At 71.9% G+C, this 56,293-nt stretch carries 51 protein-coding genes and 1 pseudogene (2 of these 52 running past the window's edge); 15 read left to right on the plus strand and 37 right to left on the minus strand.

The features are described from left to right. From OG570_RS43985 to OG570_RS43995, 3 genes are all read right to left on the minus strand, one after another. Window positions 1-511: the 5' portion of a GNAT family N-acetyltransferase gene (locus tag OG570_RS43985; RefSeq protein WP_326954612.1), read on the minus strand. 80 nt of this gene lie to the left of the window's left edge; only the first 511 of its 591 coding nucleotides appear in the window; its start codon is at window positions 509-511; its stop codon lies beyond the left edge, outside the window. A 206-nt stretch (window positions 512-717) separates the two neighbouring features. After that, window positions 718-1,470 carry an alpha/beta fold hydrolase gene (locus OG570_RS43990; RefSeq protein ID WP_326954613.1) on the minus strand — a complete coding sequence of 251 codons (753 nt, stop codon included), beginning with the start codon at window positions 1,468-1,470 and terminating at the stop codon, window positions 718-720. Further along, window positions 1,470-1,838, minus strand: coding sequence for a DUF1330 domain-containing protein (locus OG570_RS43995; protein WP_326947970.1), 369 nt, complete (start codon window positions 1,836-1,838; stop codon window positions 1,470-1,472). Before OG570_RS43995 ends, OG570_RS43990 begins: the two co-directional genes overlap by 1 nt. A 78-nt stretch (window positions 1,839-1,916) precedes the next feature. Here OG570_RS43995 and OG570_RS44000 point away from each other — a divergent pair, with 78 nt between their 5' ends. Continuing rightward, the gene (locus OG570_RS44000; RefSeq protein ID WP_326954614.1) at window positions 1,917-2,534 is read left to right on the plus strand and encodes a TetR/AcrR family transcriptional regulator; all 618 of its coding nucleotides are present in this window, start codon (window positions 1,917-1,919) and stop codon (window positions 2,532-2,534) included. Here OG570_RS44000 and OG570_RS44005 read toward each other — a convergent pair. After that, window positions 2,509-2,826 carry an STAS domain-containing protein gene (locus OG570_RS44005; protein ID WP_326954615.1) on the minus strand — a complete coding sequence of 106 codons (318 nt, stop codon included), beginning with the start codon at window positions 2,824-2,826 and terminating at the stop codon, window positions 2,509-2,511. The genes OG570_RS44000 and OG570_RS44005 overlap by 26 nt on opposite strands. 83 nt (window positions 2,827-2,909) lie before the next feature. Then, window positions 2,910-3,782 carry a helix-turn-helix domain-containing protein gene (locus tag OG570_RS44010; protein WP_326954616.1) on the minus strand — a complete coding sequence of 291 codons (873 nt, stop codon included), beginning with the start codon at window positions 3,780-3,782 and terminating at the stop codon, window positions 2,910-2,912. 132 nt (window positions 3,783-3,914) lie between these two features. On the opposite strand from OG570_RS44010, the gene OG570_RS44015 reads away from it, so the two are divergent. Then, window positions 3,915-4,865, plus strand: a complete 951-nt coding sequence (locus tag OG570_RS44015) for an NADP-dependent oxidoreductase (protein WP_326954617.1) — start codon at window positions 3,915-3,917, stop codon at window positions 4,863-4,865. Between the two features lie 3 nt (window positions 4,866-4,868). Here OG570_RS44015 and OG570_RS44020 read toward each other — a convergent pair whose 3' ends face one another. The 6 genes from OG570_RS44020 to OG570_RS44045 all read right to left on the minus strand — a co-directional run bounded on the left by OG570_RS44020 (window position 4,869) and on the right by OG570_RS44045 (window position 9,245). Beyond that, on the minus strand, window positions 4,869-5,678 hold the full coding sequence (locus OG570_RS44020) for a DUF1295 domain-containing protein (RefSeq protein ID WP_326954618.1): 810 nt from the start codon (window positions 5,676-5,678) through the stop codon (window positions 4,869-4,871). Next, entirely contained in the window at window positions 5,675-6,115 is a 441-nt protein-coding gene (locus tag OG570_RS44025; protein ID WP_326947964.1) for an SRPBCC family protein, read from the minus strand. The genes OG570_RS44020 and OG570_RS44025 overlap by 4 nt, the downstream gene beginning before the upstream one ends. Window positions 6,116-6,235: 120 nt before the next feature. After that, complete coding sequence (locus tag OG570_RS44030) at window positions 6,236-6,775, minus strand: 2'-5' RNA ligase family protein (protein ID WP_326947963.1); 540 nt, start codon at window positions 6,773-6,775, stop codon at window positions 6,236-6,238. A 5-nt stretch (window positions 6,776-6,780) separates the two neighbouring features. Further along, window positions 6,781-7,257 carry a TspO/MBR family protein gene (locus tag OG570_RS44035; RefSeq protein ID WP_247049289.1) on the minus strand — a complete coding sequence of 159 codons (477 nt, stop codon included), beginning with the start codon at window positions 7,255-7,257 and terminating at the stop codon, window positions 6,781-6,783. Further along, window positions 7,254-8,612, minus strand: coding sequence for a TIGR01777 family oxidoreductase (locus OG570_RS44040; protein WP_326954619.1), 1,359 nt, complete (start codon window positions 8,610-8,612; stop codon window positions 7,254-7,256). The genes OG570_RS44035 and OG570_RS44040 overlap by 4 nt, the downstream gene beginning before the upstream one ends. A 105-nt stretch (window positions 8,613-8,717) precedes the next feature. Continuing rightward, a complete protein-coding gene (locus OG570_RS44045) occupies window positions 8,718-9,245 on the minus strand; it encodes a hypothetical protein (RefSeq protein ID WP_247049285.1) in 528 nt (175 codons plus the stop codon). A gap of 158 nt (window positions 9,246-9,403) precedes the next feature. On the opposite strand from OG570_RS44045, the gene qcrB reads away from it, so the two are divergent. Further along, window positions 9,404-10,993, plus strand: a complete 1,590-nt coding sequence (gene qcrB / locus OG570_RS44050) for a cytochrome bc1 complex cytochrome b subunit (protein ID WP_326954620.1) — start codon at window positions 9,404-9,406, stop codon at window positions 10,991-10,993. Between the two features lie 13 nt (window positions 10,994-11,006). Here the strand turns inward: qcrB and OG570_RS44055 are convergent, their stop codons facing one another. The 3 genes from OG570_RS44055 to OG570_RS44065 all read right to left on the minus strand — a co-directional run bounded on the left by OG570_RS44055 (window position 11,007) and on the right by OG570_RS44065 (window position 14,388). Continuing rightward, window positions 11,007-11,858 (minus strand): MerR family transcriptional regulator, encoded by an 852-nt coding sequence (locus tag OG570_RS44055; protein ID WP_326947960.1) that lies wholly within the window; start codon window positions 11,856-11,858, stop codon window positions 11,007-11,009. 63 nt (window positions 11,859-11,921) lie between these two features. Beyond that, the gene (locus OG570_RS44060; protein WP_326954621.1) at window positions 11,922-12,794 is read right to left on the minus strand and encodes an oxygenase MpaB family protein; all 873 of its coding nucleotides are present in this window, start codon (window positions 12,792-12,794) and stop codon (window positions 11,922-11,924) included. A 214-nt stretch (window positions 12,795-13,008) separates the two neighbouring features. Continuing rightward, entirely contained in the window at window positions 13,009-14,388 is a 1,380-nt protein-coding gene (locus OG570_RS44065; protein ID WP_326954622.1) for a glycosyltransferase, read from the minus strand. A gap of 53 nt (window positions 14,389-14,441) precedes the next feature. Between OG570_RS44065 and OG570_RS44070 the strand changes: the two genes are divergently transcribed. From OG570_RS44070 to OG570_RS44080, 3 genes are all read left to right on the plus strand, one after another. Then, window positions 14,442-16,499 (plus strand): glycosyltransferase family 4 protein, encoded by a 2,058-nt coding sequence (locus tag OG570_RS44070; protein ID WP_326954623.1) that lies wholly within the window; start codon window positions 14,442-14,444, stop codon window positions 16,497-16,499. An 89-nt stretch (window positions 16,500-16,588) separates the two neighbouring features. Further along, window positions 16,589-18,424, plus strand: coding sequence for a SpoIIE family protein phosphatase (locus tag OG570_RS44075; protein WP_326954624.1), 1,836 nt, complete (start codon window positions 16,589-16,591; stop codon window positions 18,422-18,424). Window positions 18,425-18,550: 126 nt separating this feature from the next. Then, window positions 18,551-18,907, plus strand: a complete 357-nt coding sequence (locus OG570_RS44080; protein ID WP_326947955.1) for an STAS domain-containing protein — start codon at window positions 18,551-18,553, stop codon at window positions 18,905-18,907. Window positions 18,908-18,915: 8 nt separating this feature from the next. On the opposite strand, the gene OG570_RS44085 is transcribed toward OG570_RS44080, so the two are convergent. The 3 genes and pseudogenes from OG570_RS44085 to OG570_RS44095 form a co-directional block, all read right to left on the minus strand. Then, window positions 18,916-21,333, minus strand: coding sequence for a phosphoketolase family protein (locus OG570_RS44085; protein WP_326954625.1), 2,418 nt, complete (start codon window positions 21,331-21,333; stop codon window positions 18,916-18,918). A gap of 35 nt (window positions 21,334-21,368) precedes the next feature. Continuing rightward, window positions 21,369-21,973: pseudogene (locus tag OG570_RS44090) on the minus strand (CBS domain-containing protein). 64 nt (window positions 21,974-22,037) lie between these two features. Then, window positions 22,038-23,147 carry an acetate/propionate family kinase gene (locus OG570_RS44095; protein ID WP_326954626.1) on the minus strand — a complete coding sequence of 370 codons (1,110 nt, stop codon included), beginning with the start codon at window positions 23,145-23,147 and terminating at the stop codon, window positions 22,038-22,040. A 329-nt stretch (window positions 23,148-23,476) separates the two neighbouring features. On the opposite strand from OG570_RS44095, the gene OG570_RS44100 reads away from it, so the two are divergent. Together OG570_RS44100 and OG570_RS44105 are read left to right on the plus strand one after the other, a co-directional pair. Next, window positions 23,477-24,085 (plus strand): DoxX family membrane protein, encoded by a 609-nt coding sequence (locus OG570_RS44100; protein ID WP_326954627.1) that lies wholly within the window; start codon window positions 23,477-23,479, stop codon window positions 24,083-24,085. Window positions 24,086-24,136: 51 nt separating this feature from the next. Continuing rightward, entirely contained in the window at window positions 24,137-24,817 is a 681-nt protein-coding gene (locus OG570_RS44105; RefSeq protein ID WP_326954628.1) for a CBS domain-containing protein, read from the plus strand. Here the strand turns inward: OG570_RS44105 and mgtA are convergent. The 3 genes from mgtA to OG570_RS44120 all read right to left on the minus strand — a co-directional run bounded on the left by mgtA (window position 24,762) and on the right by OG570_RS44120 (window position 31,729). After that, complete coding sequence (mgtA, locus tag OG570_RS44110; protein WP_326954629.1) at window positions 24,762-27,350, minus strand: magnesium-translocating P-type ATPase; 2,589 nt, start codon at window positions 27,348-27,350, stop codon at window positions 24,762-24,764. The two genes, OG570_RS44105 and mgtA, sit on opposite strands and share 56 nt — an antisense overlap. Window positions 27,351-27,732: 382 nt before the next feature. Beyond that, the gene (locus OG570_RS44115; RefSeq protein WP_326954630.1) at window positions 27,733-28,719 is read right to left on the minus strand and encodes an Acg family FMN-binding oxidoreductase; all 987 of its coding nucleotides are present in this window, start codon (window positions 28,717-28,719) and stop codon (window positions 27,733-27,735) included. Between the two features lie 193 nt (window positions 28,720-28,912). Then, window positions 28,913-31,729: a PQQ-dependent sugar dehydrogenase gene (locus OG570_RS44120; protein ID WP_326954631.1), complete on the minus strand. Its 2,817-nt coding sequence runs from the start codon at window positions 31,727-31,729 to the stop codon at window positions 28,913-28,915. 214 nt (window positions 31,730-31,943) lie between these two features. On the opposite strand from OG570_RS44120, the gene OG570_RS44125 reads away from it, so the two are divergent. Beyond that, window positions 31,944-32,555, plus strand: a complete 612-nt coding sequence (locus OG570_RS44125) for a TetR/AcrR family transcriptional regulator (RefSeq protein ID WP_326954632.1) — start codon at window positions 31,944-31,946, stop codon at window positions 32,553-32,555. On the opposite strand, the gene OG570_RS44130 is transcribed toward OG570_RS44125, so the two are convergent. The 4 genes from OG570_RS44130 to OG570_RS44145 form a co-directional block, all read right to left on the minus strand. Beyond that, complete coding sequence (locus OG570_RS44130; RefSeq protein ID WP_247049270.1) at window positions 32,552-32,893, minus strand: UBP-type zinc finger domain-containing protein; 342 nt, start codon at window positions 32,891-32,893, stop codon at window positions 32,552-32,554. The two genes, OG570_RS44125 and OG570_RS44130, sit on opposite strands and share 4 nt — an antisense overlap. Before the next feature lie 119 nt (window positions 32,894-33,012). Next, window positions 33,013-33,297, minus strand: coding sequence for a hypothetical protein (locus OG570_RS44135; RefSeq protein ID WP_326954633.1), 285 nt, complete (start codon window positions 33,295-33,297; stop codon window positions 33,013-33,015). Next, entirely contained in the window at window positions 33,294-34,094 is an 801-nt protein-coding gene (locus tag OG570_RS44140; RefSeq protein ID WP_326954634.1) for a toll/interleukin-1 receptor domain-containing protein, read from the minus strand. Before OG570_RS44140 ends, OG570_RS44135 begins: the two co-directional genes overlap by 4 nt. Window positions 34,095-34,132: 38 nt before the next feature. Next, entirely contained in the window at window positions 34,133-35,134 is a 1,002-nt protein-coding gene (locus OG570_RS44145) for a helix-turn-helix transcriptional regulator (RefSeq protein WP_326954635.1), read from the minus strand. Between the two features lie 111 nt (window positions 35,135-35,245). On the opposite strand from OG570_RS44145, the gene OG570_RS44150 reads away from it, so the two are divergent. Both OG570_RS44150 and OG570_RS44155 read left to right on the plus strand, forming a co-directional pair. Continuing rightward, complete coding sequence (locus OG570_RS44150; protein ID WP_326954636.1) at window positions 35,246-35,704, plus strand: nucleoside deaminase; 459 nt, start codon at window positions 35,246-35,248, stop codon at window positions 35,702-35,704. Window positions 35,705-35,739: 35 nt separating this feature from the next. Next, on the plus strand, window positions 35,740-36,702 hold the full coding sequence (locus OG570_RS44155) for an isopenicillin N synthase family dioxygenase (protein WP_247049267.1): 963 nt from the start codon (window positions 35,740-35,742) through the stop codon (window positions 36,700-36,702). Here the strand turns inward: OG570_RS44155 and OG570_RS44160 are convergent. Both OG570_RS44160 and OG570_RS44165 read right to left on the minus strand, forming a co-directional pair. Next, window positions 36,699-37,253 (minus strand): dihydrofolate reductase family protein, encoded by a 555-nt coding sequence (locus OG570_RS44160; RefSeq protein ID WP_326954637.1) that lies wholly within the window; start codon window positions 37,251-37,253, stop codon window positions 36,699-36,701. The two genes, OG570_RS44155 and OG570_RS44160, sit on opposite strands and share 4 nt — an antisense overlap. Before the next feature lie 66 nt (window positions 37,254-37,319). Then, a complete protein-coding gene (locus OG570_RS44165) occupies window positions 37,320-38,591 on the minus strand; it encodes a GGDEF domain-containing protein (RefSeq protein ID WP_326954638.1) in 1,272 nt (423 codons plus the stop codon). Between the two features lie 238 nt (window positions 38,592-38,829). On the opposite strand from OG570_RS44165, the gene OG570_RS44170 reads away from it, so the two are divergent. Next, window positions 38,830-39,789: a chitinase gene (locus tag OG570_RS44170; RefSeq protein WP_326947941.1), complete on the plus strand. Its 960-nt coding sequence runs from the start codon at window positions 38,830-38,832 to the stop codon at window positions 39,787-39,789. Window positions 39,790-39,956: 167 nt separating this feature from the next. Here OG570_RS44170 and OG570_RS44175 read toward each other — a convergent pair whose 3' ends face one another. The 11 genes from OG570_RS44175 to OG570_RS44225 all read right to left on the minus strand — a co-directional run bounded on the left by OG570_RS44175 (window position 39,957) and on the right by OG570_RS44225 (window position 52,861). Then, window positions 39,957-40,451, minus strand: coding sequence for a hypothetical protein (locus tag OG570_RS44175; protein WP_326954639.1), 495 nt, complete (start codon window positions 40,449-40,451; stop codon window positions 39,957-39,959). 139 nt (window positions 40,452-40,590) lie between these two features. Next, window positions 40,591-42,372, minus strand: coding sequence for a murein biosynthesis integral membrane protein MurJ (gene murJ, locus OG570_RS44180; protein ID WP_326947939.1), 1,782 nt, complete (start codon window positions 42,370-42,372; stop codon window positions 40,591-40,593). A gap of 98 nt (window positions 42,373-42,470) precedes the next feature. Then, window positions 42,471-42,728: a hypothetical protein gene (locus OG570_RS44185; protein WP_326947938.1), complete on the minus strand. Its 258-nt coding sequence runs from the start codon at window positions 42,726-42,728 to the stop codon at window positions 42,471-42,473. Window positions 42,729-42,910: 182 nt separating this feature from the next. After that, a complete protein-coding gene (locus OG570_RS44190) occupies window positions 42,911-43,513 on the minus strand; it encodes a TetR/AcrR family transcriptional regulator (RefSeq protein ID WP_326954640.1) in 603 nt (200 codons plus the stop codon). Window positions 43,514-43,516: 3 nt separating this feature from the next. Next, window positions 43,517-44,350, minus strand: coding sequence for an SDR family oxidoreductase (locus OG570_RS44195; protein WP_326947937.1), 834 nt, complete (start codon window positions 44,348-44,350; stop codon window positions 43,517-43,519). A 48-nt stretch (window positions 44,351-44,398) separates the two neighbouring features. Further along, window positions 44,399-45,565 (minus strand): acyl-CoA dehydrogenase family protein, encoded by a 1,167-nt coding sequence (locus OG570_RS44200; RefSeq protein ID WP_326947936.1) that lies wholly within the window; start codon window positions 45,563-45,565, stop codon window positions 44,399-44,401. Beyond that, entirely contained in the window at window positions 45,562-47,526 is a 1,965-nt protein-coding gene (locus OG570_RS44205) for an acetyl/propionyl/methylcrotonyl-CoA carboxylase subunit alpha (RefSeq protein ID WP_326954641.1), read from the minus strand. The genes OG570_RS44200 and OG570_RS44205 overlap by 4 nt, the downstream gene beginning before the upstream one ends. Before the next feature lie 7 nt (window positions 47,527-47,533). Next, complete coding sequence (locus OG570_RS44210; protein ID WP_326954642.1) at window positions 47,534-49,132, minus strand: acyl-CoA carboxylase subunit beta; 1,599 nt, start codon at window positions 49,130-49,132, stop codon at window positions 47,534-47,536. Then, window positions 49,129-50,277 carry an acyl-CoA dehydrogenase family protein gene (locus tag OG570_RS44215; RefSeq protein ID WP_326947932.1) on the minus strand — a complete coding sequence of 383 codons (1,149 nt, stop codon included), beginning with the start codon at window positions 50,275-50,277 and terminating at the stop codon, window positions 49,129-49,131. The genes OG570_RS44210 and OG570_RS44215 overlap by 4 nt, the downstream gene beginning before the upstream one ends. Beyond that, window positions 50,274-52,040: an acyclic terpene utilization AtuA family protein gene (locus tag OG570_RS44220; RefSeq protein ID WP_326954643.1), complete on the minus strand. Its 1,767-nt coding sequence runs from the start codon at window positions 52,038-52,040 to the stop codon at window positions 50,274-50,276. The genes OG570_RS44215 and OG570_RS44220 overlap by 4 nt, the downstream gene beginning before the upstream one ends. Further along, on the minus strand, window positions 52,037-52,861 hold the full coding sequence (locus OG570_RS44225; RefSeq protein WP_326954644.1) for a TIGR03084 family metal-binding protein: 825 nt from the start codon (window positions 52,859-52,861) through the stop codon (window positions 52,037-52,039). The genes OG570_RS44220 and OG570_RS44225 overlap by 4 nt, the downstream gene beginning before the upstream one ends. Window positions 52,862-53,001: 140 nt before the next feature. Between OG570_RS44225 and OG570_RS44230 the strand changes: the two genes are divergently transcribed. The 3 genes from OG570_RS44230 to OG570_RS44240 form a co-directional block, all read left to right on the plus strand. Continuing rightward, window positions 53,002-53,832 carry an enoyl-CoA hydratase-related protein gene (locus tag OG570_RS44230; RefSeq protein WP_326954645.1) on the plus strand — a complete coding sequence of 277 codons (831 nt, stop codon included), beginning with the start codon at window positions 53,002-53,004 and terminating at the stop codon, window positions 53,830-53,832. Continuing rightward, window positions 53,829-54,428, plus strand: a complete 600-nt coding sequence (locus OG570_RS44235) for an acetoacetate decarboxylase family protein (protein WP_326954646.1) — start codon at window positions 53,829-53,831, stop codon at window positions 54,426-54,428. The genes OG570_RS44230 and OG570_RS44235 overlap by 4 nt, the downstream gene beginning before the upstream one ends. A 374-nt stretch (window positions 54,429-54,802) precedes the next feature. Next, window positions 54,803-56,293, plus strand: partial view of a ribonucleoside-diphosphate reductase subunit alpha gene (locus tag OG570_RS44240; RefSeq protein WP_326954647.1) — the 5' end (the start) only. The gene runs 1,491 nt beyond the window's last position; the window shows 1,491 of its 2,982 coding nt (coding positions 1-1,491); it begins with the start codon at window positions 54,803-54,805; its stop codon lies off the right edge, out of view.

Genomic DNA, 56,293 nt, shown 5'->3' on the forward strand with positions numbered 1-56,293 from the left:
GGTCGAAGCCGGCTCCGGTGAACAACGTGGTCGTGCCGACGTGCGCGGCGCTCGAGCCGATCCGCGCCCCCTCCGTGTCGACCGGGTACCCCTCGATGGCCGGGGCGCCGCACGAACGCGCATAGGCGACAGCTCCGTCCAGCAGAGCCCGGGACACGCCGCGGCGCCGATACGGCGCCCGCACCACGAAACACACCACGCTCCACACCGGCACGTCGTCGAGCGGGGGCATCGTCCGCGACCGCACGAGCCGCTCCATCCGCGCCCGCGGCGCCACGCCACACCAGCCGATCGGCACGTCGCCGTCGTAGGCCAGCACGCCGGGCGCGGGTTTCTCGGCACACAACGTGCGGACATGCTCGGCCCGCTGTTCACCCCGCAGCGCGCTGTACTCGGCCGAGGTACTCCGATACGCGAGGCACCAGCAGGCACGCTCGTTCCCGCTCGGGTTGAGGATCGCCGCCACGTCCTCGAACCGGGACGCGGGACGAACGTCGAAAGAGGCAGGCATGGGATCACCGTAGATCCGATTCCCGACCGAGCTGTGCCGGGCAACGGGGGCGGCGCCGCGGTCTTCCCGTGGCACCACGATGGCGCCGGCTCGCTGCTGAACCGACGCCATCGCCGAATCCCCGCCAAGCACGGAAGGGACACAGAACCGCGATTACCCAGCCTCGCGTCCTTTGAACACGGATCAACGCGGCATCGACGATCCGCTCAGCGGATCGTCGACCAGAAAGTCGTCAGTGCCGCGGCGCCGCGGGCCGGGGCCTCGGTCATCCACCAGTGGCCCAGTCCGTCGAGGACCGCGACCTGGGCTCCCGCTCGGGCGGCCGCCCGGCGGCGTTGCTCTTCCGTGCCGACGACGTGGTCCGCCGTGGCCAGGATGGCCAGGCCCGGGCGAGCCGCCGCGCGCTCCAGTTCCAGGCCGAGGCCGGGTGGGCCCGCCTGGGCGGCCGATCGGTACAGGGCCAGCACCGCGTGGCCCATCGCCTCGCCCTGCCCCGCCGCCACCCGGGCCGCGACCGCGCGGCCCATCCCCCGCTGCACCAACGTCTCCGTGCGTTCCTCGACGGTGCCGCCGAACCGGGCCACGACGTCGGCCTCGCCGACGCCGGGGGTCTGCCAGCGGCGGGCCAGCTCGTGCCACTCGTAGCCGGGGTCGTAGACGCCGAGCACGTCGCTGACCCAGCTGCGCACCAGGTCCGGGCGGCTCAGCACCACGTTCACCACGTGCCCGCCGCCGACGTCGTGGCCGACCAGGTCCACCGGCTCGCCCAGCGCCGTCAGCTGTTCGACCAGCCAGTCCCGGTACTCCGCGTGCGTGGCGCCGAACCCGGCCGGCAGCGGCGCCCCGAAGCCGGGCGGCGACAGGCACACCAGGTCCGAGCGGACGGCCGCCAGCTCGGCCAGCAACGGCTCCCACACCGCCGCCGTCTCCGGGTTGCCGTGGACGAACACCGCGGGCATCAGACGGCGACCGGGCTGGTCGGCTGCAGGACCGACTCCACCAGCGCCTCACTGCGCAGGTGCGCGACCGCCTGGTAGTCCGGGTCGCGGACCATGGCCGCGAACGCCCGCCGGTCCGGGTAGCGGACCAGCACCACCATGTCCCAGGCCTGGCCGTCCTCGGCGACCAGGGCGCGCCCGCCGTCGCCCAGGTACTCGACGCTCAAGCCGTAGCGGGCGTTGATCGTGTGGCCGAGCGCCTCGGCGTAGCGCTGGTAGCTCTCGCGGCCGCCGGCCGGGCGGAACCGCAGCAGGTTGAGCATCACGACCGGGCCGCCAGGGTCGTCGGCGAGCAGGGCGTCGAGTTCGCGGTCGTCGATGTCGATCATCAGGAGCCTCCCGGGTTCAGGCTTCCACTCAAACATACTTGTTGACCGACACGCAAGTTAGTTTGATAGGCTGTGGTCATGCCGACGACCACGCGCCGCACCCAGCAGGAACGCCGTGACCAGGCGGAAGCCGCGCTACTGGCCGCGGCCGCCGAACTGGTCGTCGAGCAGGGGGTGCGCTCGCTGACCCTGGCCCGGGTCGGGGAACGCGCCGGTTACAGCCGCGGCATCGTCACCCACCACTTCGGCGCCAAGCAGACCCTGGTCGAACGGCTCGCCCGCGCCACCCAAGCCGGCTTCGTGCCCGGCCTCGACGGCGTGACGCCCGGGCTCGACCGCCTGCTGCGGCTGATCGACGGCTACCTCGGCGCGCTCAGCTCGATCGGCGTGTTCAACCAGGCTTTCCTGCTGCTGTGGGCGGAAGCTCCGACACAACCGGAGCTGGCCCCGATCTTCCGCGAGCGGGACGACGCCTTCCGCGCCGACCTGCGCGACGACGTCGAAGCGGGCATCGCGGACGGCACCATCGACCCCGGAGCCGATTCCGGCGACGTCGCCGTGGCCGTCGTCGGGCAGCTCCGCGGGATCGCGCTGCAACGGCTGCTCGATCCGCGGAGTGTCGACACCGAACAGCTGCGCCGCGGCGTCACCGGATTCTGGCGCCGGGCCCTCAGCCGACCGGCTGCAGCGGGATGACCGGATCCAGGCCCAGCAACGCCCACTTCCTCCGCACGTAGGCCGAAGCCACGATCAGCAGGGCCTTGCCTTCCGCCGCACACCGTTCCACGAGAGCCAGCAGCGGCACCACGGCTTCCAGGGTCAGGAAGGTCACCGCCGAAAGGTCGACCACGACCGGGGTGCCGGGCGGCACGGCCAGCGCCGGCGCGAAGGCCCGTTCCACCTCTTCGGTACCGGCCAGCTCGGGTGCGGCGCGAAGGGTGAGCACCGCCGCGGCCTCGAACGGCGTGGGGTCGCCGGCTGTCCCCATCTGCCCACCTCCCTTCCGGGCTCGGGTGCGAGCGTCCACGATCTTCGGGCATTCGGCGCGGGACCCCACCCCGGATTGCCGGGTCACGAAGACCGGGTGGACGTCTCCGTCGCCCGGGGCGCGTCGAGCAGGCCGGCCAGCAGCCGCAGCCGGTCGTCGTCCGGGCCGCCCGGCTCCGCGGTGTAGACGATCAGCACCGGCCCCGGCGCCCCCGGCATCGCGTACGCGTCCCAGTCCAGGTTCAGCTCCCCGACCAGCGGGTGGTCGACGCGCATCCGGCCGCGGGTCGCGGCTTCGACGTCGTGCCGGGCCCACAGCGTCGCGAACTCCGCACTGCGCACCGCCAGTGCACCCACCAGCTCGACCGCACGCGGGTGACCCGGCTCCGCGGCGACCTGGGCCCGCAGCATCCCGGTCAGCTCGGCGACGGTGGCCGCACGCTCCGGGCACGCCCGATCGGCCTCCGGGTGCAGCAGCAGCGCCAGCAGGTTCCGCTCGGCCCGGGGCACCTCGGTGAACGCGCCCAGCAGCGCCCCGGCCAGCGGGTTCCAGGCCAGCACGTCCAGGAACCGGCCGACGACCAGGGCGGGTGACGTCGTCGCGCGCAGCAGCCGCAGCGTGGTCGGCGGCACCTCCTCCGGCGGGTACCGGCGGGCCGGCCGGGCCGGGGTGCGGGCGGCCGCGGCGAGGCTGTGCAGGTGCCGGGTCTCCTCGGCCGAGAAGTCCAGCGCCCGGGCGATGGCGTCGAGGACCTGGCCGGAGGGCCGCACGTCACGCCCCTGTTCCATGCGCTGGTAGTAGTCCGAGCTCACCCCGGCCAGCAGGGCCAGTTCCTCGCGGCGCAGGCCGGCGACGCGCCGTCGCGGACCCGGCTCCAGGCCGACGTCCTGCGGCCGCACCCGGGTCCGCCGGGTCCGCAGGAACTCGGCGAGCGCGCGGCGAGGGTCATCGGTCACCGGCCCAGTATGCCCGCGGCGTGACCGGCGAAGGTGGGTCCGGCGGACCCAGGACAAGGCGAACGACCGTGCCGCCGTGAATACGCCCCAGGATCGGTGTCGCACCAGCCGACCACGGGAGGAAACCACGCCATGAAGGCCGCACAGATCACGAGCTTCGGAACCCCGGACGTCCTGCGGGTCACCGAAACCGACCGCCCCTCCCCCGGTGCGGGCGAGGTCCTGGTGGCGGTCGAGGCGTCCAGCGTCAACGGGCACGACGCGATCGTCCGCGCCGGTGGGCTGCGGATGGTGTCGGGCCGCAAGTTCCCGATCGGCGTCGGCCTGGACTTCGCCGGGGTCGTCGTCACGACCGGACCCGGCGTCGAGGGCCACCGCGCCGGCGACCGGGTCTGGGGCATGGTCCACCCGCGGCAACGCCACACCGTCGCCGCCGCGGCCGAGTACGTCGTGGTCCCCGCCGAGCGCATCGCACCAGCGCCCGCGGACGTCCCGGCGGTCGAGGCGGCGTCCCTGGTCGTGGCGGGCAGCACCGCGCTGATCGCGCTGCGCGACAGCGTCCAGCTCAAAGACGGCGAGCGGGTCCTGGTCCGCGGCGCGGCCGGCGGCGTCGGCACCGCCGCGGTGCAGCTGGCCCACGCGCTGGGCGGCCGGGTCACGGCGCTGGCCCGCGACCGTCACGCCGCGCTCCTGCGCGACCTGGGCGCCGACGAGGTCCTCGACTACGGCACCACGACGCCGGAGGGGATCGGGCCGTTCGACGTCGTCGTCGACACCGTCGGCTCCGAGCTGAACCGCTACCGCGGCCGGCTGGCCAAGGGCGGCCGGATGGTCACGATCGCCTTGTCGCCCCCCGCGCTGGCGGCGATCGCCGCGTCGACCGTCCACGGCGCCCGACGCATCCGCGCGTTCAGCGCCAACCCCGGCTCCGCCGTACTGGCCGAGCTGGCCGGCTACGTCACGTCCGGCGCCCTGCGCCCGGTCGTGCAGGGGGTGTACCCGCTGGCGGACGTCGCCGCCGCGCACGAGGCCTTCGAACGCGGCGGCGTCATGGGGAAGCACGTGCTCGCCGTCAGCCGCTGAAGCTCAGTCTCGTTTGGACGGTGGCCGCGGGAAGAAGAACGCCACCCGCTTCTGGTAATCGCTGTAGCCGGGGCGATCCTGCATGCGCTTCTCGGTGCGCTTGGCGCCGGTGGCGAACATCAGCAGGTAGCTCATCAACGCCGGCGCGGGCAACGTCCACAGGCCGGGCGACGACGCGGCCGCCGTCAGCCACGCGCCGTCCCACACCAGCGAATCGCCGAAGTAGTTCGGATGCCGCGACCAGCCCCACAGACCGGTGTCGAGCACCTCGGGCCGCTCGTCCTTGTCCCGCTGGGAGTACACCGTTTTCTGGTGGTCGGCCAGCGCCTCCACCACGGCCCCGCCGGCCATGACGGCCAGCCCGGCCGGGGCCAGCCACCGACGCTTGCCGCGCGGGAGGGCACTGGCGGCGGCCAGCTGCACCGGAGCCGACACCAGCAGCTGGCTCAGGCCCTGGGTGAGGAACACCTTGCCGACGACCGCCGGCGTCGAAGCGCCCTCCAAGAACTCGGTGTAGCGCGGATCCTCCTCGTCGCTGCCGCGCAGGCGGCTCAGCATCTGGCGTTCGAGCCGGGCCGCCCACGCGACGGTGAGCGCCGCCAGCGCCCAGCGCCGCCGGGCGTCACCGCGCCCGGCCAGCGCGCTCGTGACCGCCACGGCCGCCAGACCGGGACCCCAGACGGCGTCGGCGTAGTCGCGCCGGCCCTTGCGCAACGCGAGGACCGCGGTCGCGGCCTGCGCCGCCGTCACGACGGCGGCCGACAGCCCGGCCACCCGCCGCAGGTTCGCGGTGTCCGGCCTGCGCGGTCTCATCGCCGGGCCAGGCCGTTGAGCACGTCGGTCAGCTGCTTCTCGGTGTCGTTGCCCAGCTTTTCGAAGACCACCTTGCCCAGCGGGGCCGCGACCTTGGCCAGGCCGTTGAACTGCAGCTCGTTGGTGTAGGTGATCTCGGAGCCGGCGCCGCTGGGCGTGACGTCGATGGTCTCGGTCGAGGTGGCGGTGTCGTTGCGCCCGACCAGCACGACGCGGTCGCCGGCGAGCTGCTCGAGGGTGTAGGTCAGCTCGGTGCTGATGCCGGCGATCTTGGAGGTGTTGTGCCACGACGAGCCGACCTTCACCGGGCCGCTGTCGTTGCGGGTGCAGCGCTCGGTGCCGGGGTCCCACTCTTCGGCGTGGCCGAAGTCGGCCAGGTAGGGGACGACGACACCGGGAGCCGCCTCGACGGTGAACGTGCGGGAGACAGTGGTCATGGATCCACCCTTTCGATCAGCTTCGACAACGGTCTTGAGTTCCGCGCCGGGACGGATCCACCGGCTACCCCGGCACCGGCAACGACCAAACAACCCGCCCGGGTGACACGCCTCATGCGGTCACTCCCCTGCCCGCCGCACAGCGGGCGTCACGAAGTCCACGGAGGTCACCGGCTGCCACGGCCCGCCCAGGTACCGCCACACCGCGAGCCCGGTCGCCGAACCCGTCCGGGGCCCGAAGTCCGGGCGGAGCGCCTCGATGGTCGCCCTCGCCGTTTCACGGCTGACCTTGTTCTGGACGGTGACGTGCGGCTTCAGCGGCTGCGCGTCCTGCGCGGTCAACCACGATCGCCACCGGGTCCGCAGTTTCCCGTGCAGGGACGTCAATGCGGCGGCGGACAAGGCGATGGCGACGCCACCGCCGAGGGAGTAGACCCCGTCCACCGAGAAGGAGAACCGCGGGCACCTCGCCGCGATCTCGGCGCAGTCGGCGATGACGGCGTCCGCGTGCTCGCCCGGCAGCGCGTGGAAGAGCGTGACGTGCGCGCCCACCTTCAACCGCTCGGCCGGGAACCACGTCCGGCGCAGCTCGTCCCACGCCTGCTGGGATTCCCGGTCGACGGCGAGCGTGACCACCAGCGGCGGCTCGGCGGCCGGCACGCCGTTCAGTTCAGCACGACGATCGCGGTGTTGAGCGCCGTCGCGAACAACGTCCAAGCCAGGTAAGGGACCTGCAGCGCGGCGGCCACCCGCGAGCGGCGCCAGAACACCGCGACCGCACCGGCCACCGCGACGTCGAGGAGCACGATCTCGACCAGCGCGAGCGTGTAGGCGCCGGCGGCGAAGAACAGCGGTGTCCACGCCGCGTTGAGCACCAACCCGACCGCGTACCAGGTGAAGCCCGCGCGGGTTCCGCCGGCACGCCAGTACAGCCAGCCGGACACGGCGATCAGGACGTACAGGACCGTCCACACCGGACCGAACAGCCAGGACGGCGGCGCCCACGGCGGCTGCTCGAGCCCGGCGTACACCGCGCGCGAGGACGACGCGGCCAGGCCACCGACCACGGCCACAACGGCGACCGCGGCGAGGAACCCGGCCAAGGCGACCGGTGCCGGGGCGGAACGGTGCACGGTGGTCATACCGGTTCTCCCACGCTCGACGTGGCGGCGGCCGCTCCGAGCAGGTGCGCCAGCGCGTCGCCGAGCCGGGCGTGCCGGAAGACGTGCCCGGCCGCGAGCAGCCGTTCCGGCTGCACGCGCTGATCGGCGAAGGCCAGTTCGCGGGCGCCGTCCCGGCCGAGCAGCAGCCGCGGTCCGAAGTGCGGCACCTTCAGCAGCGCCGGGCGCTTGAGGGTACGGGCCAGGACCCGGGTGTACTCGACGTTGCGCACCGGCTCGGGGCTCACGGCGTTGACCGGCCCGTCGAGGCCGCGGTCGGTGAGCGCGCGCAGGTAGACGTCGGTCAGGTCGTCGAGGCCGATCCACGGCGTCCACTGGCGGCCCGCGCCGAGCGGCCCGCCGAGCCCGGCGGCGAACAGCGGGTACTGCAGCCGCAGCAGGCCGCCACGCGGGCTCAGCGCCAGGCCCGTGCGGACCTGCACCACCCGGATCCCGGCCGCCGCGGCGGGTTCGGTGGCCGCCTCCCACTCGGTGACGATGTCGGCCAGGGCGCCCTCGCCCGGTTTGCTGTCTTCGGTGAGGACGTCGTCGCCGCGGTCGGGGCCGTAGTAGCCGACGGCCGAGGCCGACACGAACACCCCGGGGCCGTCCGGGGTGCGGGCCGCCAGCGCGGCCAGCGCCCGGGTTGGGCCGATCCGGCTGTCCCGCACGGCTTTCAGGTGCCGGTCGTCGAACCGCCCGGCGACGGAGGTGCCGGCCAGGTGGACGACCGCGTCGACGCCGGCCAGCAGGCCGGTGGCCGGCGCGGCCGGGTCCCACGTGCGCTCGTCGCGGGTGCGCGCGGGCCGTCGCACCAGCCGGATCACCCGGTGCCCGCCGGTGGTCAGCAACGCCGTCAGCGCGGTCCCGACCAGTCCGCTCGCGCCGGTGACGGCCACGGTCAGCGGTTCGCGCCAGTACCGGTGCTGGGCGGCGAGATCGGCGGCGAGCTGACGGTGGCGGTAGGCGAACATCGACCGGAGCAGCGCGTCGGGCAGCGGCGTTTCGACGAGGTCGGTGACGACCGTCCGATCAGGACTGTCGGCGGCGAAGCGGTGGGTGTGGCGCCAGGACAGCAGGTTCGACAGCACCGGCGTGTCCAGCCGGTCGACGAACTGGTGCGGCGGCCGGTAACCGTCCGGGTCGTGGGCCGCCACCCAGCGCAGGCCGGCGGGCAGGTTCAGCCGCGCCCGGCCGTCGCGCAGGGAAGCGGCTTCGGCACCGACCTTGACGGGCTGCCACGGCGGCGTCAGCCGCACGATCGCCCCGGGCAGGCCGTGCCATGCGAACACCTCGTCGAGCGGGGCGGCCACCACGGTGGAGTACTCGAAGGTCACGCGACCACCTCCACGACGCGACTACGATCCGGACACCTGCGGAGCGTAGGTCGCGTACCGGGCCGTCGCACTCCGAGCGCGATGCAGATGCGATGCAAACCGGGTTCAGACTTCGGACAAGCGTGGTCGCCGCGCTACCACCGGCGGCCGTGACCACGGGGTGCGGCCCCAGGGCTTGGCGACCGACAGCCACGTCATGGCCAGGAAGGCGACGATGTTGAGCGCCGCGCCGTAGGCGAGCGGGCCCGCCACCGGGCTCTCGACGCCCGCGGCGGCCGCGGCGATGCTCTGCTCGACCCACACCCCGAGGCCGAACGTGCTGTAGCCGATCACGGCGACGGTCAGCACCAGCTTCACCAGGACCCACCAGAACCGGGTCAGTCCCCACTTCGTCAACGCCCCCAGCACGATCCCGCCGACCAGGGTGGTGAAGGCCGCCGGGATGACCACGAAGTCGTCGATGCGCTCGATCAGCCGGTAGGCGACCTCGCGGACGCCGGGCTCACCGGTGTACCCGGCGGTCATCGCGAGCACGACGTTGGCCGCGCCCGCCCCCAGCCAGCCGACGGACACCGCGACGTGCACGAACACCATCACCTGCCGCAGCCGCTTCCCGGCCGTCCAACGCCCCATTTCCCCATCGTGACCGACCGCGGCCACGCCCGCAGCGCGATCCGGCGAGGACGCGCCGTACGCGCTCCAACTTCGATGCACGGGCCCGGTCTTCGTTGCGCCGGCGAGGCGGCGGTGTGACGATCGCCGAGCGGGCAACCGCCGGAGGAGGGTCGCCGATGAGTTCACTCACCACGCCGACCAAGGGGTCGAGCGCGATCGAGCGGGCGGTGGGCGACGCCGCGGACAACGCCGATCAGCGCTACCGCCTGGCCAAGGGCCTGCGGCACCAGATGAACAAGGTGTTCCCGACCCACTGGTCGTTCCTGCTGGGCGAGATCGCGCTCTACAGTTTCATCATCCTGCTGCTCACGGGTGTGTACCTGACGTTGTTCTTCGACCCCTCGATGCAGGAGGTCGTCTACCACGGCAGTTTCACGAACATGCAGGGCCTGGAGATGTCGCAGGCGTTCCGGACGACGCTGGACCTTTCGTTCGACGTCCGTGGTGGGTTGTTCATGCGGCAGCTGCACCACTGGGCGGCGTTGATCTTCGTGGCGTCGATGGCGGTGCACATGCTGCGGGTGTTCTTCACCGGCGCGTTCCGCAAGCCGCGTGAGGCCAACTGGGTGATCGGTGGTCTGCTGCTGGTCCTGGGCTGTTTCGAGGGTTTCTTCGGGTATTCGCTGCCGGACGACTTGCTCTCCGGTACGGGTATCCGGGCGACGTTGTCGGGGATCGTGTTGTCGGTGCCGGTGATCGGGACCTGGATCCACTGGGCGTTGTTCGGTGGGGAGTTCCCCGGCGACCAGATCATCCCGCGCCTGTACACGCTGCACATCCTGCTGCTCCCAGGGATCATGCTCGCCCTGGTCGGGGCCCACTTGGCGCTGGTCTGGTACCAGAAGCACACCCAGTTCCCGGGGGTGCGCCGCAAGGAGACCAACGTCGTCGGCGTGCGGATCATGCCGTACTTCGCGCTCAAGGGCGGCGCGTTCTTCGTCATCGTGCTGGGTGTGCTGACGTTGATGTCCGGCCTGCTCCAGATCAATCCCGTGTGGAACTTCGGGCCCTACAACCCGTCTCAGGTCTCCGCCGGGTCCCAGCCGGACTGGTACATGGGCTGGGCCGACGGTCTCCTGCGGGTCTGGCCGGCCTGGGAGCTCTACCTCGGTGACCACACCGTGCCGCCGGTCTTCTTCGCCGGCGCCATCGGCATCGGCGTGCTGGTGACGGTCCTGCTGAGCTATCCCTTCATCGAACGGAAGCTCACCGGCGACCACGCGCACCACAACCTGCTGCAACGCCCGCGTGACGTCCCGGTCCGCACCTCCATCGGCGCGATGGCCATCACGTTCTTCCTCGTGCTCACGCTGTCGAGCTTCAACGACATCCTCGCCTTCGAGTTCGACGTCTCGCTCAACGCCCTGACGTGGGCCGGGCGGATCGGCCTGCTCGTGGGACCCCCGTTGGCCTACTTCGCGGCCTACCGGTTGTGCGTCGGCCTGCAGCGGGCCGACCGCGAGGTGCTGGAGCACGGCGTCGAGACGGGCATCATCAAGCGGCTGCCACACGGCGAGTTCATCGAAGTCCACCAGCCGCTCGGCGGCGTCGACCGCCACGGCCACGCGATCCCGCTCGAGTACCAGGGCGCGCCGGTGCCGAAGAAGATGAACAAGCTGGGCACCGCCGGCCACGCCGTACCGGGTTCCCTGCTGCGCCCGGACCCCGACGACGAAACCCGCGCTCTGCAACGAGGACGCCGGTGATCGCGCCGGCCGATCAGCTGCTGTAGACACCCAAAGCCGCCGCGAACGACGGCGGGAGCGGCTCGCCCACCGTCGGCAGCCCGTGCCACCCCGGGCCCGCCGGGCGCACCGGCACCCCTTCGGCGCTCAGGACGCGCAGGAACCGCACGTCGGCCGACTGCGCGGTCATCGACCAGACCACGACGTCGCGCGGGGTGAACCGGGCGGACATCGCCCGCAGGACGTCGACCGAGACCGGCCCGCTCAGGAACGCGGCCGCGGCGCCGTCGTCGCTCAACGCCGCGCTGAGCATCTTGACCGGCAGCTCGTGCCGCTCGGTCGGGCCGCAGACGAACAGCACGGGCGCCGAGCCCGGCAGCGCGGCCGCCGGGGCCGCGTACCGGTCGATCGCCGCCGAGGCCGTGGTGGCCAGCGCCCACTCGGCGACCATCGCCTGGCGGTCGTCGTGCTCGGCCCAGCGTTCACCGATGACGCGCAGCACCGGCGCGACGACCTCGGTCCACGTCTTGGCCACGCCCAGGCTGGTGAAGGCGTCGTCGACCAGCCCGCCGATCGTGGGCAGGTCGAAGGACTCCGCGGCTTCGGCGAGCCGCTCCCGGCGGCGCCGGACGGTCGTCTCGGCGGCCGAGCGCGACAGCACGAGCCGGGCCGCGTCGCGTGCGCTGGTCCCCTGCGCCTGCAGCGCCCGCATCCGGCGCAGCCGCTCGACGTCCTCCGGGGTGTACCGCCGGCGGTTGTTGTCCTCGCGCTGGGCGGCGCCGATCCCGTAGCGCTTCTCCCACGTCCGCAGGGTCACCTGGGACACCCCGAGCGTCCGTGCCACCTCGCTCGAGCCGAGCGAACGTGCTTCGGACGTATCGGTCACGTCGTCTCCCCGTGTTCGTCACAGCATACGTTGCATCGCGGCTGCATCGCCGGACGAAGAGGCTCAGGTGCCGGGCTCCGGCGCGGTCATGGCCCAGCGCACCGCCTTGACCAAGGCGCCGGCCGCGAGCCGGATGACCGTGGCCTCCGCCACCGGCAGGTACGGCAGGCGCAGCCGGGCCCGGGTCCACACCGGCAGCATCCCGACCGCGGAAGCCGCGAGCACGGCGTACGGAACCCTGGCGGGCCAAGGAATCGGCGGGGTGACGAGCAGGAACCGAGCCGCTTGGCGCGCGTCCGCGCTGCCCCGCAGCTCCGGCCGGTACGCGGCCAGCGCCCGGTCGAGCTCGTCGCGCGTCCGGGGTGGATCGAGGACGCCGAGCTTCTCGGCGACCAGCGCGGTCTCCGCGACGTAGCGGTCACATCCGGCCTCGTCGAGCGGATGTGCGCCGTAACGCTGGTGGGCGCGCAGGAAGCTGTCCGTTTCCGCGATGTGCACCCACTTCAGCAGGTGCGGGTCGTCGGCCCGGTAGGGCTGCCCGTCCTCGGTTGTGCCACGCACGCGCCGGTGCACGCCCCGCACGACCGCGACGGCCCGGTCGGCGTCGCCGGTGGTGCCGAACGTCGTCACGGCGAGGAACGTGCTGGTGCGCTGCAACCGGCCCCACGGGTCACCCCGGTACCCCGAGTGGGCGGCCACCGCGGCCATCGCCGACGGGTGCAGCGACTGCAGCAGCAGCGCGCGCAACCCGCCGACGAACATCGCCGTGTCGCCGTGCACCTGGCGGATCGCGCTGTCCGGAGCGAACCAGCGCGGTCCGGGCGCGTGGTGGATCCGGTCCCGGTTGCGTGGCCCGTCCGGGCCGGCCACCCGCGCGAAGAGCGCGTCGCGAGCCCGTTCCCGCACCTGCGCCACGCTGGTCAGCGACATCGTCATGGGCCCTGGTCTCCGTCCTGCCGAACCGTCCGGCCGAGTCACCGCTTCGATGCAACTGCGATGCAGATTCGACCCGCTGTCGGCTCTCTCGCATCGCCCGATCGACCTGTCCCCACTCAGCCTACCTGCCGAAACTCGACAGTCAGGCCGTTCCGGCGGGGACTCCGCGGTGGATCACCGCCGCCCGGGCGCGGGCGACCGCCGGATCTTCCACCTAGATTTGCATCGTCCTTGGATCGACGGCCGGAAGGTGACTCATGGCCGAGAGCAAGCTTCGAGCCGCCTCGCGCGGGCCACGTCCGGCGAGCAGCCGGTGCGCCGCCGCCCGGGTTCGATGAGCCGTCGCGAGCACGTCGGTCATGGCGTCGGTGACCGCGTGCGGGGTCAGGCCGTGCGGGTCGAGCACGCGACCGGCCGGGATGCGCTCCAGGTCGTGGGCGACGGCGAACTGGTCGCTGGAAAACGGCAACGCGAGCGCCGGTACACCCGCCGCGAGGCACTCGGTGAAGGTGTTGTTGCCGCCGTGGTGCACCACGGCGGCAATCCGGGGCAGCAGCGCCCGCTGGGGCACCTGGTCTTCGACCTCGACCCGGTCGTGCCCGGCGAACGCCGCCCGCACCGGCGCGACGCGGTCTCCGGCCGCCACCAGGACCGCGACGTCGGGGATCCGCAGCAAGCCGGTCACGACGGTGCGGAGCACGTCGTCGCGAGCCGACAGGAAGGTGCCGAACGAAACCAGGACGAGCCGGCGCCGCCCACCGTCGGTCGACCGGTCGACCCGCCGCACCCAGTCGTCGGTCAGGCGCGTCTCACCGACGTCACTGCAGTGCCCGGCGAACCGCAGCTCCGGTCCCCGCGGCAGGTCGGGCAGCCACGGCAGCTCGGGGTAGTTGAACAGCACCGCCTCCGGGGACGTCAGGCCGAACGCGCTGGGCGGCGCCGGCCGGGACGGGGCGTGCTCGGCCAGGAACGCCGTGAACAGCCCGGTGAACAGCCGGTCGTTGGCCTCGGCTTCGGCGCGGAGGCGAGCCAGCTCCCCGGCGCCGGGACGGATCGCGTCCGGCCAGTACGGCGGCAGCCCGAAGAAGCGCCCGGGACCGTCCAGGACGTAGCCGGGGTGACCGGGGCAGTACGCCGCCCAGCGGCGGCCGAGACCGTAGATCGCCAGGGTGACGGCGTAGGCCAGCTGGTCCACGAGGTACCAGTCCGGCCGGACCCGGTCGTCGAACTCCCGCACCGAAGCCAGCACCGCGGCAGGATCGGGCAGCATGTCGGCCCGCCGGTGCCGGGCCTGGGCGAGCAGCGCCGGGATCGCGCCCGCCCGCGTCGCGTCGAGGAACTCGGCCAGCCGGGCCGCTCCGGCGGCTTCCTGCTGGGTGCGCTCGGCGATGCCGGTGTTGGCGTTGTCCCCGAAGGCGAGCACGCCGAAGGGCAGCCCGTGTTCCTCGGCGAGGCCCGCGAACGCCGGCGCGCACGCGAAAGTCACGTCGGCGCCCTCGGCCGCGAGCGCGGCGCCGACCGTCGCGAGTGGACGCGCGTGCGACGCGAACGGCGGGCTCACCACCGCGATCCGCGGTCTCGTGGACGCGTTCATCCGTACCTCCTCCGTCTCCCCCGACCCTACGGCCTGAGCACTGGAGCCCAGCTGTGACGATCTCGGCGACCACGACCACCACGTACCCCACCGACGCGGTGGCCCGGCTGCGCGAACTCCGCCCCGGGGCGTCCCCGGACCGGATCGACGACGTCCGCCGCGCCCTCCACCCGTCGTTCGCCGGCCCGGCGCTGATCGAGTACGCCGGTGTCGCTCCGGCGCGGCACGACCCGGACTCCGCCTCGGCCGCCCTGCGCGCACTCGCGCGCGCACCAGTCACCGCGGCACCCGCCGAAGTCCTCGCGGCCACACCGGAAACCGGCGATGAGCTGACCGACTCCATGGCGACGGCGGTTGCCATGGACGTCTTCGGTGACGCTGTCGCCGGACACGGTTCGGCGGCCGCCGCGGCGGCGATCCGCGCGGCGGCGGCCGGTGCGTCACCGCGTCGCCGGATCCTGCTGCTGGACCTCGCCGAACGCCACGCGCTCCGCTGTTTCCCGGTGCCCGAGGTGGTCGCCGGACTCGACGGTGACCGCGGCTACCGGCACGCGGCGTTGCGCTACTTGTCCCAGTGCGCCGGCGACCCGGCGGCGGCCGAAGCGATCGCGTCGATCCGCGAACGAACCGACGACCCCTACGACCGCGTGCTGGCCTCGATCTGCCTGGCCCGGCTGGCCGACGTCCCGACCGACTCTCCTTTGTGGACGGTCCCGCCGCCGGACCGGCCGGGCCTGACCGTGGCCCAGTCGATGCTGCTGGGCTCGTTCGACCACCCGGGCGCCGGCGCCAGCGGCGGGCTGACGGTCCTGCTGCGCCACCTCGGGCACGCCCTCCCCCGCCGGCCGGGAATCGCCCGGGTGGTGACCCTGACCCTGCTGGGCCGGGACCGGCTGGCCGAGCGGCCCGCGCTGGCCGAGCCCGACGGGACCGGACACGTGGTGCTGCGGCTCCCGGTGGACGCGCCGGGCGCGCCGGCCCAGATCGACCTGTCCCGGCACCGCCCGGCGATCACGTTCCTGGCCCGGCAGCTGCTGTGGCTCTCGGGCTGCACCCCGGACGTCGTCCACGTGCGGTACTCCGACGACGGATCCGCCGCGATCGCCCAGGCCGCCCGCGCGCTCGGCGCCCGCACCGTGTTCACCCTCACCGCCGACCCGCACCGCTCGCTCGCCGAGCGGCACGCCGCCGCCGGTCCCGCGGATCCCGTCGCCGCCCGGTTCGACCTGCACCGGATGTACACCGCCGACCGGCTGGTCGCGACCGCGGACACCCTGCTGGGGCTGCCCGGCCGGCCCGGCGGCGAGCTCGCCGGGTACTTCCCGCGGCTGCGGGGGCGTGAACCGGAGTCCGTCGCCGAAGGGATCCCGCTGCTGCCCCGCGTGCCCACGGCCGAAGCCCGCCAGCAGCGCCTCGCCGAGTCCCTGTTCGCCCCGGCCCCCGGCCGGCCGCGGCTGGGCGACGCCGCCCGCGGCCTGCCGGTCATCCTGTCCGTGGGCCGGCTGCACCCGGTCAAGCAACAGGACCTGCTGGTCGAGGCCTGGCTCACGCGCGGCCTGCACCGGCAGACCGCGCTCGTGCTCGTCGGCGGCGACCCGACCGCCCCGAGCGCGGAGGAAACCCGCGTCCTCGACCGGATCCTGGCCCTGTGCGCCGAGCACCCCGAAGCGGCCGGGCGGCTGGCGGTGCTGCCCGCGATGGGCAACGAGGACGTCCGCCTGATCGAGCACGGCGTCACCCGGTGGCTCCCGGCGCCGACACCGCACCTCTACGTGTGCCCGAGCCGCAAGGAGGAGTTCGGCATCGCCGTGCTCGAAGCGATGGACGCGGGTCTGCTGGTGCTCGGTCCGCGCCGCGGCGGGCTCGGCCACTACGTCGAGCACGGCCGCAACGGCATGCTGGCCGACACCGCGACGCTGAGCCGGTTCGCCGACGGGCTGACGGCGTTCGTGCGCGCCGCGGCCGGTGATCCCGTCCGGGCGCGGGCCGCCGCGGCCGCCGGGCGCGCGACCGTGGCCCGGCGGTTCGGCATCGACCGGGTCGCCGGGCGCTTCGCCGACGTCTACCAGCACAGCGTCGCCGCGCCGCGGCACATCGTGCCGAGACGGTGAAGACCCTGCGTGGCCGGGACCTCGGTTGGGTATTTGGTCCTCGTCACGGCCCCACGAGCGAGGAAATCGACGGTGCAGGTGCTGCTGCGATGACCGAAGACGACGACGCCCACGCGCCGCTGGCCGATCCCGGCCGGCTGGCCGCGCTGGCCGAAACCGGGCTGGGCAACGAATCCGACGCGGCGCTCGACGCGCTGGCCGAACGCGCGCGCCAGCGCGTCGGCGCCCCCGTGGCGCTGGTCTCCCTGGTCACGGACCGGGAGCAGGTCTTCCCGGGCCTGGCGGGACTCGGCGAGCCGTGGGCGCACACCCGCCGCACGCCGCTCTCGGCGTCGCTGTGCCGGCACGAGGTGGTGACCGGTGCGCCGCTGATCATCGAAGACGGCGCCCTCGACCCGCGGTCGCGCGACAACCCGGTGGTCACCGACATCGGCATCGGCGCCTACGCCGGGATCCCGGTCACCGACGCCGCCGGCCGCGTCCTGGGCAGCCTGTGCGTCATCGACCACCAGCCCCGCCGGTGGCGCGAGGACGAGCTGGCCGTGCTGGCCGACCTCGCCCACAGCTGCTCCCTCGAGCTGCGGCTGCGCATCGCCACCCGGGACGCCCACCAGGAACGCGCCCGCACCGACACCGCCGAAGCCATGCTGCGCGTGGCGTTCACCCGCTCCCAGCTGCTGCTGACCGCGTCCCAGGCCCTCGCCCACGCCGACGACATCTCGCAACTGCGCGAGATCGTCACCGACCTGGTCTCCGGCGACCTGAAGCCGGCCTACGTCGGGCTCACGCTCACCGAAAGCGACGGTGACCTGCACCGCATCGACGACCCCCTGCAGGCGCTCGGCCCCGAGTCCGGCGACGCGTTCTCCCACGTCGAGGACGACACCCCGATCGCGCTCACCGCCCGCGAAGGGAACCTGCAGCTCTACCCCGACCCCGAGGCCATCGCCGCCGCGTTCCCCGAGACGGCGCAACGCCGTTACGCCGAACTGGGCCTGCACGCGATCACCTGCGTCCCGCTGCCCGGCCCGGACGGCGTCGCCGGCGTCCTGCTCTTCGGCTGGGACACCCCGCACGACGTCGACGTCCACGAGCAGGCCGTGATCACCACCCTGGCCGGTTACGTCGGGCACACCCTGGAACGCGCCCGCTTCGTGGAAGACCGCGTCACCGTCGCGCGCGAGCTGCAGGAAGCCATGCTGACCCGGCTACCGGACCTGGCCGGCGTGCGGCTGGCCGCCCGCTACCTGCCCGTCGGGCGGCACGAGCAGGTCGGCGGCGACTGGTACGACGCCATCGACCTCAACGCCGTCGACGGCGCCGACCGCGACGCCGTCGCGCTGGCCGTCGGCGACATCACCGGCCACGACATCCACGCCGCCACCCTGATGGGCCAGGTCCGCAGCATGGGCCGGCAGGCGACCTGGGAGCGTCCCACCGGGGCGCCCTCGGCCATTCTCGCCGCGACCGAGCAGGCCTGCGTCGCCACCGGGGTCCGCGCGACCGGCACCGTGCTGCAGGCCCACCTGCGCCCCGACGCCGGCGACCGCTGGCTGATGCGCTGGGCCAGCGCCGGGCACCTCCCGCCGGTCGTGCGCCACCCCGACGGCTCCACGACGGTCCTGACCGGCGTCGACCTCATGTTCGGCTACCCCGAGCTGCGTGAGGTCCCGCTCACCGATCGCCAGGTGCGGCTGGCGCCGGGAGACACCGTCGTGCTCTACACCGACGGCCTGGTCGAACGCCGCGGGAGCGACCTGGACATCGGCATCCGCCGGCTGCGGGACACCGTCGCCGCGCTGGACCCCACCGACACGGCCCGGTTCGTCGACGACACCATCCGCCGCATGCTGGGCCAGGGGACCCCGCACGACGACGACGTCGTCGTGCTCGCCGCCCACCTCCCCGCCACCGATCGGCGGTGACCGGCCGCGCGCAGTACCGTCGAGTCATGTGGTGACACGCCCTTGCCGGGGAGATCGCCATCCCGCTCGTCTCGCGGACCGCGCACCGCCGGTCATCGCCTCCCCGGCCTGGAACGAGGTCCGTCCGTGACCGCCCCGGTTTTTCTCGGCTCGATCACCTTGCTCGACGGAGCCGTCGTGCTCGCCTTCACCGGCGAACTCGACCTGGCGACCGCACCCGAAGCCCGCACCATCGCCGCGCAGGCGCACGAGAAAGCCGCCGCCGAGGCGGGCAAGAGGCTCGTGATCGACCTGCGCGCGGTCACCTTCCTCGCGTCCGTCGGCCTGGAGCTGCTCGCCGACCACCGCAGCCGGGCCGAGCACACCGGCGTCACGATCGCCCTGGTCGCCACCACGCGGACGGTCACCCGGGTGCTCGAGGTGACCGGCCTCGACGCCCGGTTCACCACCTATGCCGACGTCGAGACCGCGGTCGCCGGCTAGAAGCTGTCTTAGTCAGTCCAGGTCCAGTCCCGGATCTCCGGCATGTCCTCCAGGTGCTCCCGGATGTAGCCGTGGTGGCGGGCGAGCATGGTGTGGCAGTGCTCGGCCAGCGCCGCGCCGCCTTCGGGCACCCGGCGCGACCTGCGCAGGGCCTCGAGGACGAGGTGGTAGCGGCTCATCCGGTTGAGCACGACCATGTCGAACGGCGTCGTGGTGCTGCCCTGCTCGGTGTACCCGCGGACGTGGAAACGGCCGGGGTCGGGGCGGCCGTGCAGCAGCTGGTGCACGGCCCGGGGATAACCGTGGAAGGCGAACACGACGTCGGCGGTGGCGGTGAACAGCCGCTGGAACTTGCGCTCGCTGAAGCCGTGCGGGTGGTCCCCCGGCGGGAGCAGACCCATCAGGTCGACCACGTTGACCACCCGCACCCGCAGGTAGGGGACGTAGTCGCGGAGCAGCCGGGCGGCGGCCAGGAGCTCCAGCGTCGGCACGTCACCGGCGGCGGCGAGCACGATGTCGGGTTCGCCGTCGGGTGTCTCGGTGCCCGCCCAGTCCCAAGTGGACGCTCCGGCGGCGCAGTGCGCGGCCGCGTCCTCGATTTCCAGGTACTGCAGGTGTTCCTGCTTGTCGGCGACGATCAGGTTGACGTGATCACGGCTGCGCAGGCAGTGGTCCGCGATCGACAGCGTGGTGTTGGCGTCCGGCGGGAACCAGACGCGCACGACGCCGGGCGCGAGCGGGATGGCGATGTCGATCAGGCCCGGTCCCTGGTGCGAGAACCCGTTGTTGTCGTTGCGCCAGCAGGTCGAGGTCAGCAGCACGTTGAGCGACGCGACCGAGCGTCGCCACGGCAGGTCCGCGGCGTGCTGCAGCCACTTGGCGTGCTGGACCAGCATCGACGCCGACACCATCGCGAACGCTTCGTAGGTCGCGAACAGCCCGTGCCGGCCCGAGAGCAGGTAGCCCTCCAGCCAGCCCTGGCACAGGTGCTCCGAGAGCACCTCCATGACGCGGCCCTCGGGTGAGAGGTGGTCGTCGGTGGTGAGGATCGGCGCCTGCAGGCAGCGGTCGGTGGCCTCGAAGACGGCGGCGAGCCGGTTGCTGGCCGTCTCGTCCGGGCAGAACAGCCGGAACGTGCCGCCGCCGTCGGACTCCCGGGTGCTGCCGCGGTAGACGTCGCGCAGCAGCTCGCCGAACGGGCGGGTGTTGCCGTGGTGCACGACGCCGGGCGCCGGCACGGACACCGCGTACGGCTCCAGGGCGGGGATGTCGAGCCGCGTCAGCAGCCGGCCGCCGTTGGCGTACGGGCTGGCGGACATCCGCTTGTCCCCGGCCGGGGCGAGCGCGGCCAGCTCCGGGACGAGCCGGCCGCCGGCGTCGAACAGGCTTTCCGGGGCGTAGGACCGCAGCCACCGCTCCAGCAGCCGCAGGTGCCCGGCGTTCTCGCGGACCTCCGTCAACGGCACCTGGTGCGCCCGGAAGGTGCCTTCGATCGCGACGCCGTCGACGACGTCCGGGCCGGTCCAGCCCTTCGGCGTGCGCAGGACGATCGCCGGCCAGCGGACGGGGTGGAACGGCTCGGGCGCGCCGGCGCGCGCCCGCCGCTGGTTGTCCCGGATCCGGTCGTGGGCGGCGGCGAGGGCGGCGTGCAGTTCGGTGAACACCGCGGCGGGCTCGTCACCGGACACGAGGACCGGGTCCCAGCCCTGCGCGGTGAGCAGCCCGAGGACGTCGGCGTCGTCCGCCCGGCCGAGCACGGTCGGGCCGGCGATCTTGTAGCCGTTGAGGTGCAGGATCGGCAGGACGGCGCCGTCGCGGCGGGCGTTGAGGAACGCGGGGAGCTTCCAGGACCCCGCCAGGGGCCCGGTTTCCGCTTCGCCGTCCCCGATCACGCAGGCGACGACGAGGTCCGGGTGGTCGAACGCGGCCCCCGCGGCGTGGGCGAGGGCGTACCCGAGCTCGCCGCCTTCGTGGATGCTGCCGGGCGTCTGGACGCCGACGTGGCTCGGCACGCCGCCCGGGGTGGAGAACTGCCGCACCAGCCGGGTCAGCCCGGCGATGTCGGCCGAGACGCCGGGGTAGACCTCGCCGTAGGTGCCTTCGAGGTAGGCGTTCGCGAGCAGAGCGGGCCCGCCGTGGCCCGGGCCGGCGATGTAGACGCAGTCGGCGCCGGTGTCGCGGATGAGCCGGTTGAGCAGGGTGTAGATCATGGACAGCCCCGGGCTGGTGCCCCAGTGCCCGAGCAGCCGCGGCTTGATGTCCGCCGCCGAGAGCGGCACCCGCAGCAACGGGTTGTCCTGCAGGTAGATCTGGGCGACGGTCAGGTAGTTCGCCGCGGCCCACCACCTCAGGTCCAGGGCCCGGTCGTGCTCGCCGTAGGGCGAGGTCGTGGTCGTGGTGCCGGTCAGGGTCGTGGTCTGCTGCATCGCCGTGGCCTTCCGGAGGCGGATCGGGCCGGCTCTCAGCCGGTCGTGCCGGTGACGCGGACCGCGGTGACCCCCGGCACCGCCTGGGCCAGCACGGTCGCGACGTGCCGATCGGTCTCGTCGTCGAACGCGTCCACGACCTCGACCGCGCCGTCGTGCACTTCGACGGTCCAGCGTCGCGGGCGCCGTAGATCGACAGCTGGTGGCGGACGTCCGCCGAGATGACCGTGTCGTCGCGAGCGAGCGCCCGGACCAGGTCGCGCCGGGTGACGACGCCGACGACGCGGGCGCCGTCGACGATCGGCATGCTGCGGATCCGGTCCTCGAGCAGGACCCGCACCAGGTCGACGACGTCGGTGCCCGCGTCCATCCCGACGGCCGGGGTGGTCATCACCCCGCCCACGGTCCCGGACGGCGGGGCGGCCGGGCGCTCGTCCGGGCCGGCGCGGTACCGCGCGTCGTGCGGGAACCGGTCCCGCACGAGGTCCGCCTCGGTCACCACGCCGACGAGCCCGCCGTCGCCGCCGAGGACCGGGAGCGCGGTGAAACCGTGCGCGGACAACAGGTTCGCGGCGTACTTCACCGTCATCTCCGGGGTCACCGTGACGACGGGGCTGCTCATGATGTCTCGTGCCTGCATCGAAGTCCTCTTCCGTCGGTCCTGACGCTAGGCGCGCGCCCGCCGGGTGCGCTGCGGCCGTTCGTCACCGATCGCGAGGACCTCCGGCTCCCGCGGTCCGGGCGGCCAGCGCGAGAGTGGTCTGCCGGGCGATCTCCAGGTCCTCGCGCGCGGTCACGACCAGCACCCGCGCGGGGGCGTAGGCGTCGCTGACCAGCCGGTCGCCGTCGCCGGCCAGCCGCGCGGGGTCGACCCGCACCCCGAAGACGCCCAGCTCCCCGCACAGCTCGGCCAGCAGCGCCGGCTGGTGTTCCGCGACGCCGCCGGTGAACACCAGCGCGTCCAGGCGGTCGAGCGACGCCACCACCGCGCCGATCTCCCGGCGCAGCCGGTGCAGGTAGACCGCGATCGCGGCGCGGGCGTCCGGGTCGCCGTTCTCGCGCGCGGCCAGCACGTCCCGCACGTCGCCGCCGGTGCCGGTCATCCCGGCCAGGCCGCTGCCGCGCTCCAGCACGTCGTTCAGGCCGGCCGCGTCGGTGACACCGGTGCGCAGCAGGTACAGGAGCAGGCCCGGGTCGACGCTGCCGGAGCGGGTCGCCATGACCGCCCCTTCGAGCGGGGTGAAACCCATCGACGTGTCGACGCCGCGGCCGTCGCGGACGGCCGTCACGGAGACGCCGGAACCGATGTGGCAGCAGACCAGGTGCAGCGCGGCGGGTTCCCGGTCGAGCAGCTCGGCGGCGCGCCGCACGGCGTACGCGCAGGAGAGGCCGTGGAAGCCGTAGCGCCGCAGACCGTGTTCGCGGACCCAGTTCCTCGGCAGTGCGTACCGCGCCGCGGGTTCCGGCATCAGGGCGTGGAAGGCGGTGTCGAAGCACGCGTAAACGGGCCCGGTGACGATCTCGGCGACCACCGCGGCCAGTTCCAGCGACAACGGCTGGTGCAACGGCGCCAGCGGGGTCAACGCGGTCAGCCGCGCGGTCTCCGCGTCATCCAGCAGCACCGGGTCGGTGCTCGAACCGCCGTGCACGAACCGCACACCCGCAGCGTCGATCGGCTGCCGGCGGGCCACCAGGTCCGCCAGGGGCTGCCGGGCCTCGGCGGCGCCGACTGTGACCTGGCCGACTTCCCGGCCGTCGTCGACGACCGACAGCTTGACGCTCGACGAGCCGGGATTCACCGTCAGGACCCGCATCGGGCACCGGCCTCCGCCCTGTGGAGCCGCATCGGCCCACCGCCCGCGACGCGATCCGTGCTCCGATGCGGTTCGGCGATCCCCGCGAGATCAACGGGTGCCATGGCGTGCCCCTCGGTCGGCTGGTCGTCGCGCCGGGGTCCGGGGCACTCCCCGGCAGCCTACGCGCTCGGCCGTCGCCGTCGAGCAGCTCGCGGCTCACGGCGTAGGCGACCGGAAGCGGGCCCGGGGCGAGGTACACCAAAGTCACCGCGATCCGGGGATTTCGGCACCATCGCCGGCCGAGACGCCGGCCCATGCTCGGTGCACCACCGAAAAAGGAGATCACGATGTCCGTCCAGGACCGCGGCCCGTCCCTGACCACCCCCTTCGTCCCCGACCAGCCGGAAACCCGGACAGCCGAACGGCGCCGGCCCACCTCCCCGGCTCGCGGCCCGGCGCTCGCCGTCCTGCGCATCGTGATGGGCCTGACGTTCCTCTGGGCCTTCCTCGACAAGCTGTTCGGACTGGGCTACTCCACCAGCCCGGCACAGGCCTGGATCAGCGGCGGCTCCCCGACCAAGGGATTCCTCGGCCACGTCCAAGTCGGCCCCATGCAGTCGACGCTGCGCGACTGGGCCGGCGCCGGCTGGGCCGACTGGCTGTTCATGCTCGCCCTGCTCGGCCTCGGCGTCGCCCTCCTGCTCGGAGTGGCCCTGCGCCCGGCCGCCGCCGCCGGCACCATCCTGCTCGCACTCATGTGGATCGCCGAATGGCCACTCGCCCAGGCCACCTCGGCCGGCACGGCCACCTCGTCGACCAACCCGCTGATCGACTACCACCTCGTCTACCTCGTCGTGCTCATCGCCCTGGCCGCCTTCGCCGCGGGTGACACCTGGGGCCTCGGCCACCGCTGGGCGAAACTGGACCTCGTCCGCCGCACCCCCTGGCTCCGCTGAAAAGTACGCGTCCGATCCACAAAGGACAGTCATCACAGCAGGAGGAAGACCATGCGCACCAGCACCACAGCAGGTCAGGTCATGACCCGGGACGTGCTCACCGCGACACCGGCCGCGCCGTTCAAAGACCTGGTCGCCGTGATCGTCACCGGCGGCGTCAGCGCCGTCCCGGTCGTAAGTCCGGAGGGCGGCTTGCTCGGCGTCGTCACCGAAGCGGACCTGCTGTGCCGGCAGGCGCACCAGGACGACCGGCTCGGCGCGGCGTGCCCGCACTTCGCCGGCCACCTGACGCGGGAGGACTGGCGGAAGGCGGCCGCGCGGACCGCGGCCACGCTGATGACCGCGGCCACGCCGACCACCACCCCGGGGGCCACCCTGCCGGAGGTCGCGCGGCTGCTCACGACGAGCGGGGTCCGCAGGCTGTTCGTGCTCGACGGCGAGCGCCTGGTGGGCGTCGTCGCGCGCCGGGACGTCCTGCGCACTTTCCTGCGCACGGACGAAGACCTGCGGGACGACGTCGACCGCACCGTGCTCGGCGACGCACTGCACGCGGACAGGAACGCCGTGCTCGCGAGCGTCGAGCGCGGCGTGGTCCTGCTGACCGGCCGGCTCGAGTACGAAGCCGACGTGGCCACCGCGGAACGGCTGGCGCTCGCCGTTCCCGGCGTCGTGGAGGTCAGGAACCGGATGGACTTCGTCTGGCAGGGTGGCCGGGCGGTTCCGCGGTGCTGAAGTAGGCGGCCCGGCGGCGCAGGTGCCGCCGGGGGCCGGCGGGCGGTGGCGTGGCGGTCGTCGTCCGCGCGGCCCGGTAGAAGATCCGCTTGCCCGCTTCGATCAGCACGAGGTACCCCAGCACCATCCCGGCCAGCGCCGCGAAGAACCCGCCGGGCAACGGCGAGAACCCGAGCGTGCCGGCCAGCGGCGTGGCCGGCAGCAGCGCGCCGACGGTGACGACGCCGAGGGCCCCCAGGGTCAGGGGCAGGCTGGGATGGCTGCGGAAGAACGGGATCCGCCGGGTGCGGATCGCGAAGATCACCAGCGTCTGGGTGGCCAGTGACTCGACGAACCAGCCCGAGCGGAACTGGTCCGGGCCGGAGTGGAACACCCACAGCATGACGCCGAAGGTGACGAAGTCGAACACGGAGCTGAGCGGGCCGAAGAAGATCATGAACCGGCGGATGAAGCCGATGTCCCAGTGGGACGGCCGGCGGAGCTGCTCCTCGTCGACGGTGTCGGTGGGGATGGCGAGCTGGCTGGTGTCGTAGAGCAGGTTGTTGAGCAGGATCTGCGACGGCAGCATCGGCAGGAACGTCAGGAACAGCGACGCGCCCGCGGCGGAGAACATGTTGCCGAAGTTGCTGGAGGTGCCCATCAGCACGTACTTGATGGTGTTGGCGAAGATCCGCCGCCCTTCGGTGACGCCGTCCGCGAGCACGTCGAGGTCCTTCTCGAGCAGGATCACGTCGGCGGCGTCCTTGGCGACGTCGGTGGCGGAGTCCACCGAGATGCCGACGTCGGCCGCGTGCAGGGCGAGCGCGTCGTTGACGCCGTCGCCGAGGAACGCCACCCCGCCGCCGCTGAGCCGCTGGACGCGCACGATGCGGGCCTTGTGCTCCGGGTTCACCCTGGCGAAGACCGTGGTGCGGGTGATCGCGTCGGCCAGCCCGGCGTCGTCGAGGCCGTCGAGGTCGGCCCCGGTCAGCGCGGCGCCGTCGCCGAGGCCCAGGTCGTGGCACACCTTCGCGGCGACCGCGGGGTTGTCGCCGGTGACGACCTTGACCGCGATGCCGAGCTCACCCAGCCGCCGCAGGGACCGCGCGGCGTCGTGCTTGGGCGGGTCGAGGAACACCAGGAACCCGAGCAGCGCCAGGCCGCGTTCGTCCGCGGGCGCCGGCGGCCGGCCGCCGGGGAACGGCCGCATGGCCACGGCGACGACCCGGTTGCCCGCGGCGAACTCGGCGTCCAGGGCGCGGCGCGCTTCGGGTGGGACGCCGGCGCAGCGGTCCAGCACGGTCTCCGGCGCGCCCTTGGTGACCAGGACGGTGTGGCCCGCCGGGTCGCGGACGACGACGGAGATCATCCGCCGCTCGTGGTCGAAGGGCAGCACCGCCAGCGTGGTGTAGCCGGCCAGCGCGGCTCGTTGCGCCACCGAGCCCGGCGACGCCCACAGCGCCCGGTCCAGCGGGTTGCCGCCGACGGCGGCGGCGTTCTCGGTGCAGAGCAGGCCCCAGCGCAGCACTTCGCCGGGATCGCCGCCGGCCGCCGGCACGGCCCGCATGTAGTCGACGCGGCCGAGGGTGAGGGTGCCGGTCTTGTCGGTGAACAGCACGTCGACGTTGCCCAGGTCCTCGATGCACACCAGCCGTTTGACGAGCACCTTGCGCCGGCTCATCCGCCGCGACCCGGCCGCGAGACTGGTCGACACGACCGCGGGCAGCAGCTGCGGGGTGATGCCGACCGCGATGGCGAGCGAGAACAGCAGCGCGTCGAGGATCGGCTTGTGCAGCACCACGTTGATCGCGAAGATCGACGTCGTCAGCGCGCCCGCGACGTACACCAGCAGCATCGAGAACTTCCGCAGCCCGACCTGGAACTCGGTGTCGAGCTGGTGGGTGCTCAGCCCGGCCGCGATCGCCCCGAACCCGGTGCGGGCACCGGTCGAGACCACGACGCCGGTGGCGCTGCCGGCGTGCACGACGGTGCCCATCAGCGCGCACCCGGACAGTTCGGCCAGCGCGGTGCCCGCGGCCACGGCCGCCGTGCTCTTGTCCAGGGGCAGCGACTCCCCCGTCAGCACCGACTCGTCGCACTCCAGGCCGGTGACCGACAGCAGCCGGACGTCGGCCGGGACGACGTCGCCGAGCTTCAGCTCGACGACGTCCCCGGGCACCAGCGCGGTGACGTCGACCGGCACGGGGTGGCCGTCGCGGATCGCCACGGTCTCGTGCCGGATCTGCGCGTGCAGTGCCTCCGCGGCCTTTTCCGCGCGGTACTCGTTCACGAACCCCAGGCCGACCGAAACCGCGACGATCACCCCGATGATCACCGCGTCACTGCGCTCGCCGACGAAGTACGACGCGACGGCGGCGACCATCAGCAGGACCAGCAACGGCGAGCGCAGCTGGTGCCACAGCACCGGGACCAGCCGCGCCCGGTGCGACGACACCGCGTTCGGCCCGTACCGCGCCGACCGTTCGGCGACCTCGCCGGCGCTCAGCCCGTCGACCGTGACACCGAGCGCGGCCAGGACCGCTTCACCGGTCAAGGCCGCGGCGTGGGTGACGTCGATGGCCGGCGCGGCCGGCCGGGCGGGCGGGCGCCTCGGCGGTCATCCGCCGCGCGCCCGGTGCGACGGCGGCGTGCTGGTGGTGCGAAGGGACATGGGTGCCTCGGCGTTCGCGAGCGGGATGCGGGGTCGGTGACGAACGGCGCCGGGGTCCGAGGCACTGGGAAATGTCTGCCGGCCGACGACGGGAAGCCGCGACCACGCAGAACCACGATCAGTGTAGGCCTCCGGGAGCTGCTCGGGGGTTTCCGGTCGACGACCACGAGGTCGTCCGCCGTCTCGCAGGCACGCTCCGCTGGGCTGGGCCCCGCCGGCCGGGAGCACGGCCACCGTCCGAAATGGACAGTAGTCGTCCTTCCCTTCACCTGGTGAGAACATCCGGCGTGGCACGGCGGGTCAGCACGTCGGCCACCGAACGCCGCGCCGTCGTCGCCGTCGGCTGGCCGTAGCCGACGCGCAGCAGCGTGTGGGCCTGCCCGAGCCCGTCGAAGATCCGGTCGAGCGCGTCCCGGGTCTGCGGTGTCTCGAACGGCTGGGACAGGAACGAGGTCGCCAACCCGGCCGCGGTGGCGGTGAGCAGCACGTGCTGCATCGCCATCCCGGCCCGGACCTCGGCGTCCGGCCCGCGGTCCCGGGTGAGGACGGCGGCCAGCACCGGATCCTGCTCGAATTCGCGCGGCGGCAGCGCGGGGTTGGCGTGCGAGGCACGCAGCGACACCGCCCTGGTCCCGTACGGCGGCGGCCCGGTCGCGATCGTCGGCACGCCGTCCGGGGCCCGGGCGTCGTGCCGCAGCCACGACGCGGTCTCGGCCCGGAAGGCGGGATCGTTCTCCTGCAACGCTTCGGCGCGACGCACGAGCGCCGTCACCGTCGAGTAGCGCCCGGACGTGTCGAGGTACTCCACCTGCCCGCCTTCCTGGAGCGCGGCGGACTTGAGCGCGACGCGGGTGGCGGGCGGCACCAGCCGCGCCTCGAACGGCCGGCGGTTGGTGTGCCGCCGGAACACGGCCTCGGCGAGATCGCGGTCGGACCGCGTGCTCTTCCGGTTGCCGTCGAGCCGGAGCACCGCGAGCAGATCGGGTTCACCCGGCTCCGGGATCGTCCGGACGACGGTCGCGAGACCGGCCGCCCGCAGGCTGACGACCGCGTTGAACGCGGCCGCGCCACAGGACAACCGCGCTTCCCGGGCGAGCGGATCGGCCACCCCGAGCACCCGCGCGCGGTCCAGCCACACCTGGATCGTCTCGCCGTCGAGGACGAACCGCCACGGCTGGGAGTTGTGCGGTGACGGTGCGCGGACGGCCGAGGCCAGGGCCTGCTCGAACATCATCGGGTGCGGTCGGCTCATCACGGGCTCCGGACGTCAGGGATCGATACCACCCGAGCGTCCCCGACGGCGACCATCCCGCGCGTCGGCCGTTGGTCACCGGAGTCCGGGACCTAAGACCTCCAGGCTCCGTCGACGAGCCGGCAGCCGTGGCTGCCCGTCGCCGTGCGGCGGGCCGGCTCCGGAAGTTCCGGAGCCGGCCCGCCCGGCCCGGTCACCAGGGGCGGTCGACCGCCCCGCCCGCGAGGGTGAACGTGATGTAGCCGCCCTGGAAGTCGCTGCGGTACACCCCGTTCACCACGTACTCGTCGGTCTTCGGGTAGTGCAGGTAGGAGTTCTCCCACCCGAGCGCCGCCCAGCGCTTGCGGATCTCGCCCTTCACCGCGTGCGCACCCGTGGCCACCGTGTAGTAGATCGAGTGGCCGAGGCTGAAGTGGTTGTACCGGCCGCGGCCGTCCGGCGTGCCGAGCTCGTCGGTCGTCGGGTAGCCGAGGCCGCGCTCGTAGTCGAGCGCCGCGAACTTCTTGCGGATCTCCCCGTAGAGGGCGTGCGCACCGGTGTTGACCGTGTAGTAGATCGAACCGATGTTCCCGCCGTTGAGGAAGTGGTTGTACCGGCCGACACCGTCCGGAGTGGACAGTTCGTCGGTCGTCGGGTAGCCGATGCCGCGTTCCCAGCCCAGCGCCTGCCACTTGTCGCGGATCAGGCCCTTGATCAGGTGCGCCCCGGTGGCCGGGGTGGAATAGATCGAAGACCAGGCCGTGAAGTGGTTGTAGGTGCCGACGCCGTCCGGCGCGACCGTGGTGTCGTTCTCCGGAGCCCCGAGCGCGTTGATGCCCCCGAGCGCGAGGTACTTGGCCAGGATCGGCGCGGTGACGTACTTCGCGCCGGTCGCCGCGCTCCAGTAGAGGTTGCCGTTGGCGTAGGCCCGGTAGTGGACCGCACCGTCGGTGACCTCGGTGCCGGTCGGTGCGCCGAGCTTCGTCCGCAACGCCGCGTCCGCGTCGTAACGCTGGTCGATCGGCGTCGCGTAGTTCGCCGTCAGCGTCATGTCACCCGCGCCGACCGTGACGATCCACGTGGTGTCCGCCGGACCGCCTTGCCAGCCGGTGAACTTCGAGACGCCGTCGATGCCCAGCGGAGCGGCTTCGACGTCGAAGCTGGCCCCCTCGGCGACCATCGCCGTGTTGACACCGCCCTCGACGGGGATGCTCAGCGCCGCGGGCTGCGTGCTGACCAAGGTGATCCGGTGCTCGCGGGGCCGCGCCACGTAGGTCTTCGCCGCGGTCACCCCGGCGCTGTCGGTCACCGTCGCGGTGAACTCCTGCCGCGAGTCCGGGTGCTCGGTGAACGGCAGCCCGAAACTCGCCCCCGTCCCACCGGCGCCGGGATGCGAGTGACAGGTCGCTTCGCTCGGGCAGTGCCGCACCGCCGACGTCCACGTGATCGGCAGCGCGCCGTCTTCGGCGTCGGTCGCGATGCCGCTCAGGCCGACCTGCTGGCCCACCGCGAACGTCGCGGTGTCGCCCGGTGTCGTCACGGTGAGCTGCGGGGTGTGGTTGCCCGGCGCGACCGCGACGGTGGTCGTCCCGGTCGCCCCCAGGGGATCCCGGACCGTGAGCTTCGCGGTGAACGACTCCGTGCCCGCCGCGTAGGTGTGGGTCACCTTCGGACCGGCGTCGGCCGCCGTCGTCCCGTCGCCGAAGTCCCAGTCGTACTTCAGCGGATCGTTGTCGTAGTCGACCGACGCGGAACCGTCGAAGGAGACCGTGCGCGTGTCCGGATCGGTGGTCGACGACGCAGCCGCCACCGGCGCGGTGTTGCCGGCCGTATAGGTCAGCCGCCGCAGGTTGCCGGACAGGATGTCCGCGAAGACGATGTCGCCGTTGACCGCGGCCGCGAACTTCGTCGGGCCACCGATGCCGGTGAAGACCGGCGGGTTCTGCGGAGCCTGCGTGAGCTTGCCCTGGTCGTCGTACCGCATCGTCCAGATCTTGTTCGTGACGTAGTCGCCGAAGAAGTAGGACCCGCGGTAGGCGGCCGGGTAACTCGATCCATTGTAGACGATGCCACCGGTGACGCTGTTGCCCTGCATCGCGCCGTTGCCGTGCTGGTACTCGAAGATCGGCGGCTGGTTCGCCACGCCGGCGCAACCCGCGAGACCGCTGTAGCCCGGCGTCGGGTGAGTCCCTTCCCAGCACGGCCAGCCCTGGTTGGCGCCGCGCTGGACGACGTCGACCTCTTCCCAGCTGTTCCAGCCGACGTCCCCGGCGACCGGCAGGCCGAGGTTCGGGTCGATGCTGAACCGGAACGGGTTGCGGAACCCGCGCGCGAACACCTTGCTCGCGGTCGAGCCCGGGTTGGCCGCGTCGTAGTACGGGTTCCCCGGCACCCCGTTGCCGTCGGGGGTGAAGTGGAGGATCTTGCCGTACGGCTGGTTGACGTCCTGGGACCGCAGCGCTCCCGGGTCCACCTTCGCGAAGTCGCCGTTGTCGCCGATGGACATCCAGAGCGTGCCGTCGGCGGCGGCGATGACGCCGTTGATGCCGTGGACGTCGTAGACGCCGGGCACCTCCAGCAGCGACTGCTCGCCGCTCAGCGCGGTGGGCGCGCCCGCGGTGTCCACGGTGACCGTGAACCGCGAAAGGCGCATGACGAAGCCGCTGCCGACGTTGAGCGACCGCGTCAGGTACACACTGCGCGAGGTCGCGTAGTCCGGCGCGACGGCCACGCCGACCAGGCCGAGGTCGCTGACGGAACGGGTCGGCAGCGTCGCGATCGTCCGGCCCGTCCCGGTCGCGGGCACCCAGCGCACCCGGCCGTCCTTGGCCGTGGCGAGGACGGAGCCGTCGGGCAGGTAGGTGAAGTCGGTCAGCTGGTACTGCCCGAGTCCGGTGTCGGTGTCCCGCAGGACGAAGCCCGACGGCAGAGCCGCCGCGGCCGCCGCCGTGGACATGACGGGCAGTAACGCCCCGGTCAGCACCACCGCCACCAAGGCGTGACGAAGTGCACGAAGCTTTCTCAAGGCCATTGCGAGTCCCTTCCAGGCAGTCGTCTATCGCCCGAACAGGGACGCCGGTTGCACCCGGTCGAGCGAATTGACCTTTTCGTGACCACCTGACCGAAGGGCCCACCAGGACGTATCACCGGAACCCGCTTGGCTAAGCGCTCGCTTACACTCGACACGACCGGGGTGCGCCGTCTGGTCCGTCACCCGTGGGTGTGGCGTCTGAGAGGATCACCCGATGACGATGTCCCTGTCGGCCGAGCTGTGGCCCGATGTGCAGCCCGAGACCGCTCGACGGCTGATGCTGGCGGGGGTCGAGGCGTTCGCCGAGCGCGGGTACCACGCCACGACGACCCGGGACATCGCCGGCGCCGCCGGGATGAGTCCCGCCGCGCTCTACGTGCACTTCCCGTCGAAGGCCGCGCTGCTGTTCGCGATCAGCCGCTACGGCCACGAGCAGACGCTCGCGCTGGTCGAGAACGTCGTCGCCAAGGTGTCCGACCCGGTCGAGCGGATCCGGCTGATCGTCGAGGACTTCGTCGCCTGGCACGCGCGGCGCCACACCGTGGCCCGGGTCGTGCAGTACGAGCTGCAGGCACTGCCCGAAGAGGAGTTCAAGGTGGTCGCCGAGCTGCGGCGCGGGATCGAGCGGATCGTGCGCGAGGTGATCACCGAAGGCGCCCGCGTCGGCGCGTTCACCGTGTCGGACCCGCACGTCGCGGCCCGGGCGGTGCTGTCGCTGGGTGTCGACGTCGCCCGCTGGTACAGCGAGCGCGCCCGCCAGACCCCGGCCGCGCTCGGCAAGGAGTACGGCAGCCTGGTGCTGCGGATGCTCGGGGTCTCGGCCTAGCCGTTCAGGTGCTGCTGCCAGTCGCCGGGCAGCCGGTCGGCCGGGCCGGGGATCGGCTGGTCCTCGGGGTGCGAGTCCGGGGCGGTCAGCTCGGGCCCCTCGCTGACCGTTTCGGTCTCGAAGTTCCAGAACCAGGACTCGCCGGGCTCGAAGCTCTGGATGTAGGGGTGCCCGGACGCCTTGAAGTGCGCGGTCGCGTGCTGCGACGGCGAGGTGTCGCAGCAGCCGACGTGCCCGCACTGCGCACACCGGCGCAGGTGCACCCACCACCCACCGGCGGCGTCGCACTCGAGGCAGCCCACCCCCGTTGGCGCGACCGACGGATCGATTCCAGGCACCGAACTCACAGTCACCCTCCGGGGTTGCCGACGACCACTCGTGACGAGCCTACTCAGCGTCGACGGCCTCCGCACGGAAGCGACAGATGTTCCAGTGACAGCGCACCGCCTGGAGGGCGTCAAGTGGTCGCATAACGTCTCATTGCTGCCATACAGATCGCATTCTGCTCAGCGTCCAGTTCGAGCGTCACGGTCACCTGGTGCTCGACGTGTTCACCAGCGGCGAGACGGTCAGTCCAAGTGTCCGCTTGCACAACAAAATCGGTTACGAATTCGCGCATCACCCGGATCGGCTGGTCTACGAGGCGAGCTTGCGCATCGGCAGCCTGCCTGAGGTTCTCATCGGATATCGTGGTGCCACGCAACTCCGCAGCCCAGTTCAGATACTCTTCATATACCTTCACGAAACGATCGGCAAGATGCAGAATTCGATCCGGGTCACCCGGCTCTCCCGGCAAGCCAAACGCGGCGTCCTGCGCTGGCGACGACAGGATTCGATCAAAGGAATTCGTGATTGACTCGAGCACTGCAAAGTTATTCCTGATGTACGAAAATGCATCACTATCTTCCAGCACAGCTCCATTTCTTCGAGAAACTCGAGAACATGGTCTCGATATTTCTCCTCCAGACTGGCGATGCCTTGCCGCAACGCGCCGGCATAGAGGAGATACTCCCACACACTGGGCCGTTCCGCGAGCAAGGAAGCGATGTCCTGGGCCGTCCTAGGCGCTCGACCACTGAAGGCAGATACTCTTACCTCTGCACCGGACGCTAATTTCCTGAAGAACAACTCGACAAGCTCGTCGATCCCCACCCGTCGAGCGTCGATGTACCCGATCGTCGAGTGCAGGCCGGGCAGGTCTGTGTCATCCAACCTGATCGGCAGAATGTAAGGAGAGTTCTGCTCGACCGCACACGCCTGAGCGCTCTGCCGCTCATGGGTCGGCCACTTCTTTTCTGCATAGTGTCTCGAAATAAACAAGGCAGCAAAACGTGCTCTTCGCGTATAAACAGCCCCCAGGGCGTCGACAAGATTTACGCCCCATAACTCGGCCTGCTGATCTTGGTCATAGAACACTTTGAATCCGCGGCCCTTCAGTCGACCAACCACCTCCTCGACATAGTCGCGATCTTCTCCCGCGAAAGACACCGCGATGTCGTAGTCGAAAGAGGGTGCGTCGTCCGGAGTGCACTCACCCATGTCCCACCTCTCAATGCACCGAGCACTCTATGCGTACATCACCGTTCGGAATCCGAGCCTTCGCCGTTACACACCGCGGATGAATGACCGACGGCGCGCGCGAAGCGGTCCGCGATCAGCCGGAGCCGCTCCACCAACCCCTCCGGCGCCTCCTCGACGACGAAGTCGTACCCCCACTGCGCCAGGTGGAACGGCACCACGTCCAGGTTGTTCGCCCCGGTCCGGACGCGGCAGCTGTGGTCGTCGATCGGCTCCACCACGCCGCTCGTGGGCGAGATGCGCGTCGAGACCTCCGACGCCGGGGCGGCCACCCGCACCACCAGCTGGTGCGGGTACGGCGTGGTCGAGATCGAGCGCGACACGTACGCCGCGATGTCCTCGGCCGGCGGCTCGCGCGGGGTGAAGCGGAAGCTCGCCGCCGGCTCGCCGGTGATCCGGTCGACGCGGAAGGTGCGCCAGTCCTGTTTGCCGAGGTCGAAGGCGACCAGGTACCAGCGCCGTCCGGTGTGGACCAGGCGCAGCGGCTCGACCGACCGCTCGGTCTCCGCGCCGGCGCGGTCGCCGTAGCCGAAGCGCAGGCGCTCGTGGTCCCGGCAGGCCGAAGCGATAACGGTGAGCACCCCGGCGTCGACCGTCGGGCCGCTGCCCGGCAGCGAGACCGTGGCCGCCCCCAAGGCGCCGACCCGCGGCCGCAGCCGGGCGGGCAGCACCTGCTCCAGCTTCGCCAGCGCGCGCACGGACGTCTCCTCGATGCCGCTGACCGTGCCGTTCGCCGCCGTGCGCAGGCCCACCGCCACCGCGACGGCCTCGTCGTCGTCCAGCAGCAACGGCGGCAGCGCGGCCCCGGCGCCGAGCCGGTAGCCGCCGGCGACCCCCGGCGTCGCGTGCACCGGGTAGCCGAGCGAGCGGAGCCGTTCGATGTCACGGCGGATCGTGCGGACGTCGACGTCCAGGCGCGACGCGAGGTCCGAACCAGGCCAGTCCCGCCGGGCCTGCAGCAGCGAAAGCAGCCTGAGCAGTCGCTCCGAAGTGCCGTACATGACACGCAGTGTGCCAGACATCGAGGACAGTTCCGGTCCTCGATCGGCCGGATGGTGCAGTCGGATGGTCAAACACTTGCCAGGCACGGCTCCGGGCGGTGAGAGTGGCGCATGCCGATCGACCCTGCCGCCCTGCTCGCCGTCGCCCGTGAGGAAGCCGAACTGGGCCGCGACGAGGGCGGCGTGCCGATCGGGGCCGCGTTGTTCGACGCCACCGGCACCCTGCTGGGCCGCGGGCACAACCGGCGCGTGCAGGACGGCGACCCGTCGACGCACGCCGAGACCGCGGCGTTCCGCGACGCCGGCCGCCGCCCCCACTACCGCGACACGATCATGGTCACCACGCTCTCACCGTGCTGGTACTGCTCCGGGCTCGTCCGTCAGTTCGGTATCGGGCGCGTGGTCATCGGCGAAGCCGAAACTTTCCACGGCGGGCACGACTGGCTGGCCAGTCTCGGCGTGGAGATCACCCTGCTCGACGACCCCGCTTGCACCGCGCTGATGACGGAGTTCATCGCCGCGCGCCCGGACCTGTGGTTCGAGGACATCGGGGTCGAAAAGTCCACATAGGACATTGCTTGGATATTTCTGTGCGAGGAGCACGTATGCCGTCATCCGTTCCGCTCGTGGATCTCTCGCCGTGGTTCACGGGCACGTCCGAGGGCCGGGCCGAGGTGGCCGAACAGGTCGACCGGGCCCTGCGGGAGTCCGGCTTCCTGCTGGTCACCGGGCACGGCGTGCCGGACGACCTGCGCGCCGGGGCCCGTGAGCAGGCGCAGCGGTTCTTCGCGCTGCCCGAGGACGTCAAGCAGCGCTACGCCGTCACCGTCGGCGGCCGCGGCTGGCTGCCGCCCGGCGTCGAGGCCAACGGCTACGCCGAGGGCACCGAAACCCCGCCCGACCTGAAGGAGTCCTTCTCGGCGGGCGCCGACCTCGGCGTCGGCGTGGCCGAGATCGACGGGTTCTGGTTCCAGCCCAACGTCTGGCCGGACGAGGTGCCCGGGCTCGCCGAGACAGCCACCGAGTACATGCGCCGGATGCGGGCGCTGTCGGACCACCTGCTGGAGATCTTCGCCGCGGCGCTCGGCCTGGCCGAGAGCCACTTCACGCGGCACACCGCGCACCCGACGTACACGTTCAACATCAACTGGTACCCGCCGATGACCCACGTCGGCGCCCCGGAGCCCGACCAGTTCCGGATCGGCCCGCACACCGACTTCGGCACGGTGACGGTGCTCGACCGCCAGGCGGGCGTCGGCGGCCTGCAGGTCTACACGGCCGACGGCGAGTGGGAGGACGCGCCGTACCATCCGGACGCGTTCACGGTGAACATCGGCGACCTGATGGCCCGCTGGACGGGCGACCGCTGGCGCTCGACCCGCCACCGCGTGCTGCCCCCGGCGCCGACGGCCCCGGACGAGGACCTGGTGTCCCTGGTCTTCTTCTACGAGACCGACCACGACGCGCGGATCACGTCGCTCGCGCCGCCGCTGGGCAAGCGGATCTACCCGGAAGTGATCGCGTCGGACTACCTGAAGGACAAGCTCGACGCGATCACCATGAGCTAGCCGGCCGGCGCGTAGATCAGCTCGAGGACCCCCGACGGGAAGGCCGTGCTCTTCACCAGGCGCAGGTTCAGCGGCGTGTCCAGCTCGGGGAACAGGGCCGCGCCCCGGCCCGTGGCGGCGGGCAGCACCCACAGGCGGTATTCATCGACGACGCCGAGCTTGATCAGCGAGTGCAGGAACTCGGTGCCGCCGGCGGCGACGAGGTCCTTGCCCGGCTCGGCCTTGAGCTTGGCGATCTCCGCCGCCGTGTCACCGCTCGCGATCCGGGTCTCGGGCCAGTCGTCGGCGGACTCCAGGGTGCGGGAGAACACGACCTTGGGGATCTCGTTCATGGCCTTGGCGGACGGGTGGTCCGAGGTGGGCCAGAACCCGGCCATGGCCTCGTAGGTGACGCGGCCCATCAGGAAGGCACCCGCCTCCCACAGCCCGTCGACGAAGTACTTCTCCTGCTCGGGATCGTCGACGCCCATCATGACGTCCCGGATCCCGTTGTCCGCGTCGGCGCTCTTGCCGTCGATCGAACAGTAGAACCCCAAGATCAGCTTCCGCATCAGGTGCCTCCTCGCGCGTGCTCTTCGTGCGAGACGGTAGGCAGCCCCGACGGGGACGGGTCCCCGCTACGCCGGATCCGCGCAGAACGTCCGGTTGCGCCCCGCGGCCTTCGCGCGCAGCAACGCCGCCTCCGCGGCCCGGAGCGCGTCGGCCAGCGGCTCGTCGGCCGCACAGCCCGCGACGCCGATCGACACCGTCACGCCGACGAACTGCGGGCCGTCGCCCGACGCCTTCAACGCCACCAGCGTCGAGGCGATCCGGAGCCGGATGCGCTCGGCGATCGCCATCGCGTCGAACCGGCCGGTGCCGGGCAGCAGAACCGCGAACTCCTCGCCGCCGGAGCGGCCCACGAGATCCGCGGCGCGGACCTCGTCGCGCAGGGTGTCGGCGACCGCGCGCAAAACGGCGTCGCCGATGCGGGCGCCGTAGCGGTCGTTGAGCTGGCGGAAGTGGTCGAGGTCGAGCAGCAACAGGGCCTGGCCGGGACCGTGCCGGCCGAGGCGCGTGACCTCGGCTTCGGCCGCGCCGCGCCACGACGCGGCGGTCAGCACGCCGGTGCCGGGATCGAGGGTGACGTGCTCGCGGCGGCCGCGGCCCAGGCCGCCGCGGTGCAGCACGACGGTGGCGCCGGCCAGGAACGGCACGAACAGCGGGGCGGCCAGCGCGGCCCAGCCGAACAGGACGCCGAACGCCGTCATCGCGGCGTCGAAGGCGTGCCCCGGGGCGGCGTCGCGGGGCGGGCGGGGGCCGTCGGCGGCGGTCACGAGCGCGGCGTTCACGGCGAGGAACGCCAGCCCGGCGAGGACGAGCAGGGCGACGGTGCGGGCGTCGAGGGTCGCGGCGAGCGGCTTGACCCCGGTCGCGGTGAGGAGCGCCCCGGCGACGAGTCCCGCCAGCGCGGTCGACGCGGCGCCGAACACCTGGCGGTACACGGGTCTTCTGCGGACCCGGAACCATTGGTGCAGCGCGGCGAGCACGACCAGCGCGACGGCGAGCCCCGGCCGGAGCACGACCACCCCGGCGAAGACCCACGGCGTGTCGACGCCGGGCCCGAGCAGCGTGTCCTCACGGTGGCGTTCCACCGGCCGCGACAGCTCCGCGGTGACCAGCATCCCGCCCGCGAGCAGGGCGAACGGCGGCAGCATCGAGGCGAGCGGCGGGAACCGGACGGCGGCGAGGGCCACGGCGGCGACGGCGAGCACGTCCACCACGACGACGAAACAGACCTGGGTCCGGCGGGGCAGGCGCCACAGCGCCCAGCGCTGCAGCGGCACGGCGAGCAGGGACCGGCCGGGTCGGCGTCCCCCGCCGGCTGCGACCGTGGAATCCCCCACCATTTCGGCAAACTAGCCGGAATGCCGCGCCCTGTCACTCCGCCTTCAGGGGAATCTCACCTCGCCGCGAATTCCGGGACGCACGGGAGCCGTGCGCGCACGGTGCGTCATATTTCCGACCGAAGAAGGGTTGACACGCCACATTGGTCTAGTCCACTGTGTGGTGGCACAGCGCTCCTCCCGGGATGATCCCGCCGCCTCAAACCGGAGGTGCTCCATCCTTTTTCGTTTGGAGGACCCCATGAAATCAGTGCGCCGTCTGGTGACCCTAGCGGTCGCCGCCGGAGCCGCGATGGCGACGGCGGTGGGCCTCGCCCCGCAGGCCATGGCCGCGGTCGACCCGGTGCTCGCTTCCCCGTACCTGTACCAGTGGGGCGGCCAGACCAGCCCCACCGCGGCGATGTCCGCGACCGGGGTGAAAGCGTTTACCCTCGCCTTCGTGCTGTCCGACGGGACGTGCAACCCCAAGTGGGACGGCAGCCGTTCGCTGACCGGCTCGGACAAGACGCTGATCACGAACATCCGCAACGCGGGCGGGGACGTCATCCCCTCCTTCGGCGGCTGGTCCGGCACCAAGCTCGGCTCGAAGTGCACGTCGGCTTCGGCGCTGGCGGGCGCGTACCAGAAGGTCATCGACGCCTACGGGCTCAAGGCGATCGACCTGGACATCGAGAACACCGACGAGTTCCAGAACAACACGGTGCAGGACCGCATCCTCAACGCGGTCAAGCTGACCAAGCAGGCCAACCCGAACCTGAAGGTCGTCATCACCATCGGCACCACGACGACCGGCCCCGACAGCTACGGCAAGCGCCTGATCAACCAGGCCAAGGCGATCGGCGCCCCGGTCGACGTCTGGTCGGTCATGCCGTTCGACTTCTCCAGCGGCGGTGACATGGCCGCCATGACGAAGTCCGCGGTCGACGGGCTGAAGAACCAGCTCAAGACGACGTTCGGCTACACCGACGACACGGCGTACCGGCACAGCGGCCTCTCCTCGATGAACGGCAAGACCGACAACGCGGGCGAGACGGTCACGGTCGCCAACTTCAACTCCATCCGCGGTTACGCGACGAGCCACCACCTGGGCCGCTTCACGTTCTGGGCCACCAACCGCGACTGCAGCGGCGGCGGCGAGTGCAGCGGAATCACCCAGGACAAGTACGCGTTCACCAAGATCGTCGCCGGTTACACCGGCTGACACAGCGCCCGTAGTGGGGCAGTCGAGGGCCCTCTCACCGGCATCGGGGTCGGTGAGAGGGCCTTCGCGGTTTCTCGGGTTTCCGCTCAGCGGGAAGTGCCGCCGGATTCGGTTTCCGCTGAGCGGGAACCGAATTCCGGCACACGGGCCGACGGAACGCTGCGGCCTCAGCGGGTGTGACCGCCGTGGTGGTCTCCGCCGCCGTAGGTCGAGTAGCCCGGGTTCAGCGTGCTCAAGTCCACTGTGGTCGGTGGTGGCACCGTGGTCGTCGGGGGCGGGATCACCACCGTCGACACGGCAGGTGACGGCGTCGGCGTCGGCGTCCGCTGGGCCTGCATGACCACCGGGGACGGCGTGGTCGTCCGCGTGGGCACCGCGAGCGCGCTCGACGTCGGCGTGCCGGTGGCCGGCTGCAGCTGCGGGAAGGGCGTGGTTCCCGGGACGGGGTCGGGCCGCACCACCAGTGCGAGCACCAGCCCGCCCAGCACCACGGTCACCGCCGACGCCAGCGCGATCCGGCTCGCCACGCCGCCCGGCTCGCCGTTCCGCCGGGCCGCCACCCGGGCCGAGCGCGAGCCCGGTTTCCGCGGCCGGACCCCCGCCTGCCGGAGCAGTTCGTCGACCGAGACCCGGTCCCGCCGCCTGCGCGCGCTGCGCGTCATGAACGACCTCCACCCCTTCGCTGATCCCGCTGGATATTAGGAACCGGCGCCGGAATTGTAAACGTGCTGATCGCGGCCCTCTCGTTATCGTTTCGAGACATCCGGAACGCGATTCCGGCCGTAGTCGTCAACAAGGAGTTCAGCGACGCAGCAGCCCCGCCACCCGGCGGGTCACGGGCGTGAACTCGGGCAGCTTCACCAGCGCCAGGAGGCCGAACGGCACCGCGATCCCGAGCAGGCCCTGGATCGGCAGCTTCACCCACGCCGCGGGGATCACGCCGAGCGAGCCCGGCACGGCGTAGCCGGCGAGCACCGCGGCCAGCACCCCGAGCCCGCTCACGCCCAGGGTGATGAGCCCGACCCGCAGCGAGCGGCGGCTGCGCAGGTGCCCGAGCCGCACCCACAGCCAGACCTGGCCGAGCACGGCGCCGACGACGAACCCCGCGCCGTTGACCAGCATGACGCCGTAGACGATGTGCTCGCCGTCGAGCAGCCCGCGGCAGAGGAACAGCAGCGGGATCTTCACCGCGGTCATCACGAGCATGATCAGCGTGGGCGTGCGGGCGTCCTTCATCGCGTAGAACACCCGCAGCTGCAGCATCACCAGCGCGTACGGCAGCAGCCCGACCGCGGAGACGGCGAGGGTCTGGCCGAGCCGCTCGGCGTCGTCGAGGGTGCCGCGGCCCCAGGTGAAGATCGCGACGCCGATCGGCGTGCCGACGACGGCCAGCGCGGCGGAGATCGGCACGAAGAGCACCGTGGAGATGCGCGAGGCGAGCGAGAGGTCGCCGACGAGCCGCGCGGTGTCGCCGTCCGCGGCGGCCCGGCTCATCCGCGGCATCAGCGCGGTCAGCAGCGAGACGCCGAGGATGCCGTACGGCAGCTGGAAGAGCAGCGACGCGTAGCTGTAGGCGGTGACGCCGCCGCCGGTGCCGCCGGTCAGCACCCGCGTCGTGACGACGAACCCGACGTGGCTCACCACGACGTACCCGAGGATCCACGCGGCGAGCCCGCCGAACTCCTTCATCCGCGGGTCGAAGCCCCAGCGCCAGCGGAACCGGAAGCCGGTGCGCAGCAACGCCGGGATGAGCACCAGCGCCTGCACGACGATGCCGAGCGTGGTGCCGAAGCCGAGCACGAGCAGCTTCGGGTCGCTCATCCGCACCGGGTTGAGCGTCAGCTCCCCCGGCATCAGCGCGAACACGACCAGCGTGGCGGTGACGACGACGTTGTTCAGCACCGGCGCCCAGGCCGGCGGGCCGAACACGTTCTGGGCGTTGAGGATGGCCGACATCAGCGCGAACAGGCCGTAGAACAGGATCTGCGGCAGCAGCAGGTAGGCCAGCGCGGTGGTGAGCCCGGGGTTGGCCTCCGCTGACGATTTGTCGACGTAGAGCGCGGTGAACAGCGGCGCGATGGCCACCGCGACGGCCGTCCCGACGGTGAGCAGCACCAGCGCCATCGAGAGGAGCCGCTGCGTGTAGGCCCGGCCGCCGTCGGCGTCGTCCTGCGAGCGGACCAGCAGCGGCACCACGACACTGGCCAGCACGCCGCCGAAGAGCAGCTCGAACACGATGTTCGGCAGGGTGTTGGCGACGGTGAAGGCGTCGTTGACGATCCCGGTGCCGACCACGGCGGCGAGCAGCAGCTTGGCGACGAAGCCGGTGATCCGGCTGACGGTCGAGGCGATCGCCATCCGCCCGCTCGAGCGGGCCAGCGAGGCGCCGGCCCCTTCGCTGCGACCGGCCGACACCGGCGACGCGGGTGGCCTCGCGACGATCTGGGTGGCGAACTCGTCGTACGGCCGCCGGGAGACGTCGAGGTCGCGGGTCGGCCAGTGGTGGCCGCGCAAGTCACTGGGGAGGAAGATCGTCGCTTCCTCGTCCCCCGGCTTCGTGGCCGGGGGGTCCTGATCCGCCATGGCACCACACTGCCAGGTCAGGGCCCTGAGCGGGTACGGCGGTGGTCACCGAACGTGCGAGCGAACGGCGCGACGCTCAGTGACGGCGGCTCCGGGGCTCAGGCGGCGAGGGTGATCTCCAGCGCGGCCCGGCCGGCCTCGGTCAGTTCGGCCGCGACGCGCCCGACGGCACCGTCGGCGGCGGGGCGGACGTAGCCGCCGTGGGCCAGCGCGTGCGCGGTCATCTGATCGCAACAGGCGAATCCGTCTACGAAGAGGTCCGGTTCGCAGCTGCACGACATCTCAGCACGCCCGGCTGCCACCGCCCTCAGCATCGCCATCGCGCGGTGGGTGAGCTCGACTCCTGAACCGGACACCGGACTGCCTTTCTGCTTCGTGAACCTACTACTACGAGTCATCGTCCATTGGGCCAATTGTGTTAGCTACAGCACTAGGACGTTTACTAGACCTTGGCGGTTCCGGCCAGTCGGCGGAGCGGGGCCCGGTCGCGGTCAACGGGCCGGAAAGTGGCCTGGACCAGTGCGTCAGTGCCGCCAGGTCAGATCGCGGCTTCAGCCATGCGGAGTTCGAGGGTCCGCGCCCACTCGCGGACGATCTGCCGCCGCCGCCGGGTGTCGTCGGTCAGCAGGTTCGCCAGGCCCAGGCCGCGGGCGAGGTCGAGCGTGGCCTGGACCAGCTCGCGCACCCCCGGGCGGGACTCGTCGACGCCCAGCAGCTCGACGGTCACCCGGTGCGCCTCACGGCCGACCCGGGCCTCCAGGGGCACCAGGACGTCCCGGAGCGCCTCGTCGGTCGCCGCGACCGCCCAGAGCTGCAACGCGGCCCGGAACAGCGGCCCGGTGTACAGGTTCAGCACCATCTCGACGACCCGCTCGATGCGCGACGACCCGCTGGGCAGGTCCGCGGCCTGCGCGCGCAGTTCGTCGATCTGGGCCTCGCCCAGGAGGTCCACCGCCGCCGCGACCAGGTCTTCCCGCGTCGGGAAGTGGTGCTGCGCGGCGCCCCGGGAGACGCCCGCGCGTTCGGCGATCACGGCGACCGTGACCCCGTGCCAGCCGCGCTCGCCGAAGCTGTCGAGCGCGGCCTCGATGAGCCGCCGCCGGGTCGTGCGGCTGCGTTCCTGCTGCGGTTCGCGGAGCATCGGCTACGCCGGATCGACCCAGAAGTCGAGCTGGAGGTCGTCCTCGGAGCCCCCGATCCGGTACTTCGCGAAGTCGGTCACCCCTTCGGCGCGCAGGACCTCGTCGTCGAGGAAGAAGTTCCCGGTCGCCTCGCGGCTCGGCTTGGTGAGGATCGCATAGGCGGCGTCGGCCATGATCTCCGGCGTCCGGCTGCGGTCGGCCAGCTCGGCGCCGACGACGTTGCGGATCGCCGCCGTGTCGATCGTCGTGCGCGGCCAGAGCGAGTTGACCGCGACGCCGTCTTCGCGAAGTTCCGCCGCGAGTCCGACGGTCACCAGGCTCATCGAGTACTTGGCGATGCTGTAGGCGAGGTGGCCGGCGGTGAACCACTTCTCGTCGAGGCTGATCGGCGGCGACAGCGTCAAGATGTGCGCGTTGGCCGAGGCCCGCAGGTGCGGGATGGCCAGCTTGGACAGCAGGAACGTGCCGCGCGCGTTGATGTCCTGCATCAGGTCGTAGCGCTTCATGCTGACCTGCTCTGTCGGCGTCAGGTCGATCGCGCTGGCGTTGTTCACGACGATGTCGATGCCGCCGAACTGCTCCACGGTCTTCGCCACGGCCGCCGCGACACCGTCGTCGTCGCGGACGTCGCCGAGGATCGGCAGGGCGTGCCCGCCGGCCTTCTCGATGGCCTCCGCGGCCGTGTAGATCGTGCCGGGCAGCTTCGGGTGCGGTTCGGCGGTCTTGGCGAGCAGCGCGACGTTGGCGCCGTCGGCCGCAGCGCGCATGGCGATCGCCTCGCCGATGCCGCGGCTGCCGCCCGACATGATGATCGTCTTGCCGTCCAATGTAGACAAAGCGCCTCCTCGGGACGCGGCACTTTCACGTGAAAGTGCCGCCTCGGGTCAGTAGGACTTGGGCAGGCCGAGGCTGTGCTGGCCGACGAAGTTGAGCACCATCTCGCGGCTGACCGGGGCGATCCGGCCCAGCCGAACGGCGGTGACCAGCGTGCCGAGGCCGTACTCGGTGGCCAGGCCGTTGCCGCCGTGGGTCTGCACGGCCTGGTCGGTGGCGCGGATGGCGACCTCGGCGGCGGCGTACTTGGCCATGTTGGCCGACTCTCCCGCGCCGAAGTCGTCACCGGCGTCGTAGAGCGAGGCGGCCTTCTGGGTCATCAGCTTGGCCAGTTCCAGCTCGATCTTGATCTCCGACAGCGGGTGCGCGAGCCCCTGGTGGGCGCCGATCGGCGTGCCCCAGACCTGCCGCTGGTTGGCGTAGGAGACGGCCTTGGCCAGCGCGTACCGGGCGATGCCGAGGGAGAACGACGCGCCCATGATGCGTTCCGGGTTGAGGCCGGCGAACAGCTGGGCGATCGCCGCGTCCTCCTCGCCGACGAGCGCCTCGGCCGGGAGCTTGACGTCGTCGAGGAACAGCGAGAACTGGTTCTCCGGCGCGACGATGTCCATCGGGATCACGGTGTACTCGAACCCGGCGGTGCCCGTCGGCAGGATGAACAGCGCGGGCTTGAGGCGGCCGGTCTTCGAGTCCTCCATCCGGCCGACGACGAGCACCGCGTCCGCCTCGTCGACGCCGGAGATGTAGACCTTGCGTCCACTCAGGACCCAGCCGTCGCCGTCGCGCTTGGCGGTGGTGGTGATCTTGTGCGAGTTCGACCCGGCGTCCGGCTCGGTGATGGCGAAGACCATCCGCTTGCTGCCGTCGGCGATGCCGGGCAGCCACTGCTTCTTCTGCTCTTCGGTGCCGAAGCGGGAGATCACGGTGCCGCAGATCGCCGGCGAGACGACCATGAGCAGCAACGGCGAGCCCGCGGCGGCCAGCTCCTCGAGCACTGCGGCGAGGTCGGCGATGCCCGCGCCCCCGCCGCCGTACTCCTCGGGGATGTTGACGCCGAGGTAGCCCAGCCGGCCGGCCTCGTCCCACAGCTCGTGGGTCTTCTCGCCGGCGCGGGCCTTCTTGGCGTAGTACTCGTGGCCGTACTTGGTGCCCAGCTCGGCGACGGCCTTGCGGAGCGCGATCCGCTCTTCGGGCTCGATGAAGTTCATCGCGTTCATGCTTGTTCTCCCACCACAGCTTCTCCGACCACAGCCAGAATTGTGCCGACTTCGACCTGCTGCCCGACGGTCACCGGCAGCTCCGTCACCACGCCGTCCGCGGGCGCCGCGATCCGGTGTTCCATCTTCATCGCTTCGAGCCAGAGCAGCGGATCGCCCGCCTTGACCGGGTCCCCGGCCTGCACGGCGAGCCGGACGACGGTGCCCGGCATCGGCGCGACCAGCGAGCCCGCGGCCAGTGCCGCGTCCGGGTCGGCGAACCGCGGCGCCGCCACCAGCGCGACGGAACCGAGCGCGGAGTCCACATAGGACACGCCGTCGTGCCGGGCGACGTCGAAGGTGCGCCGCACGCCGGCGACGTCCAGGACGACCCCGCCGGGCTCGGCGCCGACCAGCTCGACGTCGTATCCCTCGGCCCGCAAGCCGTCTCGGCCGAGCGTGTAGACGACCTCGTACTCGCGGTCGCCGACCGAGAAGACCTTGCGCTGCCCGGCGGACCGGACGTTGCGCCAGCCACTGGGCAGCCGCCCCTGTGTCGTCGCCGATGCCCGGTTCGTCGCGGCCTCCGCCAGCGCGGCGGCCAACGCGGACAGGCGCTCGGTGTCCACAGTGGCCAGTGGCGCGGCGAGGGTGTCGAGGCCGTGCCGGTCGAAGAACGCCGTGTCGGTCTCCCCGGCAAGGAAGGCGTCGTGCCGCAGGATGTGGACCAGCAGGTCGCGGTTGGTGACGACGCCGTGGATCTTCGTCGCCGCCAGGGCCTTGGCGAGCCGCCGCGCGGCCTCGGCGCGGGTCGGTGCCCAGGTGATCACCTTGGCCAGCATGGGGTCGTAGTGGACGCCGACGACCGAGCCGCTGACAAATCCCGAGTCCAGCCGCAGCCCCGGTCCGTGGGTGAACGAACGGTCCACATCGGGCACGTCGAAGGTGTGCAGCGTGCCGCTCTGCGGCTGCCAGTTCTCAGCCGGGTCCTCGGCGTAGAGCCGGACCTCGATGGAGTGCCCCACGGTCGGCGGCGGGTCGGCGGGCAGCCGTTCGCCGTCGGCGACGCGCAGCTGCAGGGCCACCAGATCGAGACCGGTCACGTTCTCGGTGACCGGGTGCTCGACCTGCAGCCGGGTGTTCATCTCCAGGAAGTAGAAGCGTCCGTCCGGCCCGGCGAGGAACTCGACGGTGCCCGCGCCGACGTAGTCGATCGCCTGGGCCGCCTTGCGCGCGGCGTCGAACAGCTCCGCGCGCATGGCGTCGTCGACGAACGGCGACGGCGCTTCCTCGACGACCTTCTGGTGCCGGCGCTGGATGGAGCACTCCCGCTCCCCCACCGCCCACACCGTGCCGTGCTTGTCGGCCATGACCTGGACCTCGATGTGCCGCCCGGTCTCCAGGTACCGCTCGCAGAACACGGTCGCGTCACCGAACGCGGACGCGGCCTCCGCGCTCGCACCTTCCACGGCCTCGGCCAGCTCGTCGAGGGAGCGGACCACGCGCATCCCGCGGCCGCCACCCCCGGCGGACGCCTTGACCAGCAACGGAAGATCCGCGTCGGTCACCGAAGCCGGGTCCAGTTCGGACAGCACGGGCACGCCTGCCGCGGCCATCAGCCGCTTGGACTCCACTTTGGAGCCCATGGTCTCGATGGCCTCCGGCGGCGGTCCGACCCAGGTCAGCCCGGCGTCGAGCACGGCGCGGGCGAACGCGGCGTTCTCGGACAGGAAGCCGTAACCGGGGTGGACGGCGTCGGCGCCGGTGTCCGCGGCGGCCTTGACCAGCAGCTCGGCACGCAGGTACGTCTCGGACGGCGCGTTGCCGGGCAGCCGGACGGCCGCGTCGGCTTCGAGGGTGTGGGGCGCGGCGGCATCGGCGTCGGAGAACACGGCGACCGTGCCGATCCCGGCGTCGCGGCAACTGCGGAAGACGCGGCGGGCGATCTCGCCGCGGTTGGCGACCAGCAGGTTCTGGATCATCGCTCACTCACATCCGGAAGACGCCGAAGCCCTCGGCGCCCTTCACTGGTCCATTGTGGATCGCGGACAGGCTCAGCCCCAGCACGGTGCGGGTGTCGCGCGGGTCGATGATGCCGTCGTCGTAGAGCATGCCGGAGAGGAACATCGGCATCGACTCGGCTTCGATCTGGCCTTCCACCATGGCGCGCATGGCCTTGTCGTTTTCCTCGCTGTACACCTGGCCACGCGCCTCGGTGGCCGCGCGGGCCACGATCGACAGCACGCCGGCCAGCTGCGCCGGACCCATCACCGCGGACTTCGCGCTCGGCCAGGCGAACAGGAAGCGGGGGTCGTAGGCCCGGCCGCACATCCCGTAGTGCCCGGCGCCGTAGGACGCTCCCATGAGGACGGACAGGTGCGGCACCTTCGAGTTCGACACGGCGTTGATCATCATCGCGCCGTGCTTGATGATGCCGCTCTGCTCGTACTCCTTGCCGACCATGTAGCCGGTCGTGTTGTGCAGGAAGACCAGCGGCGTGTGGATCTGGTTGGCCAGCTGGATGAACTGCGCGGCCTTCTGCGACTCCTCGCCGAACAGCACGCCCTGCGCGTTGGCCAGCACGCCGATCGGGTAGCCGTGGATGTTCGCCCAGCCCGTCACCAGGCTCGGCCCGTAAAGCGGCTTGAACTCGTCGAAGTCGGAGCCGTCGACGACGCGGGCGATCACCTCGCGCGGGTCGAACGGCACCTTCAGGTCGGCCGGCACGATGCCGAGCAGGTCGTCGACGTCGTACACCGGCTCGGCGTACTCCGGCTTCGGCGTCGGCCCCTGCTTGGTCCAGTTGAGCCGCTTGATGATGCTGCGGCCCAGGCGAATCGCGTCCTGCTCGTCGACGGCCAGGTAGTCGGCCAGGCCCGAGGTCCGCGCGTGCATCTCGGCGCCGCCGAGCGACTCGTCGTCGGACTCCTCACCGGTGGCCATCTTGACCAGCGGCGGGCCGCCGAGGAACACCTTCGCGCGTTCCTTGACCATCACGACGTAGTCCGACATGCCCGGCAGGTACGCGCCGCCGGCGGTCGAGTTGCCGAACACCAGCGCGACCGTGGGGCAGCCCGCGGCCGAGGCGCGCGTGATGTCGCGGAAGATCCGGCCGCCGGGGATGAAGATCTCCTTCTGCGTCGGCAGGTCCGCGCCGCCGGACTCGACGAGGTTGATCGTCGGCAGCCGGTTCTGCGCGGCGATGTCCGCCGCCCGGTAGGACTTCTTGGCCGTCCACGGGTTGCTCGCACCACCCTTGACCGTGGGGTCGCTGGCCGAGACCAGGCACTCGACGCCTTCGACCACGCCGATGCCGGTGACGAGACTCGCGCCGACGCGGTAGTCGCTGCCCCACGCGGCCAGCGGCGAGAGCTCCAGGAACGGCGAGTCCTCGTCGAGCAGCAGCTCGACGCGTTCACGGGCGAGCAGCTTGCCGCGCTTGCGGTGCCGTTCGACGTACTTCTCGCCGCCGCCGGCCACGGCCTTGGCCTGCTCGGTGTCGATCTCGGCGAGCTTCTCCAGCATCGCCTCGCGGTTGGCGCCGAACTCGGCGGCCCGCGTGTCCACTGTGGACCTCAGGGTGGTCATGAGGTGTATCCCAATCGCTTCGCGGCCAAGCCGGTGAGGATCTCGTTGGTACCGCCGCCGATGCCGAGGATCCGGACGTCGCGGTAGTGCCGCTCCACTTCGGCCTCCCGCATGTAGCCGAGCCCGCCGTGCAGCTGGACGGCCTCGTTGACCACCCATTCGGCGGCCTCGACGGCGGTGTTCTTGGCGAAACAGGCTTCGGCGATGACCTCTTCGCCCGACACGTGCCGGATCGCGGTCTGCCGGGCGTAGGTGCGCGCGACGTCGGTCTTGCGCGCCATCTCGGTCAGCTTGTGCTGCACGAGCTGCCGCGAGATCAGCGGCCGGCCGAACGTCTCCCGCAGCCGGCACCAGTCGAGCGTCAGGTCGAGCGCGCGCTGGGCGTGCGAATACGCCTGCACCGCAAGGGAAAGCCGCTCGGTGACGAACTGGGTGGCCACCTGGGCGAACCCGCTGTTCTCGGCGCCGACGAGGTTCTCGACCGGCACTCGGACGTCCACGTAGGACAGTTCGGCGGTGTCGGAGCAGAGCCAGCCCATCTTCTCGAGCTTGCGCGAGACGGTGAAGCCGGGCGTGCCGCGTTCGACGACGATCAGCGACAACCCGTGGGCACCTTCGCCGCCGGTGCGCACGACGGTCGTCACGAAGTCGGCGCGGCAGCCGGAGGTGATGTAGGTCTTGGCGCCGTTGATGACGTACTCGTCGCCCTCGCGGACCGCGGTGGTCCGGATCCCGGCGACGTCGGAGCCGCCGTCCGGCTCGGTGACGGCCAGCGAACCGATCTTGTCCCCGGCCAGCGTCGGCCGCACCCAGCGCTCGATCTGCACCGGGTCGTTCGCCTCGGCGATGTGCGGGACGGCGATGCCGCAGGTGAACAAAGACGCGAACAGCCCGCCGGACCCGCCGGCGTAGTGCATCTCCTCGGCGACGACGAGCGCGTCGAGGTAGTTGCCGTCCCCGCCGCCGATCTCCTCGGGGAAGGCGACGCCGAGCAGGCCCAGATCGCCGGCCGTGCGGTGCAGGTCGCGCGGCAGCTCGCCGGCGCGCTCCCAGTCGTCGAGGTGCGGCAGGACCTCCTGCTCGACGAACCGGCGCACGGTCTTGCGCAGCTCGGCCCGCTCGGGCGTCCGGAACGGATCGGTCACTGTACCTCCTGGGGCCGAGCCCCAGACCCCAGCCGGGGGGCGAGCCCCCCTGGGCCCCCCGACTGCGGTAAGAGCACCTCGGGGATGTCGATTTCACGAGACCGCAACCACTCACCGAAGGCCTTCGCCTGCGGGTCGAACCGGGCCTGCGACGCGACGCCCTGCCCGAGGATGCCTTCGACGACGAAGTTCATCGCCCGCAGGTTCGGCAGCAGGTGGCGCGTCACCGGCAGGTCGGCGGTCTCGGGCAGCAGCAGCTTGAACTCGGCGACGGTCAGCCGGTGCACCAGCCACCGCCAGGCGTCGTCGGACCGCACCCAGACGCCGAGGTTGGCGTTGCCGCCCTTGTCGCCGCTGCGCGCGCCGATGACGCTGCCGAGCGGCGCCCGCCGCACCGGCCCGTGGTCGAGCGGCTCGGGCAGCTCCGGCTCGTCCACATCGGACAGCTCCACAGTGGACGTCGAAGGCGCGATGTCGACCCGCATCCCGTCCGGCAGCACGGCGACGTGCGGCACCTTCACGGCGTCCACGTAGGCCGCCGTGTAGACGCCGTACGGCGAAGCGTCCGACGGCGGGGCCGTGACGTGGAAACCGGGGTAGCTGGCCAGCGCGAGTTCGACCGCGGCGCTCGTGAACGCGCGGCCGGCGACCTTCGGATCCGCGTCCTTGACGGCGACGTGCAGCAACGCGCTCGCGGTCTGCTCGGTGTCGGCGTCGACGTGGTCGGTCCGCGCCAGCGTCCACTTGACGTCGGCGGGCGGCCGGTCCTTCAGCGCGCCTTCGAGCTGTTCCTTCACCAACGCGGCTTTCGCGTCGATGTCGAGTCCGGTGAGGACGAACGTCGTCTCGTTGCGGAACCCGCCGAGGGTGTTGAGCGCGACCTTCAGCGTCGGCGGCGGCGCCTCGCCGCGCACGCCGGAGACGCGCACGCGGTCGGGTCCGTCCTGGCTCACCGAGAGCGTGTCGAACCGCGTGGTGACGTCCGGGCCGGCGTAGCGGGCGCCGGTGATCTCGTAGAGCAGCTGGGCGGTGACCGTGCCGGTGGTCACCACGCCGCCGGTGCCCGGGTGCTTGGTGATCACGCTGGAGCCGTCGGCCTCGATCTCGGCGATCGGGAAGCCCGGCAGGCCCAGGGCGTGCTCGGTGAAGAAGGCGTAGTTGCCGCCGGTGGCCTGGGCGCCGCACTCGATGACGTGCCCGGCGGCGACGGCGCCGGCGAGCGCGTCGTAGTCGTCACGGGCCCAGCCGAAGTGCGCGGCGGCCGGCCCGACGATCACCGAGGCGTCGGTGACGCGCCCGGTGACGACGACGTCGGCGCCCGCGTTCAGGCACTCCGCGATGCCCCACGCGCCGAGATAAGCGTTGGCGGTCAGGGGTTTCCCGAGATCCAGCTCGTCGGCGCGGGCGACCAGGTCGTCGCCTTCGACGTGCGCGATCGTGACGTCGACGCCGAGCTTGTCGGCCAGCTCGCGCAGCGCACCGGCCAGCCCGGCGGGGTTGAGCCCGCCCGCGTTCGCGACGATCTTGACGCCGTTTTCCTTAGCCAGTTCGAGGTTCTCCTCCATCTGGCGGAGGAACGTCTTGGCGTACCCGCGGTTCGCGTCCTTCAGCCGGTCCCGGCCGAGGATGAGCATGGTCAGCTCGGCGAGGTAGTCGCCGGTCAGGACGTCCAACGGGCCGCCGGTGAGCATCTCGCGCACGGCGGAGAAGCGGTCGCCGTAGAACCCGGACGCGTTGCCGATCCTCAAGGCCGACTCTGTCATTGCCGCCTCCGGGGGAAAGAGTCCGTCGGCGGGGCGAACTGCCCCGCTTCCCGGCCGGACCCCGGAGGCCCGGCGAAGGCCTGCGCGACGGTCAGCCACTCCTCGACGTCGGGGCCCTGCGCCACGAGATCGGTGTCGGCCGGGTGCCGCCGCTGGGTGACGACCAGGCAGAAGTCCACGGCGCTGCCGGTGAGCCGCTGCTCGGCGTCCTCGGGCCCGAACGTCCAGGTGGTGCCGTCCGGCGCGGCCAGCTCGACCCGGAACTCCTCGGCCGGCGGGGCGAGCGAGTTGAGCAGGTAGGCGAAGTCGCGGGTCCGCGTGCCGAAGCGGGCGATGTGCCAGAGCCGCGCGGTGGGCTCGCGGCGCAGGCCCAGCGCGTCGTAGACGTCCTGGCCGTGCGCCCAGGTCTCCATCAGCCGCGCGGTCACCATCGACGCCGCGCTCATCGGCGGGCCGTACCAGGGCAGCTTCTGCCCGTCCGGCACCGCGGCGAGGGCCTCGGCCAGCCGCGCCCGCCCGGCGCGCCAGCGGTCGAGCAGTTCCCCGGGCGACAGGTCGGCGCCTTCGGCCGCGGCTTCGTCGACGTAGTGCTCGCCGACGGTGAGCAGGCTTTCGACCTCGGCCTGCCAGTCCTCCGGATGGGCCGTGGCGATCAAGGCCTTCCCGTCGGTCCAGGTCAGGTGCGCGATCTGGTGCGCGACAGTCCACCCCTCGGCGGGCGTCGCGCGCGCCCAGTCGGACGCGGGCAGGTCCGCCACCACGTCGTCGAGTGTCCGTGATTCCGCGTCGAGATCCCCGAGGATCACGCCGAGGTCCGCCATCGCCGCCTCCTTGCGTACTGCCGCCCAGCGTGGCACCGGCCTCGATAAAAATCAAGCACGCCTGATTGTTTCACCCCGGACGCTGCGGAGACACTATTGACATCTTGCCAGTAGTGTCGGTCTGCCTTAGTTTCATCGCCATGGCCGAGACCACCTACGCCGTCGCGGACCGGATCGCCACGGTGACGTTGAACCGCCCCGAGGCGCGCAACGGCTACACGATCCGGATGGCCGACGAGCTCGGCGCGGCGATGGACCGCGCCGACCGCGACGAGGACGTCCGCGTGGTGGTGCTGACCGGCGCGGGCAACGACTTCTGCGTCGGCGCCGACCTGTCCCAGGGCGGGTTCGACTTCGACCCGGCGACCGGGCCGGACGCGGCCTGGCAGGAACCCGCCGGCCGCTGCTCGAAGCGGATCTTCACGATGAACAAGCCGGTGATCGCGGCGCTGCGGGGCGCGGCCGTCGGCGCCGGCAGCACGATCACGCTCCCCTGCGACTACCGGCTCGCCTCGGAGGACTCGCGGTTCGGCTTCGTCTTCACCCGCCGCGGCATCTACCCCGAAGGCGCGTCGGCCTGGTTCCTCCCCCGGCTCGTCGGCATGGGCACCGCGCTCGACTGGATGATCAGCGGCCGCGTCTTCCCCGCGGCGGAGGCCCTCGCGAAAGGCTTGGTGCACCAGGTTTTCCCGACCGGGACGGTGCTCGACGAGGCGTACAGGCTGGCCCGTGAGCTGATCGCGAACACCGCGCCGGTGTCCGTCGCGGTCACCCGGCAGCTGCTCTACCGGATGGCGAGCGCCGATTCGCCGTTCCCGGTGCACGAACTCGACTCGCGGCTGATCGGCGGCCTGGGCACGAACGCGGACGCCGTCGAAGGCGTCATGTCGTTCCTGCAGAAACGGCCGCCGTCGTGGGGCCTGCGCGTCGACAAGGACCTGCCCGGCTACCTCCCCTGGTTGGACGCATGACCGCCTACCCGCCGCAGCCCTGGCACCTCGTCGCGGACGCGCGCGTCTCGATCTGGCGCGTCCCGGTGGCCGACCTGCCCGCGGTGCCCGCCGAACCGCTGGTGATCGCCGGGCACGCGTCCGTGTTCACGGCCTGGATCGACTACACGCCACCGGGCCAGCTCGCCTACCACGAGCTGCTGGCGGCGGTGGCGGTCAAGGGGCGCCGGGTCTCGTGCTCGATCACCGAGATCTGGGTCGACAGCGAAGTCTCCCTCCACGGCGGCCGCGACCTGTGGGCGATCCCGAAGGACCTCGCCACGCTGGACTTCACGAGCGGCCGCACCTTCACGGCCACGGCGGCCACCGCGGACGACTGGATAGCGACGGCGGCGTTCAAGGGCCGCGCCGGCTTGCCGTTGCGGCTGCCGACGTCGTTCGACGTCGTCCAGGAGCGTGACGGTCTCCTGCGGACGCCGGTCGGCGCGAAGGTCCGCCCGCGTCCGGCGTCGGCGGACTGGAGCTTCAACCCGGGCGGTCCGCTGGGCTACCTCGCTTCGCGACGCCCGGTGACGAGCCTCGAACTCCTCGCGTCCGAGTTGCGCTTCGGCGCCTGACCGTCTTCCGGCGTGCCCTCTCGCGCCACCCGATCAAGCTCAGCCGGGCCGCCGCCCCGCGTTCCGCCCGGCCGAGCGGCGTGTCGGCCGCTCCAGGCCGCCCCGGTCGAGGCTCGAACCGGCCCCCGAACTCCCTGTTCCGGGGCCTGAGCAGCACCTCTCGGTGACCGCGTAACCCGCGAGGGTGAGACCGCGACACGCCACCCATTGGGGCACGTGCAGCCTCCAACCCCTACATGTAGTCTCTGTGGACCGGCAACGCCCAGCGACGGGGAGACCGCTGCAGAGTACTGCCGGGCAGCTTCGAAGAACTTGCAGCACATGGCCTCATGAGACCCTGTGGCGATCCAACGCGTCCAAATTTGGAGACACGCATGTCAGTCGAAACCGGTCAGCGGCCGCCCGCCGCCGCCGACTCCAGCCCCACCGCGATCCGGGTCATCCGGCGGGACGGCAGCGTGTCGCCGTTCGACGCCGGGAAGATCTCGGTCGCGCTGACGAAGGCGTTCCTCGCGGTCGAGGGCGGCGACGCCGCCGCGTCCTCCCGCGTGCACCACGTCGTCGCCGAGCTCACCGAGCAGGTCGAGACCACCCTGCTGCGCCACGCCGGTCCCGAGACCGCGCTGCACATCGAGCAGATCCAGGACATCGTCGAGCTCGCGCTGATGCGCGGCGAGCACCACAAGGTCGCCCGCGCCTACGTCCTCTACCGCGAGGAGCACAGCAAGGCCCGCAAGGCGACCGAGCCCACGACGCCCGCCGAGGCGACGCTGAGCGTCAAGGGCGTCGACGGCGTGCTGCGTCCGCTCGACTGGGCCCGCGTGTCCCACGTCGTGGGCGAGGCCGTCGCCGGGCTCGACGCCGTCACCGCCGAGCCGGTGCTGGCCGAGGCCAAGCGCAACCTCTACGACGGCATCAGCGCCGACGAGCTCGCACTGGCCCAGATCATGGCCGCCCGCGTGCTGGTCGAGCAGGAGCCGAACTACTCCTACGTCAGCGCCCGGCTGCTGCTGGACAAGCTGCGCGGCGAGGCCCTGAGCTACCTCGCGAAGAAGCCGCGCCTGGCCAGCCAGGACGAGATGGCCGGCGAGTACCCCGCGTACTTCCGCGACTACCTGCGCCGCGCGGTCGAGCTGGAGCTGGTCGACGGCGAGCTGCTCTCCTTCGACCTGGAGAAGATCACCGCGGCGATCGAGGCCAAGCGCGACCTCGACTTCGGCTTCCTCGGCCTGCAGACGCTGTACGACCGGTACTTCCAGCACCACAACGGCGTCCGTTTCGAGCTGCCGCAGGCGTTCTTCATGCGCGTCGCGATGGGCCTGGCGATCCGCGAGGACGACCGCGAAGCCCGCGCCATCGAGTTCTACGAGCTGCTCTCGACGTTCCACTTCATGGCCTCGACGCCGACGCTGTTCAACTCGGGCACCACCCGCGCGCAGCTGTCGTCCTGCTTCCTCACCACGGTGGACGACGACCTGGACTCGATCTTCCAGGCGTACAAGAACAACGCGCTGCTGGCGAAGTACTCGGGCGGCCTCGGCAACGACTGGACCCCGGTCCGCGGCCTCGGCGCGCACATCAAGGGCACCAACGGCCAGTCCCAGGGTGTCGTGCCGTTCCTCAAGATCGCCAACGACACCGCCGTCGCGGTCAACCAGGGCGGCAAGCGCAAGGGCGCGGCCTGCGCGTACCTCGAGACCTGGCACGTGGACATCGAGGAGTTCCTCGACCTGCGCAAGAACACCGGCGACGACCGCCGCCGCACGCACGACATGAACACGGCCAACTGGGTGCCGGACGAGTTCCTGCGCCGCGTCGAGGCCGACGCGCAGTGGACGCTGTTCTCGCCGAACGAGACCCCGGAC

Origin of the sequence: Amycolatopsis sp. NBC_01286, assembly GCF_035982555.1 — a bacterium.
Lineage (GTDB): Bacteria > Actinomycetota > Actinomycetes > Mycobacteriales > Pseudonocardiaceae > Amycolatopsis.

Excerpts from the sequence above, each read along its gene's own strand:
- OG570_RS44210 (WP_326954642.1), bottom strand. The coding sequence starts at position 49,132 with ATGACCACCCTGAGGTCCACAGTGGACACGCGGGCCGCCGAGTTCGGC.
- OG570_RS44005 (WP_326954615.1), bottom strand. The coding sequence starts at position 2,826 with ATGGGGACAGCCGGCGACCCCACGCCGTTCGAGGCCGCGGCGGTGCTC.
- OG570_RS44120 (WP_326954631.1), bottom strand. The coding sequence starts at position 31,729 with ATGGCCTTGAGAAAGCTTCGTGCACTTCGTCACGCCTTGGTGGCGGTG.
- OG570_RS44200 (WP_326947936.1), bottom strand. The coding sequence starts at position 45,565 with ATGAACGCGATGAACTTCATCGAGCCCGAAGAGCGGATCGCGCTCCGC.
- OG570_RS44105 (WP_326954628.1), top strand. The coding sequence starts at position 24,137 with ATGCGCACCAGCACCACAGCAGGTCAGGTCATGACCCGGGACGTGCTC.
- OG570_RS44085 (WP_326954625.1), bottom strand. The coding sequence starts at position 21,333 with ATGCAGCAGACCACGACCCTGACCGGCACCACGACCACGACCTCGCCC.
- OG570_RS44025 (WP_326947964.1), bottom strand. The coding sequence starts at position 6,115 with ATGACCACTGTCTCCCGCACGTTCACCGTCGAGGCGGCTCCCGGTGTC.
- OG570_RS44150 (WP_326954636.1), top strand. The coding sequence starts at position 35,246 with ATGCCGATCGACCCTGCCGCCCTGCTCGCCGTCGCCCGTGAGGAAGCC.
- OG570_RS44235 (WP_326954646.1), top strand. The coding sequence starts at position 53,829 with ATGACCGCCTACCCGCCGCAGCCCTGGCACCTCGTCGCGGACGCGCGC.
- OG570_RS44020 (WP_326954618.1), bottom strand. The coding sequence starts at position 5,678 with ATGAGACCGCGCAGGCCGGACACCGCGAACCTGCGGCGGGTGGCCGGG.
- OG570_RS44035 (WP_247049289.1), bottom strand. The coding sequence starts at position 7,257 with ATGACCACCGTGCACCGTTCCGCCCCGGCACCGGTCGCCTTGGCCGGG.
- OG570_RS43990 (WP_326954613.1), bottom strand. The coding sequence starts at position 1,470 with ATGCCCGCGGTGTTCGTCCACGGCAACCCGGAGACGGCGGCGGTGTGG.
- OG570_RS44125 (WP_326954632.1), top strand. The coding sequence starts at position 31,944 with ATGACGATGTCCCTGTCGGCCGAGCTGTGGCCCGATGTGCAGCCCGAG.
- OG570_RS44140 (WP_326954634.1), bottom strand. The coding sequence starts at position 34,094 with ATGGGTGAGTGCACTCCGGACGACGCACCCTCTTTCGACTACGACATC.
- OG570_RS44060 (WP_326954621.1), bottom strand. The coding sequence starts at position 12,794 with ATGACGATGTCGCTGACCAGCGTGGCGCAGGTGCGGGAACGGGCTCGC.
- OG570_RS44075 (WP_326954624.1), top strand. The coding sequence starts at position 16,589 with ATGACCGAAGACGACGACGCCCACGCGCCGCTGGCCGATCCCGGCCGG.
- OG570_RS44065 (WP_326954622.1), bottom strand. The coding sequence starts at position 14,388 with ATGAACGCGTCCACGAGACCGCGGATCGCGGTGGTGAGCCCGCCGTTC.
- OG570_RS43995 (WP_326947970.1), bottom strand. The coding sequence starts at position 1,838 with ATGATCGACATCGACGACCGCGAACTCGACGCCCTGCTCGCCGACGAC.
- OG570_RS44225 (WP_326954644.1), bottom strand. The coding sequence starts at position 52,861 with ATGGCGGACCTCGGCGTGATCCTCGGGGATCTCGACGCGGAATCACGG.
- OG570_RS44230 (WP_326954645.1), top strand. The coding sequence starts at position 53,002 with ATGGCCGAGACCACCTACGCCGTCGCGGACCGGATCGCCACGGTGACG.
- OG570_RS44170 (WP_326947941.1), top strand. The coding sequence starts at position 38,830 with ATGAAATCAGTGCGCCGTCTGGTGACCCTAGCGGTCGCCGCCGGAGCC.
- OG570_RS44145 (WP_326954635.1), bottom strand. The coding sequence starts at position 35,134 with ATGTACGGCACTTCGGAGCGACTGCTCAGGCTGCTTTCGCTGCTGCAG.
- OG570_RS44155 (WP_247049267.1), top strand. The coding sequence starts at position 35,740 with ATGCCGTCATCCGTTCCGCTCGTGGATCTCTCGCCGTGGTTCACGGGC.
- OG570_RS44095 (WP_326954626.1), bottom strand. The coding sequence starts at position 23,147 with ATGCGGGTCCTGACGGTGAATCCCGGCTCGTCGAGCGTCAAGCTGTCG.
- OG570_RS44045 (WP_247049285.1), bottom strand. The coding sequence starts at position 9,245 with ATGGGGCGTTGGACGGCCGGGAAGCGGCTGCGGCAGGTGATGGTGTTC.
- OG570_RS44220 (WP_326954643.1), bottom strand. The coding sequence starts at position 52,040 with ATGACAGAGTCGGCCTTGAGGATCGGCAACGCGTCCGGGTTCTACGGC.
- OG570_RS44115 (WP_326954630.1), bottom strand. The coding sequence starts at position 28,719 with ATGAGCCGACCGCACCCGATGATGTTCGAGCAGGCCCTGGCCTCGGCC.
- OG570_RS44165 (WP_326954638.1), bottom strand. The coding sequence starts at position 38,591 with ATGGTGGGGGATTCCACGGTCGCAGCCGGCGGGGGACGCCGACCCGGC.
- OG570_RS44000 (WP_326954614.1), top strand. The coding sequence starts at position 1,917 with ATGCCGACGACCACGCGCCGCACCCAGCAGGAACGCCGTGACCAGGCG.
- qcrB (WP_326954620.1), top strand. The coding sequence starts at position 9,404 with ATGAGTTCACTCACCACGCCGACCAAGGGGTCGAGCGCGATCGAGCGG.
- OG570_RS44205 (WP_326954641.1), bottom strand. The coding sequence starts at position 47,526 with ATGATCCAGAACCTGCTGGTCGCCAACCGCGGCGAGATCGCCCGCCGC.
- OG570_RS44190 (WP_326954640.1), bottom strand. The coding sequence starts at position 43,513 with ATGCTCCGCGAACCGCAGCAGGAACGCAGCCGCACGACCCGGCGGCGG.
- murJ (WP_326947939.1), bottom strand. The coding sequence starts at position 42,372 with ATGGCGGATCAGGACCCCCCGGCCACGAAGCCGGGGGACGAGGAAGCG.
- OG570_RS44160 (WP_326954637.1), bottom strand. The coding sequence starts at position 37,253 with ATGCGGAAGCTGATCTTGGGGTTCTACTGTTCGATCGACGGCAAGAGC.
- OG570_RS44175 (WP_326954639.1), bottom strand. The coding sequence starts at position 40,451 with ATGACGCGCAGCGCGCGCAGGCGGCGGGACCGGGTCTCGGTCGACGAA.
- OG570_RS44015 (WP_326954617.1), top strand. The coding sequence starts at position 3,915 with ATGAAGGCCGCACAGATCACGAGCTTCGGAACCCCGGACGTCCTGCGG.
- OG570_RS44100 (WP_326954627.1), top strand. The coding sequence starts at position 23,477 with ATGTCCGTCCAGGACCGCGGCCCGTCCCTGACCACCCCCTTCGTCCCC.